The 56,068-nt window shown below is 65.1% G+C and carries 56 protein-coding genes (2 of these 56 only partly in view); 29 read left to right on the top strand and 27 right to left on the bottom strand.

Annotated elements, in window-relative coordinates:
- The 4 genes from ACP99_RS13515 to ACP99_RS13500 all read right to left on the bottom strand — a co-directional run.
- Positions 1-396: the 5' portion of a VOC family protein gene (locus ACP99_RS13515; RefSeq protein WP_049987107.1), read on the bottom strand. Its footprint begins 102 nt before the window's first position; 396 of the gene's 498 nt are visible here — the first part of the coding sequence; its start codon is at positions 394-396; its stop codon lies beyond the left edge, outside the window.
- A gap of 51 nt (positions 397-447) precedes the next feature.
- Positions 448-1,800 carry a glycosyltransferase family 87 protein gene (locus tag ACP99_RS13510; RefSeq protein WP_049987106.1) on the bottom strand — a complete coding sequence of 451 codons (1,353 nt, stop codon included), beginning with the start codon at positions 1,798-1,800 and terminating at the stop codon, positions 448-450.
- A 46-nt stretch (positions 1,801-1,846) separates the two neighbouring features.
- Complete coding sequence (locus ACP99_RS13505) at positions 1,847-2,980, bottom strand: cobalamin-independent methionine synthase II family protein (RefSeq protein ID WP_049987105.1); 1,134 nt, start codon at positions 2,978-2,980, stop codon at positions 1,847-1,849.
- A 72-nt stretch (positions 2,981-3,052) separates the two neighbouring features.
- Complete coding sequence (locus ACP99_RS13500; RefSeq protein WP_049987104.1) at positions 3,053-3,235, bottom strand: hypothetical protein; 183 nt, start codon at positions 3,233-3,235, stop codon at positions 3,053-3,055.
- A 137-nt stretch (positions 3,236-3,372) separates the two neighbouring features.
- Between ACP99_RS13500 and trpB the strand changes: the two genes are divergently transcribed.
- From trpB to ACP99_RS19350, 3 genes are all read left to right on the top strand, one after another.
- Positions 3,373-4,521: a tryptophan synthase subunit beta gene (gene trpB / locus ACP99_RS13495; RefSeq protein WP_049987103.1), complete on the top strand. Its 1,149-nt coding sequence runs from the start codon at positions 3,373-3,375 to the stop codon at positions 4,519-4,521.
- Positions 4,522-4,633: 112 nt separating this feature from the next.
- Positions 4,634-4,921 (top strand): hypothetical protein, encoded by a 288-nt coding sequence (locus ACP99_RS13490; RefSeq protein WP_049987102.1) that lies wholly within the window; start codon positions 4,634-4,636, stop codon positions 4,919-4,921.
- Positions 4,922-4,991: 70 nt separating this feature from the next.
- Positions 4,992-5,147, top strand: a complete 156-nt coding sequence (locus tag ACP99_RS19350) for an AbrB/MazE/SpoVT family DNA-binding domain-containing protein (RefSeq protein ID WP_081927469.1) — start codon at positions 4,992-4,994, stop codon at positions 5,145-5,147.
- A 33-nt stretch (positions 5,148-5,180) separates the two neighbouring features.
- On the opposite strand, the gene ACP99_RS13485 is transcribed toward ACP99_RS19350, so the two are convergent.
- Positions 5,181-5,846, bottom strand: coding sequence for a nucleotidyltransferase family protein (locus tag ACP99_RS13485; protein ID WP_049987101.1), 666 nt, complete (start codon positions 5,844-5,846; stop codon positions 5,181-5,183).
- Positions 5,846-7,147, bottom strand: a complete 1,302-nt coding sequence (locus tag ACP99_RS13480) for a molybdopterin molybdotransferase MoeA (protein WP_231554299.1) — start codon at positions 7,145-7,147, stop codon at positions 5,846-5,848. The genes ACP99_RS13485 and ACP99_RS13480 overlap by 1 nt, the downstream gene beginning before the upstream one ends.
- 157 nt (positions 7,148-7,304) lie before the next feature.
- Here ACP99_RS13480 and ACP99_RS13475 point away from each other — a divergent pair, with 157 nt between their 5' ends.
- The 9 genes from ACP99_RS13475 to ACP99_RS13435 all read left to right on the top strand — a co-directional run bounded on the left by ACP99_RS13475 (position 7,305) and on the right by ACP99_RS13435 (position 17,762).
- Positions 7,305-7,901, top strand: coding sequence for a CoxG family protein (locus ACP99_RS13475; RefSeq protein WP_049987099.1), 597 nt, complete (start codon positions 7,305-7,307; stop codon positions 7,899-7,901).
- Positions 7,898-8,785 (top strand): FAD binding domain-containing protein, encoded by an 888-nt coding sequence (locus ACP99_RS13470; protein ID WP_049987098.1) that lies wholly within the window; start codon positions 7,898-7,900, stop codon positions 8,783-8,785. The genes ACP99_RS13475 and ACP99_RS13470 overlap by 4 nt, the downstream gene beginning before the upstream one ends.
- Entirely contained in the window at positions 8,782-9,456 is a 675-nt protein-coding gene (locus ACP99_RS13465; RefSeq protein WP_049987097.1) for a (2Fe-2S)-binding protein, read from the top strand. Before ACP99_RS13470 ends, ACP99_RS13465 begins: the two co-directional genes overlap by 4 nt.
- Positions 9,453-11,843: an aerobic carbon-monoxide dehydrogenase large subunit gene (locus tag ACP99_RS13460; RefSeq protein WP_197052458.1), complete on the top strand. Its 2,391-nt coding sequence runs from the start codon at positions 9,453-9,455 to the stop codon at positions 11,841-11,843. The genes ACP99_RS13465 and ACP99_RS13460 overlap by 4 nt, the downstream gene beginning before the upstream one ends.
- 305 nt (positions 11,844-12,148) lie before the next feature.
- On the top strand, positions 12,149-13,249 hold the full coding sequence (locus tag ACP99_RS13455) for an XdhC family protein (RefSeq protein WP_049987096.1): 1,101 nt from the start codon (positions 12,149-12,151) through the stop codon (positions 13,247-13,249).
- Entirely contained in the window at positions 13,246-14,238 is a 993-nt protein-coding gene (locus tag ACP99_RS13450; RefSeq protein ID WP_049987095.1) for an AAA family ATPase, read from the top strand. Before ACP99_RS13455 ends, ACP99_RS13450 begins: the two co-directional genes overlap by 4 nt.
- 5 nt (positions 14,239-14,243) lie before the next feature.
- Complete coding sequence (locus ACP99_RS13445; RefSeq protein ID WP_197052457.1) at positions 14,244-15,737, top strand: VWA domain-containing protein; 1,494 nt, start codon at positions 14,244-14,246, stop codon at positions 15,735-15,737.
- The gene (locus tag ACP99_RS13440) at positions 15,730-16,602 is read left to right on the top strand and encodes a Rossmann-like domain-containing protein (RefSeq protein WP_049987115.1); all 873 of its coding nucleotides are present in this window, start codon (positions 15,730-15,732) and stop codon (positions 16,600-16,602) included. The genes ACP99_RS13445 and ACP99_RS13440 overlap by 8 nt, the downstream gene beginning before the upstream one ends.
- Positions 16,599-17,762, top strand: coding sequence for an XdhC family protein (locus ACP99_RS13435; RefSeq protein ID WP_049987094.1), 1,164 nt, complete (start codon positions 16,599-16,601; stop codon positions 17,760-17,762). The genes ACP99_RS13440 and ACP99_RS13435 overlap by 4 nt, the downstream gene beginning before the upstream one ends.
- Before the next feature lie 77 nt (positions 17,763-17,839).
- Here the strand turns inward: ACP99_RS13435 and ACP99_RS13430 are convergent, their stop codons facing one another.
- A complete protein-coding gene (locus ACP99_RS13430; protein WP_049987093.1) occupies positions 17,840-18,811 on the bottom strand; it encodes a phosphoadenosine phosphosulfate reductase family protein in 972 nt (323 codons plus the stop codon).
- A gap of 742 nt (positions 18,812-19,553) precedes the next feature.
- Between ACP99_RS13430 and ACP99_RS13425 the strand changes: the two genes are divergently transcribed.
- Positions 19,554-20,345, top strand: coding sequence for an IclR family transcriptional regulator (locus ACP99_RS13425; RefSeq protein ID WP_049987092.1), 792 nt, complete (start codon positions 19,554-19,556; stop codon positions 20,343-20,345).
- Between the two features lie 398 nt (positions 20,346-20,743).
- Here the strand turns inward: ACP99_RS13425 and ACP99_RS13420 are convergent, their stop codons facing one another.
- Positions 20,744-21,535, bottom strand: a complete 792-nt coding sequence (locus ACP99_RS13420; protein WP_049987091.1) for an SDR family NAD(P)-dependent oxidoreductase — start codon at positions 21,533-21,535, stop codon at positions 20,744-20,746.
- Between the two features lie 62 nt (positions 21,536-21,597).
- Positions 21,598-22,551: a C-terminal binding protein gene (locus tag ACP99_RS13415; RefSeq protein WP_049987090.1), complete on the bottom strand. Its 954-nt coding sequence runs from the start codon at positions 22,549-22,551 to the stop codon at positions 21,598-21,600.
- A gap of 163 nt (positions 22,552-22,714) precedes the next feature.
- Between ACP99_RS13415 and ACP99_RS13410 the strand changes: the two genes are divergently transcribed.
- Genes ACP99_RS13410 through ACP99_RS13400 form a run of 3 tightly spaced genes read left to right on the top strand, consistent with a single transcriptional unit; the run spans position 22,715 to position 25,769 of the window.
- A complete protein-coding gene (locus ACP99_RS13410; protein WP_156105717.1) occupies positions 22,715-23,941 on the top strand; it encodes a sugar ABC transporter substrate-binding protein in 1,227 nt (408 codons plus the stop codon).
- Between the two features lie 41 nt (positions 23,942-23,982).
- On the top strand, positions 23,983-24,987 hold the full coding sequence (locus ACP99_RS13405) for an ABC transporter permease (RefSeq protein ID WP_049987088.1): 1,005 nt from the start codon (positions 23,983-23,985) through the stop codon (positions 24,985-24,987).
- Entirely contained in the window at positions 24,984-25,769 is a 786-nt protein-coding gene (locus tag ACP99_RS13400; protein ID WP_049987087.1) for an ATP-binding cassette domain-containing protein, read from the top strand. Before ACP99_RS13405 ends, ACP99_RS13400 begins: the two co-directional genes overlap by 4 nt.
- Positions 25,770-25,802: 33 nt before the next feature.
- Here the strand turns inward: ACP99_RS13400 and ACP99_RS13395 are convergent, their stop codons facing one another.
- A complete protein-coding gene (locus tag ACP99_RS13395; RefSeq protein WP_049987086.1) occupies positions 25,803-26,888 on the bottom strand; it encodes an iron-containing alcohol dehydrogenase in 1,086 nt (361 codons plus the stop codon).
- A gap of 48 nt (positions 26,889-26,936) precedes the next feature.
- Complete coding sequence (locus ACP99_RS13390; protein ID WP_049987114.1) at positions 26,937-27,719, bottom strand: aldo/keto reductase; 783 nt, start codon at positions 27,717-27,719, stop codon at positions 26,937-26,939.
- Between the two features lie 713 nt (positions 27,720-28,432).
- On the opposite strand from ACP99_RS13390, the gene ACP99_RS13385 reads away from it, so the two are divergent.
- Positions 28,433-29,329, top strand: coding sequence for an NAD-dependent epimerase/dehydratase family protein (locus ACP99_RS13385; protein ID WP_049987085.1), 897 nt, complete (start codon positions 28,433-28,435; stop codon positions 29,327-29,329).
- Positions 29,330-29,395: 66 nt separating this feature from the next.
- On the opposite strand, the gene ACP99_RS13380 is transcribed toward ACP99_RS13385, so the two are convergent.
- The gene (locus ACP99_RS13380) at positions 29,396-30,172 is read right to left on the bottom strand and encodes an IclR family transcriptional regulator (protein ID WP_049987084.1); all 777 of its coding nucleotides are present in this window, start codon (positions 30,170-30,172) and stop codon (positions 29,396-29,398) included.
- 149 nt (positions 30,173-30,321) lie between these two features.
- The gene (locus tag ACP99_RS13375) at positions 30,322-31,011 is read right to left on the bottom strand and encodes a 4-carboxy-4-hydroxy-2-oxoadipate aldolase/oxaloacetate decarboxylase (RefSeq protein WP_049987083.1); all 690 of its coding nucleotides are present in this window, start codon (positions 31,009-31,011) and stop codon (positions 30,322-30,324) included.
- Positions 31,012-31,098: 87 nt separating this feature from the next.
- Here ACP99_RS13375 and ACP99_RS13370 point away from each other — a divergent pair, with 87 nt between their 5' ends.
- Complete coding sequence (locus ACP99_RS13370; RefSeq protein WP_049987082.1) at positions 31,099-32,109, top strand: 2-hydroxyacid dehydrogenase; 1,011 nt, start codon at positions 31,099-31,101, stop codon at positions 32,107-32,109.
- 35 nt (positions 32,110-32,144) lie between these two features.
- On the opposite strand, the gene ACP99_RS13365 is transcribed toward ACP99_RS13370, so the two are convergent.
- Positions 32,145-33,467, bottom strand: a complete 1,323-nt coding sequence (locus tag ACP99_RS13365; RefSeq protein WP_049987081.1) for a glycerate kinase type-2 family protein — start codon at positions 33,465-33,467, stop codon at positions 32,145-32,147.
- A 61-nt stretch (positions 33,468-33,528) separates the two neighbouring features.
- Positions 33,529-34,290, bottom strand: a complete 762-nt coding sequence (locus tag ACP99_RS13360; RefSeq protein WP_049987080.1) for a glucose 1-dehydrogenase — start codon at positions 34,288-34,290, stop codon at positions 33,529-33,531.
- Positions 34,291-34,492: 202 nt separating this feature from the next.
- Between ACP99_RS13360 and ACP99_RS13355 the strand changes: the two genes are divergently transcribed.
- Entirely contained in the window at positions 34,493-35,521 is a 1,029-nt protein-coding gene (locus tag ACP99_RS13355) for a TRAP transporter substrate-binding protein (protein ID WP_197052454.1), read from the top strand.
- A gap of 147 nt (positions 35,522-35,668) precedes the next feature.
- Here the strand turns inward: ACP99_RS13355 and ACP99_RS13350 are convergent, their stop codons facing one another.
- Positions 35,669-36,112 carry a universal stress protein gene (locus tag ACP99_RS13350; protein ID WP_049987078.1) on the bottom strand — a complete coding sequence of 148 codons (444 nt, stop codon included), beginning with the start codon at positions 36,110-36,112 and terminating at the stop codon, positions 35,669-35,671.
- Between the two features lie 152 nt (positions 36,113-36,264).
- Between ACP99_RS13350 and ACP99_RS13345 the strand changes: the two genes are divergently transcribed.
- Positions 36,265-37,224, top strand: coding sequence for an AEC family transporter (locus tag ACP99_RS13345; RefSeq protein WP_049987077.1), 960 nt, complete (start codon positions 36,265-36,267; stop codon positions 37,222-37,224).
- Positions 37,225-37,252: 28 nt separating this feature from the next.
- Here the strand turns inward: ACP99_RS13345 and ACP99_RS13340 are convergent, their stop codons facing one another.
- The gene (locus ACP99_RS13340; RefSeq protein WP_049987076.1) at positions 37,253-38,551 is read right to left on the bottom strand and encodes a TRAP transporter large permease; all 1,299 of its coding nucleotides are present in this window, start codon (positions 38,549-38,551) and stop codon (positions 37,253-37,255) included.
- Positions 38,551-39,024, bottom strand: coding sequence for a TRAP transporter small permease (locus tag ACP99_RS13335; RefSeq protein ID WP_049987075.1), 474 nt, complete (start codon positions 39,022-39,024; stop codon positions 38,551-38,553). Before ACP99_RS13335 ends, ACP99_RS13340 begins: the two co-directional genes overlap by 1 nt.
- Positions 39,025-39,178: 154 nt before the next feature.
- On the opposite strand from ACP99_RS13335, the gene ACP99_RS13330 reads away from it, so the two are divergent.
- On the top strand, positions 39,179-40,222 hold the full coding sequence (locus ACP99_RS13330; RefSeq protein WP_049987074.1) for a zinc-dependent alcohol dehydrogenase: 1,044 nt from the start codon (positions 39,179-39,181) through the stop codon (positions 40,220-40,222).
- Between the two features lie 98 nt (positions 40,223-40,320).
- On the opposite strand, the gene ACP99_RS13325 is transcribed toward ACP99_RS13330, so the two are convergent.
- A complete protein-coding gene (locus tag ACP99_RS13325; RefSeq protein ID WP_049987073.1) occupies positions 40,321-40,995 on the bottom strand; it encodes an MBL fold metallo-hydrolase in 675 nt (224 codons plus the stop codon).
- 597 nt (positions 40,996-41,592) lie between these two features.
- Here ACP99_RS13325 and ACP99_RS13320 point away from each other — a divergent pair.
- The 4 genes from ACP99_RS13320 (at position 41,593) to ACP99_RS13305 (ending at position 45,420) form a co-directional block, all read left to right on the top strand.
- Positions 41,593-42,363, top strand: a complete 771-nt coding sequence (locus ACP99_RS13320; RefSeq protein ID WP_049987072.1) for an IclR family transcriptional regulator — start codon at positions 41,593-41,595, stop codon at positions 42,361-42,363.
- A gap of 318 nt (positions 42,364-42,681) precedes the next feature.
- On the top strand, positions 42,682-43,821 hold the full coding sequence (locus ACP99_RS13315; protein ID WP_049987071.1) for an amidohydrolase family protein: 1,140 nt from the start codon (positions 42,682-42,684) through the stop codon (positions 43,819-43,821).
- Positions 43,822-43,823: 2 nt separating this feature from the next.
- The gene (locus tag ACP99_RS13310) at positions 43,824-44,204 is read left to right on the top strand and encodes a Rieske (2Fe-2S) protein (protein ID WP_049987070.1); all 381 of its coding nucleotides are present in this window, start codon (positions 43,824-43,826) and stop codon (positions 44,202-44,204) included.
- 472 nt (positions 44,205-44,676) lie between these two features.
- The gene (locus ACP99_RS13305; RefSeq protein ID WP_049987069.1) at positions 44,677-45,420 is read left to right on the top strand and encodes a type I 3-dehydroquinate dehydratase; all 744 of its coding nucleotides are present in this window, start codon (positions 44,677-44,679) and stop codon (positions 45,418-45,420) included.
- Between the two features lie 34 nt (positions 45,421-45,454).
- Here ACP99_RS13305 and ACP99_RS13300 read toward each other — a convergent pair whose 3' ends face one another.
- Positions 45,455-45,976: an amino acid-binding protein gene (locus tag ACP99_RS13300; protein ID WP_049987068.1), complete on the bottom strand. Its 522-nt coding sequence runs from the start codon at positions 45,974-45,976 to the stop codon at positions 45,455-45,457.
- 196 nt (positions 45,977-46,172) lie between these two features.
- Here ACP99_RS13300 and ACP99_RS13295 point away from each other — a divergent pair, with 196 nt between their 5' ends.
- Positions 46,173-47,510: an aminomethyltransferase family protein gene (locus ACP99_RS13295; RefSeq protein WP_049987067.1), complete on the top strand. Its 1,338-nt coding sequence runs from the start codon at positions 46,173-46,175 to the stop codon at positions 47,508-47,510.
- Positions 47,511-47,597: 87 nt separating this feature from the next.
- On the opposite strand, the gene ACP99_RS13290 is transcribed toward ACP99_RS13295, so the two are convergent.
- The 5 genes from ACP99_RS13290 to purB all read right to left on the bottom strand — a co-directional run bounded on the left by ACP99_RS13290 (position 47,598) and on the right by purB (position 51,954).
- Positions 47,598-48,164 carry a DUF7110 family protein gene (locus ACP99_RS13290; RefSeq protein ID WP_049987066.1) on the bottom strand — a complete coding sequence of 189 codons (567 nt, stop codon included), beginning with the start codon at positions 48,162-48,164 and terminating at the stop codon, positions 47,598-47,600.
- A 176-nt stretch (positions 48,165-48,340) separates the two neighbouring features.
- The gene (locus ACP99_RS13285; protein WP_049987065.1) at positions 48,341-48,682 is read right to left on the bottom strand and encodes a glutaredoxin family protein; all 342 of its coding nucleotides are present in this window, start codon (positions 48,680-48,682) and stop codon (positions 48,341-48,343) included.
- Positions 48,683-48,782: 100 nt separating this feature from the next.
- The gene (gene gfcR / locus ACP99_RS13280) at positions 48,783-49,436 is read right to left on the bottom strand and encodes a transcriptional regulator GfcR (protein WP_049987064.1); all 654 of its coding nucleotides are present in this window, start codon (positions 49,434-49,436) and stop codon (positions 48,783-48,785) included.
- Positions 49,420-50,499 carry a glucose 1-dehydrogenase gene (locus tag ACP99_RS13275; protein WP_049987063.1) on the bottom strand — a complete coding sequence of 360 codons (1,080 nt, stop codon included), beginning with the start codon at positions 50,497-50,499 and terminating at the stop codon, positions 49,420-49,422. Before ACP99_RS13275 ends, gfcR begins: the two co-directional genes overlap by 17 nt.
- 63 nt (positions 50,500-50,562) lie before the next feature.
- The gene (gene purB / locus ACP99_RS13270; RefSeq protein ID WP_049987062.1) at positions 50,563-51,954 is read right to left on the bottom strand and encodes an adenylosuccinate lyase; all 1,392 of its coding nucleotides are present in this window, start codon (positions 51,952-51,954) and stop codon (positions 50,563-50,565) included.
- A 168-nt stretch (positions 51,955-52,122) separates the two neighbouring features.
- Here purB and purH point away from each other — a divergent pair, with 168 nt between their 5' ends.
- Positions 52,123-53,724, top strand: a complete 1,602-nt coding sequence (gene purH / locus ACP99_RS13265) for a bifunctional phosphoribosylaminoimidazolecarboxamide formyltransferase/IMP cyclohydrolase (protein WP_049987061.1) — start codon at positions 52,123-52,125, stop codon at positions 53,722-53,724.
- A 245-nt stretch (positions 53,725-53,969) separates the two neighbouring features.
- Here the strand turns inward: purH and ACP99_RS13260 are convergent, their stop codons facing one another.
- Positions 53,970-54,407, bottom strand: a complete 438-nt coding sequence (locus ACP99_RS13260) for a universal stress protein (protein ID WP_049987060.1) — start codon at positions 54,405-54,407, stop codon at positions 53,970-53,972.
- A 113-nt stretch (positions 54,408-54,520) separates the two neighbouring features.
- Between ACP99_RS13260 and ACP99_RS13255 the strand changes: the two genes are divergently transcribed.
- Both ACP99_RS13255 and ACP99_RS13250 read left to right on the top strand, forming a co-directional pair.
- Positions 54,521-55,318: an NRDE family protein gene (locus tag ACP99_RS13255; RefSeq protein ID WP_049987059.1), complete on the top strand. Its 798-nt coding sequence runs from the start codon at positions 54,521-54,523 to the stop codon at positions 55,316-55,318.
- Positions 55,319-55,343: 25 nt separating this feature from the next.
- Positions 55,344-55,697, top strand: coding sequence for a helix-turn-helix transcriptional regulator (locus tag ACP99_RS13250; protein ID WP_049987058.1), 354 nt, complete (start codon positions 55,344-55,346; stop codon positions 55,695-55,697).
- A gap of 211 nt (positions 55,698-55,908) precedes the next feature.
- Here the strand turns inward: ACP99_RS13250 and psmA are convergent, their stop codons facing one another.
- A protein-coding gene (gene psmA, locus ACP99_RS13245) for an archaeal proteasome endopeptidase complex subunit alpha (protein ID WP_049987057.1) crosses the window boundary here: on the bottom strand, positions 55,909-56,068 show its 3' portion. It continues 608 nt past the right edge of the window; the window shows 160 of its 768 coding nt (coding positions 609-768); its start codon lies beyond the right edge, outside the window — the gene reads right to left on this strand; it ends in the stop codon at positions 55,909-55,911.

The following is a 56,068-nucleotide window of genomic DNA, read 5'->3' as shown; positions in this document are numbered from 1 at the left end:
GGCGTCGGGCGCGTTGACTTCGACTAGGTTCCCGGCGGGGTCGCGAACGTAGAACTGAACGGCGCCGGAGGGGAGCACGTAGACCGGCGGTTCGCCGTCGACGTACCCGGTCTCGATCTGCGGCAGGAGTTCGACCTCGGCGGCCTCGTGGGACGTGATCGACTCGTAGACGGCCTCGAAGTCGTCGACGTGGAGCGCGTGGTGGTTGAACCCGGGCGGGTCGTCCTCGCGCTCGACGAGGTGCAGTTGGAGCCCGCCGCAGTCGAGCCACTGCGCCGGCTCCTCGAACGCCGGCGTCGGGATCCGTTCCATCCCGAACACCGACTCGTAGAAGGTCGCAGACTCTTCGAGATCCGCCGCGACGATGCTGACGTGCGTGTAGCGGGGCTGAACCACGGTAGCGAGACCCACGACTGGACCGAATAAAACTGTTGGCCTCAGCCGCAGTCAGCGCCGAAGCGCCCCAGTAACCCCGCTCACGGCCCGTGCGGGGTGCCAGCCGAACGTCCACGCCGCGCACGCTAGCAGCATAATCGCGATCCCGTACAGTTGGACCGTCGCGAACGTGAAGACTGCGGTGGCGACGACCTCCACGAGGTTCGGCACGCCGAGTGCGACCACCTCGTCGATGATCGCCCCCGGCGGGCTGTTGGCGAACATCACCGCGCCGCCCGCGAGAAAGAGGAGTCGGCCGGGGCCGTCCCAGACGTACCACAGCGGGATCATCGGGAAGAAGAGGAAGACGAGGTACCACTGCAGCGCCGGGAAGACCGTGATCGTCACCACGAGCGTCGCGAAGATGGCGATCAGCCGCGCCTGCAACGTCTCGACGCGGCGATAGAAGACGGCGAGAACGCCCGCGCACACCAGGAGCGTCAGCGGCAGCAACGCCTCCGCGGGAGCGTTCGGGAAGATCCCCCAGAGCACGTGCGACAGCGGGCGCTGGACCGTCACGTAGTAGGTGCTGTCGATCGGGTAGCCGCCGACGAAGTCCGCCGTCTCCGAGCGGTTCGGGACGACCTCTGTGAAGAACGTGACAGTCGGTCCCCAGCCGTACGCGACGATCCCGGCGGCGATCCCGCCGACGCCCACGGCGGTCGCGCTCGCGACCGACCGCCACGAGCGGGTCCGGAGCAGCCACGCGCCCACGACCGCCGGGAAGAGTTTGAAGAGGGCCGCGAGCCCGAACGCCGCGCCGGCCCGGACGGGTCGGTCACGGTCGAGGGCGAGAAAGCCCGCGACGAAGGCCAGCGCCACGACGAGGTTGATGTTCCCGTAGTACATCGTCCCGAACGTGAACGGCGAGAGTAGCACGACGCCGGCGATCAGTCCCACATCGAGCCACGGGAGGCGGTGGCTGACCCGGTCGACGAAAGCCACGATGGCGCCGGCGACGACGACACCGGCGAGCGCGTTCAGCGCGACGATGGCCCAGTAGCCGGCCATCCACTCGAGGAGCGTGAACGGGTAGTAGGCACTGACCGTGATGGGCGGGTACAGATACACCGCCCAGCCGCCCAACTCCGGCGGGGCGACGCCGTAGAACGACTGGCCCTCGCGCGCCAGTTCGGCCGCGTACCGGTACGTCCGGATGTTCGCGCCGAGGTTGCCGCCGGGGTTCCACGCGACCGGGAGGATCTCGGGATTGAAGTTGCGCTCGTAGGAGGCGGCACCCCAGAGGATCGCGAACAGCAGCACCGCCCGGATCGACCGGGCGGATCGACCGATTCTCGGCCGACCGAAAAAGTCGGAGACGGGGCCGAGGACGGAGTCCGAGAGGGAGTCGAGACGGGGGACCATCAGTCGGGTTGTCGACAGGTGGGGAGGAAGGTGTTTCGCTCGGCGGTCAGAACAGCCGTTCGGCCGCCAAGTCGGCCCCCTCGCGCAGCGCCTCCAACTTCTTCCACGCAATGCTCGGATGGACCGCGTTCGCGCCCTCGACGACCGTCTCGAAGCCGCAGTCCGCGCCGGCGACGATCCGCTCGGGGTCGCCCACCGCGTTCGCGAACCGCTCGATGCGGTCGGCGACGACCTCGGGGTGTTCGACGACGTTCGTCTTCACGTCGACGACGCCCGGTATCAGCCGCCAGCCGTCGGGCAGCGGGTGCTCCTCGAACGTCCGGTACTCGTGTTGGTGTCGCGGGTTCGCGCCCTCGACGACCAGCCCGCCGACGTCGGCCTCGTAGAACGCGTCGATCACGGCGTCGAGCGCGACGTCGTGGTGGTGCGGCCCCTCGTAGTTCCCCCAGCAGCCGTGCAGGCGGATCTGCTCGGACGGGACCGCCGAGACGGCCTCGTTCAGCGCTTCGACGTGCGTGCGCACTCGCTCGCGGAAGTCGTCGACCGAGTCGTCCTTGTACGTGAGCGTGAAGCCCGCGAGCAGGTCGGGCGCGTCGATCTGGAGGACCGCGCCCGTCTCGGCGATCAGTTCGTACTCGGTCGCGAGCGCGTCTGCGAGGTCGAAGAGGTACGCCTCGTCGGAGTCGTGGTACTCGGTCTCGGTAAAGCGGAGGACCGCCCCGGGCGAGGGCGCGGTGTGGAACCGAGCGGGGAACTCGACGCCCTCTGCCGCGACGGCCTCGTCGAACCGGGCGAGGTCGCGTTCGAGGGCCTCCTCGCCGACGTACTCGATCGGTCCCCGGGCGACCGGGCCGCCGATGTTCTCGCTCGCGCCGAGCAGTTCCTCGCCGTACTCGGGGAAGTCGTCGAGGTCAGCGGGCCACTCGCGTTCGACGGTCCCCTCGCCGAAGCCCGAGAGGCGGTTCGTCACGTCGACCGAGTAGGCGATGCGGCTCTGCTCGCCGTCGTTGGCGACGTCGATGCCGGCCGCGGACTGCCGGCGGACGACCTCGCGGATCGACTCGTCGACGGCGCTGTCGAACTCCTCGTCGTCGACCTCGTCGGCCGTCAACAGCGAACGCAGTCGGTCAGAGCGGGGCAGGCTCCCGACGTGGGTGGTCCGGATCGCGGGCGATGACATACGTCGTTCCTGACGTGGCGGCCACAAAGAGATGTCGGGGTGCCGGGAGTTCAGGGAGCGCCCGGGACGGTTTCACCACCGGAACAACACGAGCAGCGCGAACCCGACCGCGAGTGCCACGGGAAGGGCCAGTCCGAGGAGCGCAACGGGGCCGAAGCCGCCGTACGTGACGCGCCCCGCGAGAAGAGCGAGGGCGGCGAGACCGACGAGAATGGCTGCTCCGCCGACGACCGCGGCGATCTCGCGACTGTTCATTCGGATGCGGCCCTCTCACAATCAGATCCGCCGCTGTCGCCGTAAAGTTACCGTCGGCCGCAACACGGAGCGCCCGGGCCGTCGCGCTGTCGAGGCACAGTATCGTTTATCATTGGGAAGCGAATTGTGCGAACCGTATGTCAGACGGAGATTTCGAGGGGTACGGCGGACGGCACGTCCCCGAACCGCTCGCGGAACCGCTCGAACAGTTGGCGACCGCCTACGACGACATCAAGGAAACAGAAGGGTTCCAGCGGGAACTCGACGCACTCCTAGAAGATTACGCCGGCCGCCCCACGTCCCTGTACCACGCCGAGGGCCTGAGCGAGCGCTACGGCGCGGACGTCTACCTCAAGCGCGAGGACCTGCTGCACGGCGGGGCGCACAAGATCAACAACGCGCTCGGGCAGGCGCTGCTCGCGAAGAAGGCCGGGAAGTCACGACTCATCGCCGAGACCGGCGCGGGCCAGCACGGCACGGCGACCGCGATGGTCGGTGCGCTGCTCGATCTCGACACGGAGATCTACATGGGCGAGAAGGACGTCGAGCGCCAGAAGATGAACGTCTTCCGGATGCGACTGATGGGCGCGGAGGTCAACGAGGTGACCCGGGGCGGCGCGGGCCTCTCGGACGCCGTCGACGCCGCGCTCGAAGACTTCGCGGCGAACATCGACGACACCCACTACCTCGTCGGGTCGGTCGTCGGTCCCGACCCGTTCCCGCGGATGGTCAGAGACTTCCAGGCCGTCATCGGCGAGGAGGCGCGCGAGCAGTTCAGAGAACGCACCGGCGGCCTCCCCGACGCGGCCGTCGCCTGCGTCGGCGGCGGCAGCAACGCGATGGGGCTGTTCCACGCCTTCCGCGACGACGACGTCGCGTTCTACGGCGCGGAGGGCGGCGGCGAGGGCGCGGGATCGAAGCGCCACGCCGCCCCGCTGGCCGACGGCGCGGACGGGACGATCCACGGGATGAAGACGCGCGTCATCGGCGACGACGTCGAGGTGCACTCCGTCTCCGCGGGGCTGGACTACCCCGGGGTCGGCCCCGAGCACGCGATGTTCCGCGCGGTCGGTCGCTGCGACTACCGCGCCGTCGACGACGAGGCAGCGAAGGCCGCGTTCCGGGAACTCTCCGAGGAGGAAGGCATCATCCCCGCGCTCGAATCGAGCCACGCGATCGCGCTCGCGAAGGAGCTCGCCGACGAACACGACACGATCCTCGTGAACCTCAGCGGCCGCGGCGACAAGGATATGGAGCAGGCCGCGGAGCTGTTCGATCTGAACTGAGGCGGTCGAAGCCACGCCTCGACGTCCAGGATTCGTCAGACGGTCGGCTTGCGATCGGCTTCTCACTCCGCAAACGCTAATTCGGTCGCCGGAGAAGCGGGTCCCGAAGAGTATGTGTCGGGAGTTGAAGCGGGAGCCGGCGTGGGTCGCGGCGATTCGACTGGCGCTCCTCGAAGGGGAAGTCACGACCGAGGCGGTGATCGAGGAGGCGAACCTCATTCCGGGCCGCGAACGGACGGTTCGGGCGATCCTCGCGAAGATGGACGACCGCGACGTGTTGAACGCCGTCGACGAGGACCGATACCTCCCGGGGGAGGTGCTCTTGAACTCCGATCGGTTCGACCTCGATTTCACGAAGGCCTCCGACGGCGGCGCACACCGCTGGAAGTCGTCGGTCTGAACCCCGGATCGTGCGCGCGGAAGACGGCACATAGCGTAAGCTATGTAAACACCACGAGAAGACGTAGCCTATGGGCACGCTGACGAACACGAAGATCTCCGAGAAGAACCTGACGACGGTCCCCAAGCCCGTTCGCAACTTCCTCGACGTCGGCGCCGGCGACCGCGTCGAGTGGCACGTCGAAGACGGGAAGATCATCGTCGAGAAGTTCGAGTCCGACGAGTGAGCCGACGGCGCGGCTGACGCGCCGAACCGACCGTTATCCGAGGTCTGCCGGCTCGTCGACGTCGCGGCGGACGCCGGGATCGGGAACCGCGACGCAGGCGCTCGCGTCACCCTCCAAGAGTATCTCCCGGCCGCCGACGTCGCCGTCGACGTCGCAGAGCGCCGCGAAGTGCCGGCGATCGAACAGCACCGGGTTCCCGCGCTCGCCCTCGTAGGCGGCGGCGAGGGCGTCTCCGACTCCCGCCTCGTAGGCGGACACGAGCGTCTCCACCGTCTCGGGAGACACGAAGGGCATATCGCCGAGAGCGATCACCGTAGCGTCGACGCGCTGCTCCGTCTCGCGCAGCGCCTCGATCCCCGCTCTGACGGACGACGCCTGCCCGGTCTCGTACGCGTCGTTGGCGGCGAACCGGACGTCGAGACCGTCGAGGGCGTCGGCGACGCGCTCGGCCTCGTGACCGACCACGACGACGACCGGATCGAGCCCGGCGTCGAGGAGCGCCCGCGCCGCGCGCCGGACGATCGGCTCGCCCCCGTGCGTCGCCAATAGCTTGTTGCGATCGCCGAAGCGACTGCTCGTCCCCGCCGCGAGGAGGACGCCCGCGACGCGCGGGCGCTTCCGACGCGCCCGAGAACCCTCGGACGTCCGCTCGTCGAAGGGCGGTGAGACGGTCGGTAATCCCCCCGAATCGTCCGGCATCACTCGACGGCCGAGTAGGGGACGACGTCGACCGCCTGCCCGCGCTCGACGCCCTCGCCCGTGAGGACGAACCCGTCCGCGCGGGTCGCCCGAGTGCTCGACGAGAGGACGCTCGGGTCGAACGCCGACTCGTAGACCGCGAGGTCGGAGTCGACGTGCCCGAGCGGCATCGCCGTCGGAGAGCCGTCCCCGTCGGTGGCGTCGGCGGAATCGGTGTCGCCAGCGCCGTCGCCCTCGAACGTCACCGGGATGGCGTAGGCGAAGCCGGGCGTGGCGATGTCGACGTGGCGGGCCATCCGCGCGGGCACCGTCGGCAGCGACGCGTCGCCGGTGAAGAACGGCCGCGCGACGAGCGTCGTGACGGCGTGCGCGCCGACGGGCTTGCCGGGGATCGCGATGGCGACCGCGTCGTGATCGGGCAGTTCCGCGACCGCGATCGGTTTGCCGGGGCGGAGCCGAACCCGGTGGAAGAGCACGTCGCCGAGCGAGTGGAGCGCCCGCACCACGTAGTCCTTCTTCCCGACGCTGGTCCCGCCGGTCGTCACGACGACGTCGTGCTCCCGCGCCAACTCGGCGATCTCGGATTCGACGCGCTCGTACGTGTCGGGGACGCTCCCCTCGTAGGTCGCGTCGTGGCCCCACGAGCGGATCAGCCCCGCGAGCATCGGCGAATCGAGATCGCGGTGGCGGCCCTCGTGGATCTCCGTCCCGGTCGCGAGGAGGCCGACCGACAGCGGCGTCCGGACCTCGACGGCGTCGATCCCGAGGTCGCCGAGCAAGATCGCGTCCTTCGGGCTCAGGCGCTCGCCCGCCTCGAACAGCCGCTCGCCCGCGGCGACGTTGCTGCCGCGCTCGTAGACGTACGTGCCCGGATCGAGGACCGTCCCGGTGAGCTGTCCGTCCTCGACGGTCGCCTCCTCGCGTTTGAGCACCGCGTTCGCGCCCGCCGGAACGGGCGCACCGGTGGCGATTCGGATCGCCTCGCCCGCCGCCAACGACGGGGGTTCGTCCTCCGGGTACACGTCGGCGTCGACGACCGTCAGGGGGTACTCGTCGGTGGCGTCGAACGCGTAGCCGTCCATCGTCGCGTGACTCTGTGCCGGGACATCCACCGGTGAATCGATCGGTTCCGCGAGCGTCCGCCCGGTGAGGCGGTCGATCTCGACGCGTTCGGTTCCGAGGTGCGGGAGCCACCGCTCTCGGAGTCGCAGGACGCGCGCCGCGCCGTCGTCCCACGCGATGAGGTCGTCGTGATCGTGCTCCGCTGCCTCCATATCGGTGTGTTCTGCGTCACCCGTCATAAATTACTGCTCGGGAACTGTCGCCGACCAACACAAACTTTTATTGGGTACCTGTCTGATATCATAGACCGTGATAATAGTGTGCACATAGTAGAGGTACTTAAAAGATGGCGACGGGCGACGACCGAGACAACGGAGCGACGGAGAGCGGAGACACATGGAATTTGAAGGAGAGTTCGAGTTAGACGGCGTACCGCCCGAGAAAGCGTGGATCGTGCTGTCGGACCCGATGGCGGTCCGGGACGCGCTGAAGGGGTGTCGGTACATCACCCCGATGGACGACGACTTCAGTTTCGACGACTACGAGGCCGAAGAGGACGTCGAGATGCTGCCGGAGGCGGACGCGGACGTCGTCGCCGACCGCGCGTTCGTCGAGGGGCAGACGTACGCGGCGCTGATGCAGGTCGGCGTCGGGAGCGTCAAACCCCGGTTCGAGACGACGGTGACCATCGACGAGCGCGACAGCGAGAACTTCCGGATGGTCGCCTCCGGCGGCGGCGACGCCTCCGGATCCAGTTTCAGTATGGAGTCGGGGATGCAGATCCACCCGACGGAGGACGGGGAGAGCTCGCAGATCGAGTGGTGGACCGAGGCCGACATCTCGGGACGGATCGCCCAGCTCGGCTCGCGGGTGATCAAGCCCGTCGCCAACAAGATCGTGAACAACTTCTTCGGAAACATCGAGCAGCAGATGAGCGACGTCGACGAGGAGGCCAGCGGCGGCGTCACAGACAGATTACGGAAGATGTTATGAAAGCAGCAAACTTCGAACACCACGAACCGACCTCCGTCAGCAAGGCGGTGAGTCTGCTCGAGAGTCTCGACGAGCCGACGATCCTCTCGGGAGGGCAGAGCCTGGTGCCGATGCTCCGGTTCCGACTCGCCCGTCCGGACACGGTCGTCGACATCAACGGCATCGACGAACTCGACTACCTCCACGAGGAGGACGGCTACCTCAGGATCGGCGCGCTCGCGCGACACGCCGACGTGGCGGACTCGGAGGTCATCGAAGCGCGGTACGGGAGCTTCGCCGACACCGCGCCCCTCGTCGCGGACCCCCAGATCCGCAACCGCGGAACGATCGTCGGCTCGATCGCGCAGGCGGATCCGAAGGGCGACTGGGGCTCGGTGCTGATCGCGCACGACGGCGAGGTCGTCGCGAGGGGTCCCGACGGGGAGCGAACCGTCCCCGTCGACGAGCTGTTTTTGCTCCCCTACGACACCTCGCTCGACGAGGACGAGCTGATCACCGAGGCGCGCGTCCCCGTCCCGGTCGAACGGGAGGGCAGCGCCTACCACAAGCTGAAGCGCAAGACCGGCGACTACGCGATGGCCGGCGTCGCCGCGCGGCTGATTTTCGACGACGACGGCCGGATCGAGGACGCGGGGATCGGAATGACCGCCGTCGACATCACCAACGCCCGCGCGAGCGACGCCGAGGAACGGCTCGAAGGCGAGCGACCGGACCCCGAGCTGTTCGCGGAGGCGGGCGAACTCGCCGCCGAGCAGTCGAACCCCGAGTCCGACGAGCACGGCGACGCGTCCTACAAGGAACGAATGGTCGAGGTACTGGCCCAGCGGGCGCTCGGCGACGCCGCCGAGCGCGCTGGCGTCATCGAACGGAGGGCAGCACCGTGACAGACACACGCGAAATCGAACTGACGGTCAACGGCACCGAGCGATCCATCGAGGTCGAACCGCGACGACTGCTCGTCCACGCGATCCGCGAGGATCTGGACCTGACGGGCACGCACATCGGCTGCGACACCGGCAACTGCGGGGCCTGTACGGTCCTCCTCGACGGGGAGCCGATCAAGTCCTGCCTGCTGTTCGCCGCGCAGGCGGACGGCAGCGAGGTGATGACCGTCGAGGCGATGGAAGACCTCCCCGAGTCCGACGGACTCCACCCGCTCCAGGAGGGGTTCCACGAGGAGCACGGCCTGCAGTGCGGCTACTGCACGCCCGGGATGATCATGTCGGGGAAGGCGCTCCTCGACGAGAATCCCGACCCGAGCGAGGAGGAGATCCGCGAGGCGATCAGCGGCAACCTCTGTCGGTGCACCGGCTATCAGAACATCGTGAAGTCGATCGAGTACGCCGCCGAGGAACTCGCCGCCCAGCCCGCCGCGGACGGCGGCACCGTCGCCGTCGATGGGAACGACAGTACCCCACCGACGGAGGCCGACACCGACGCCCCCGACCCCTTCGAGGGCTACGAGGTCGCAGACGACGGCGAGTTCACCTGCGGCGCGGAAAACTGCTGCGGCGGTCCCTCGACGGACGCCGAGCACAGAGGTGACAACGTATGAGCAGCGAAACGGACGACGTTCCGGTCGCGGACACGGAGTATCAACACGACGAGGACGGCGGTCCCGACCCCGAGAAACACCACGGCCACGGCCGCGGCGGGATGGGCGAGGAGGTCAAGCGCAAGGAGGACAAGCGCTTCATCACCGGCCGCGGTAACTACGTCGACGACATCAAGAAGCCGGGGATGCTCCACTGCGAGATCGTCAGGAGCCCCCACGCGCACGCTCGGATCGAGAACATCGACACGTCGCGCGCGATGGACGTCGACGGCGTCGTCGCCGTGTTGACCGCAGAGGATCTGGCGGCGCACGAACTGGCGACGATGCCGACGCTGATGGACGACACCCAAGACGTCCTCGTCAACGACAAGGTCAAGTTCCAGTCCCAAGAGGTCGCCGCGGTGATCGCGACGGACCGCTACATCGCCAAGGACGGAGCGGAGAAGGTCGACGTCGACTACGAGGTGCTCGACCCGGTCGTCACCGCCGAGGAGGCGTTGGAAGCCGACGCGCCGCTCATCAGAGACGAACTCGAAGACCAGGAGGACAACCACATCTTCGACTGGGACGTCGGCGACAAGGAGGCCACCGACAGGGTGTTCGAGGAGGCCGACGTGACGGTCGAAGAGCAGATGGAGTACCAGCGGCTCCACCCCGCGCCGATCGAGACGTGCGGGTGCGTCGCCGACTGGGACCCCGGCAAGGATAAGATCACCGTCCACCTCACCTCGCAGGCCCCGCACGCGCACCGCACGCTGTTCTCGCAGGTGTCGGGCATCCCCGAGCACAAGGTTCGGATCGTCAGCCCCGACATCGGCGGCGGCTTCGGGAACAAGGTGCCGATCTACCCCGGCTACGTCGTCGCGGCCGCGGCCTCGGTCGTGCTCGAACAGCCCGTCAAGTGGATGGAGGAGCGCTCCGAGAACATCCAGACCACCGGGTTCGCCCGCGACTACGATATGACGGGCGAGCTCGCGGCCACCGAGGACGGGATCATCAAGGGCGTCCGGACGGACGTGCTGGCGAACCACGGCGCGTACAACGCCGTCGCCCAGCCCTCGAAGTTCCCGGCCGGCTTCTTCAACATCTTCACCGGCTCCTACGACATCGAGGCGGCGTACGGGTCGCTGACGGCGGCGTTCACCAACACCGCCCCCGGCGGCGTCGCCTACCGGTGCTCGTTCCGGGTGACCGAGGCGGTCTACCTCATCGAGCGGATGGTGAAGGTGCTCGCTCAGGAACTCGATATGGACCCCGCCGAGATCCGTCGGCGGAACTTCATCCAGCCCGAGCAGTTCCCCTACGAGAGCCCGACCGGCTGGAACTACGACTCCGGCGACTACGAGAAGGCGCTGGATCTGGCCCTCGACATGGCCGACTACGACCACTACCGCGAGGAGCAACAGCGCCGGATCGAGGAGGACGCCGACAAGCTCATCGGCATCGGCATCTCCTCGTTCACGGAAGTCGTCGGCGCGGGCCCGGGCAAGTCCTGCGACATCGCGGGCATCGAGATGTTCGACTCGGCGGACATCCGCGTGAACCCGACCGGAAACGCCGTCCTCCGGGTCGGCGTCCAGACGCAGGGACAGGGTCACGAGACGACGTTCGCCCAGATCGTCGCCGAGGAGTTGGGGATGGACGTCGAGAACATCTCCGTCGAGCACGGCGACACCGACACCGACCCGTACGGGCTCGGCACCTACGGCTCGCGCTCGACGCCCGTCGCCGGCGCGGCGACGGCAGTCGCCGCACGGAAGGTGCGTGACAAGGCCAAGACCATCGCGGCCAACGAACTCGAGGCCGCCGAGGAGGACATCGAGTGGGACCGCGAGTCCGGCCACTTCCACGTTGCCGGCGCGCCCGACCGCTCGATCACGATCACCGAGATCGCCGCCAGCGCGTACATGCACCACCCCAGTTCCGAGGAGCCCGGTTTGGAGGCCGTCAACTACTACGACCCGCCGGAGATGACGTACCCGTTCGGCTCCTACATCGTCGTCGTCGAGATCGACCGCGAGACCGGCGAGGTCGACTTCGAGAAGTTCGTCGCCGTCGACGACTGCGGCAACCGCATCAACCCGATGGTCATCGAGGGGCAGATCCACGGCGGACTGGCTCAGGGCATCGGCACGGCGATGATGGAACACGTCACCTACGACGAGAACGGCAACTGCACGGGCGGGGACTTCATGAACTACCTGCTGCCGACGGCCAACGAGATTCCCAACTTCGAGACGGGCTACACGGTCACGCCGTCGCCGCACCACCCGATCGGTGCGAAGGGCGTCGGCGAGTCGCCCACCGTGGGATCCCCGCCGGCCATCGTCAACGCGGTCGTCGACGCGATGGCCCACGCGGGCACCACGCACGTCGAGATGCGATGACGCCCGACCGCGTCTGGGAGGCCCTCGACGAGGCGGGGCTGGCGCTCGATCCGAACCAGAACGTCAGCTTCGATTTCACCGGCGACGCGAGCGAGGAACCGGCAGACGACTGAGCGGGCGAGACCGACCGGCCGCCGCACCATCGGCGACCGAGCGCAGTGGTCGTCGTCGCGGTCGCCACCACGGCGACCTCCGATGCTCGATCCGCGGAACGGCCGGACGGGAACAAGGCGTGCGATTCCGCAGCGTTTGCGAGTCAGCGGCGGGCGACAACCCCATTGGCGCTGGCGACGTGAATACACCAAATGACAGGGAACGACACACACACGAGACGCGACGACCCCCCTCGGGCGGCGGTCAGCGACGGCGACGTCGCCGCGCTGGAGGCGGAACTGACCGACGCGGGCGAGGCGTACGCCCGCGTGACGATCGTCCGCCGCGAGCCACCGGTTTCCGCGAACGTCGGCGACCGCGCGGTCGTGACCGCCGACGGCGAACTCCACGGGTGGATCGGGGGCGCGGCGTGTGCCCAGACGACCGCGACGAGCGAGGCGCTGGCCGCGCTGGACGACGGCGACCCCCGGCTGGTCGGCATCGCGCCCGATCCCGACGAGATCGACCGTCCCGGGCTCTCGGCCTTCCCGATGCACTGCCACAGCGAGGGCGTCCTCGAACTGTTCATCGAACCGGTGGACCCGCGTCCCGAACTGGTGATCGTCGGCGATTCGCCCGTCGCGGAGTCGCTCTCGCGACTCGCGGGCGAACTGGCCGTCGACGTCGTCCGCGTCGATCCGGAGGGCGGCGACGAAGGGGACGGCGGTGCCGACCGCGTAGTCGAGTCGACCGATCCGGACGCCATCGTCGAGGCGATCGGCCCCGCCCCGCTCGTCGTCGTCGCCTCGATGGGCAAGTACGACGCCCGCGGCGTCGCCGCGGGGATCGAGGCCGGCGCGCCGTACGTCGGCCTCGTCGCCAGCGACACGCGGAGCGAGGAGGTCTACGAGCGGGCGGCGACGCTGCTCGACGCCGACCCCGGGGACGTCGCGGCCGCCGTCACGAATCCCGCGGGCGTCGACATCGCGGCGTACACGCCGGCCGAGATCGCCGTGAGTCTCCTCGCGGAGGTCGTCGACGCGCGGTCTCGAACGGGCGCTCGTGCGGTCGAGCGCGCTGACACCGGCGTCGATGCGGAGGACGAAACCGCCGCCGAAGACGACGCTGGTGTAACCGACGACGAAGCCACCGAACTCGCGACAGATCCGGTCTGCGGGATGACCGCCGACCCCGAGACGGCACCGTCGGTCGAACACGACGGGGAGACGTACTACTTCTGCTGTGAGGGGTGTGCGGAGTCGTTCAGCGCGGATCCGGAGTCGTACCTCGACGCCCCCGCGGAGTCAGTATGACGGCGGACGCGTTCTCCTCGCTGTCGCCGGCCGACCTCGAAGACCGCTTCGAGTCGGAATCGTACGTCGCCGACGACCGTACGGTCACGACGGTCCACCTCGCGCTCACGCTCGGCCGGCCGCTGCTCGTGGAGGGGCCGCCCGGGAGCGGGAAGACCGAACTCGGGAAGGTGCTGGCGAGCGGGTTCGACACCGAACTCATCCGGTTGCAGTGTTACGAGGGGCTCACCGCCGAGAACGCGCTCTACGAGTGGAACTACACGAAGCAACTGCTGGCAGTCCAGGCCGACGAGGGGACGGTGGCGGGCGGGAATCGCGGCGGGGACGCGGCGGCCGACGCGCACGAGACCGCCTCAGGCGACCGGCACGGCGGACGCGAGCGGTCGGTCTTCGACGAGGAGTACCTCCTCGAGCGGCCGCTGCTCCGCGCGCTCAGAGCCGACGGCGACGTCCCGCCGGTGCTGCTGGTCGACGAGATCGACCGCGCAGACGAGGAGTTCGAGGCGTTCCTCTTGGAACTGCTGTCTGACTTTCAGGTGTCGATCCCGGAGTACGGGACCGTGAAGGCCGACCAGCCCCCGATCGTGATCCTGACGTCGAACCGGACGCGAGGGCTGTCGGACGCGCTGAAGCGGCGGTGTCTGTACCTGCACGTCGAACCGCCGTCCTTCGAGGACGAGTACGAGATCGTCCGCCGGAAGGTTCCGGAACTGGACGCCGCCGTCGCCGCGGAGGTGTGCGCCATCGCCGCCCGCCTCCGCGAGGAGGCGTTCCTCAAGCAACCGGGGGTCGCCGAGACGCTCGATTGGGCGCGAGCGGTGGCGCAACTGCGGCACGACGACGGCGAGGAGTCGCTCTCGACGACGGAGATCGAGCGGACGCTCGGCTGCCTGCTGAAGGAGGCCGAGGACTTCGCGCGCGTCGACACCGAACTGCTCGAAGCGCTACGAGAGGCCGCCGCCGCGGCCGGCGAGCGCATCGAAGCCTGAGGACGATGAGTTTCGAGAACGGCGATCCGGCGGCGAACGGGACCGACGAGGAGTCGTCGATGGCGGACACTGTCGAGGTCACGGACGGGACCGAGCGCACAGAGGAGATCGATCTCTCGACCGATACCGACGCCGACAACGGCGGGTTCGACCGCTTTTCGACGCGTGACGGCGTCCCAGACTTCCGCGGGGCACGGAGACACGCGCTGATCGAGTTGATCCGACTCGCGACGAAGCTCAGGTCCGACGGCGTCACCGTTCCACCGAGCGATACGCTCGCGGCCGCCCGGGCGCTCTCCGTGATCGGCCTCGACGACCGGGGGAGTGCCGAGGACGCGCTGCGAGCGACGCTGCTCTCGGAACCGGCCGACGCCGACGCGTTCGAGTCGGCGTTCCCGACGTTCTGGCACCGGCTCCGGTCCGGCCTGAGCGCGATCGCGACGGAGCACGACACGCCGATGGACGACAGTGACAGCGGCAGAGAGGCCGACGAGTCGTCTGCAGTAACCGACGACGCCGACCCTCCGGACGTGTTGGCCGACGCCGAGGCACCGGCGTTCGACGGCTCAGAGTCGAACGAGGCTCCCGCCGAGGTCCGGATCCCGACGGACAGACAGCACGCGACGGGCGACAGGCCGGAAGCGACCGGCGAGCGCGACGCGCGCCGCTACAGTGCCGTCGGGGGGAGCGGGCGCGTCGACGTCGACGCGGCGCAGTTGTCGCGGGCGGAGACCGCCGCAATCGACCGGTTCGTCGACGCGCTCTCGACGATCCCGGGTCGCCGACGCCGCCACGCCTCGACCGGGGAGCACGTGGAAGCCAGACGGGCGCTTCGCGCGAGCCTCGCGACCGGCGGCGCACCGATCGAACTGCCGTCCTCGAAGCCGGTTCCGAGCGAGCTCCGGTGCTGCCTGCTGATCGACGTCAGCGGCTCTGTGCTCGACACCTGCGACAGAAGCGTTCTGCTGGCGTTCGCCGAGCGGCTCCACGCGAGCGCCCGCGACGCCGGCGTGTTCCTGTTCGACACCGACCTCGTCGACGTCACGCCGCAGTTCGAGCGCGGCGACGGCGACCCAGCGGGCGCGCTGCGCGAGGCGGCGATCGAGTGGGGCGGCGGGACGAAGATCGGCGAGGCGTTCGCGACGCTCCGGCGGCGGCACCCCTACGCAGTCGACCGACGCACGGTCGTCGTCGTCGTCAGCGACGGTCTCGACGTCGGCGATCCAGACGAACTGGCGGCCGGCGTCACGTGGCTCGCCGACCGGGCGAGCGCGGTCGTCTGGCTCAACCCGCTGGCGGTCTCGGCCTCGTTCGAACCGACCTCCCGCGGGATGGCGACCGCGCTGCCCTATCTCGACGCGCTGTTCGGGTTCGCGGAGCCCGCGGATCTCGACGAGGCGGCCCGCCAGATCGAACAGCGCGGCCTGGGCGGCGTCGTCGGCTACGAGCACGACGCGCGGCGGTTCGAGGCCACGGCCGGCGGTGATCGCGATGAGTGAACTGCTGAAAACGGTCCGAGGGCGACTCCGACCCGACGCGGCCGACGCGAGTGTCGAGGAGATCTCCGTCGGCGAGCGCGCGGTGCTCGTCGAGTTGCGCGTCGGTGGGCAGGAGACCGCGGGGCTCGCTCACCTGCCGCCGGGTCCCCCGCCGGAACCGGCGGATCGGAGCGTCGAATCGCTGCTGTCGGGAGTGACAGCCGAGGTGGACGGCGAAGCCGCCCCTGTCACGCGTACGACCGCTCGGGCCGACCGCGCGCTCGGGATCGCGGCGCTGAACGCGCTCTCGGCACCGCACATCGAGTGGCGTCGGGGGGACCCGATGGCGTTGCTCGACGACGGCGTCGAGCGGATCACCACGGTCGGCCTGTTCACGCCCGCCTTTCGGAAGTTCGAGGACGTCGCGGTCCGCGTGATCGAGCGCGAGCGGATCGACGAGGCACCCGATCCGGCGGGCGTTCGCGTGCGCACGTTCACACCCGGCGAGACTGCGGAGGCGATGACGGACGCGGAGGTCGTCTTCGTGACCGGATCGGCGTTCGTCTACGGCGGCGTCGAGACGTACCTGGAGGCGGCACCGGCCTCGGCGACGGTCGTCGTGATCGGCGCGACGGCGTCGTTCCTCCCCAATCCGCTGTTCGCGGCGGGCGTCGACGTCGTCGCCGGCGCGGCAGTGACCGACGCGGCGGGCGTTCGGGCGGCGCTCGGCGCGGGCGCGTGCGGGACCGACCTCCACGACGCGGGCCTACAGAAGGTGTACGTCGCTCGCGAGACCACGTCCGGACTGCAACTCGGCGAGTGCTCGCCCGACAGTCGCCACGATTCCAGCGGTGGAGCCGACACTTCTACAGCAAATCACCTATGACACAGCAACACTGGAGCGTTCCCGAAACGGAGATCGTACAGCAGATCCGCGACCGACTCGACGGAGAGAGCACCGACGTCCTCGCGACGATCGTCGACGTCGAGGGGAACGCCTACCGCCGACCGGGGGCGAAGATGCTCCTCGAGGCGGGCGGCACGGGCGTCGGCAGCATCACCGCGGGCTGTCTCGAGGACGAACTCCTCCGCGTCGGAGACGAGGTCCGTGAGGGAGGCCGACCGAAGCGGATCACCTACGACCTGATGGAGGACGACGACGAGGACGTCTGGGGCCTCGGCGTCGGCTGCAACGGTATCATCGAGGTTCTCGTCGAACCCCTGACCGAGACGTACCGGCCGGCGGTCGAGGCGTTCTTTTCGGGCCGCGACGTCGCGGTCGTCACCGTTCTCGGCGACGAGAGAGAGCGCTTCGAGCAGGGCGACCGAGCGTACTTCTACCCCGATACGGGCTCGTTACAACTGCCCGACGGATCGGAGGCGACCGACTGGCCCGCCGACGAACTGGCCGGACCGGCGACCGAACTCGCCACGCGCGGCAACGCGAGCACGGTCCGGATCGAGCGCGACGGCGGCGAGATCGAACTCTTCGTCGACGGGCTCGACGCCCCGCCTGAGCTGATCGTCTTCGGAACCGGTCACGACGTCCGGCCCGTCACGACGTTCGCGGCGAAGAACGACTTCCGCGTGACCGTCGTCGGGTTCCGCGGGGCCGTCGAGTTGGACGAGAAGTTCCCGGACGCCGACCGGACGGTGACGACGTCGCCGGCGAGCGTCGGCGACGACCTCGATCTCGGCGAGCGGACCCACGCGGTCGTGATGACGCACAACTTCATCGACGACCAGTTGACCGTCGAGGCGTGTCTGGACGCCGGCGTCCCGTACGTCGGGATCATGGGACCGCGAGAGCGCTTCGACCGGATGCTCGACGCCTTCGACGACGACGGCAGAGAGTGGAGCGACGACGCGCTCGCGTCGGTGTACACCCCGATCGGGCTGGATCTCGGCGGCGGGTCGCCGTTCCAGATCGCCCACAGCATCGTCGCGGAGGTGCTCGCGGTCTCGAACGGGCGGACCCCGCGGCATCTGAAGGACCGGGCGGGGCCGATCCACGAGCGCGTCGAGGTCGGGGCGGAGACTGAGTAGCGATCGGCGAATCTGCCACGTCGAAAAGAGGTATGGGCCCGTCGGCGACGGGCGGTCTGGGGCGTTCGTGACCGAGGTTACATGTAGCCGAGGTCGCGGAGGCGCTCCATCAGGTCCTCTTTGTCCTGGGCGCGCCCCGCGCGCTCGGTCGTGTTCTCCATGTCCTGCAGCCACGCCGGCTCTTCGGTCGTCTTGTCCGTGGAGACCTCACTGCCCAGCGAGCGGAAGCCGGCGAAGTACTTCGGCGACACCGGGATGTCCGCCATCGTCAGGCCGTTCGGGAGGTCCTCGGCGCTCTGCGGCACGTAGCCGTCCTCGGGGTAGCCCTCGACGGTGTCGGGGACGACGAAGTTCCAGAAGGCCTCCCAGACGGCGGCCTCCTCGAACTGGAGGATTGGTTGGATGCGGTCGTGCGGCGGGTAGATGTCGGGGTCGTGCCGCGGCGAGAAGAACGTCTCGTCGGCGCGGGCCTCCTGCTCGTCCCAGCGGACGCCGGAGATGACGCCGTCGACGTCGTAGGTTTCGAGGGCGTCGTTGAGCGCGACCGTCTTCAGCAGGTGGTTGCCGACGTAGGTGTCGAGCAGGAACGGGAAGGTGTCCTCCTCGTATTCGAGCAGGTCCCGAACGTGGTGTCGGTTGTGCTCCGAGAGCTCGGCGATCTCGACGTCGTCGCCGGGTTCGAGGTCGTGCTCCTCGACGTACGCGCCGACGTCCTCGTTGCGCGCGTAGATGACTTCGAGGTCCCACTTTTCCGCCCAGTGGTCGACGAAGTCGTGGATCTCGTCGAAGTGCTGGAAGTGATCGATGAAGACCGCCGGCGGCGTCTCCAGATCGTACTTCTCGGCGACTTCCTTGATGAAGTACAGCGTGAGCGTCGAGTCCTTGCCGCCGGTCCACATCACGGCTGGGTTCTCGTACTGTTCGAGGCCGCGTTTCGTGACCTCGATGGCCTTCTCGATCTTGTCTTGGATCGTCGGGTAGTCGGCGGGCGTCTCGCCTTCGCCGTCCGTGTAGTCGACGTCGAGGTAGTCTGGGAACTCGGCTGGCATCGTGTAATTACATATAATTACCAGCCGATAAATGCCTTGTGACATCTGCCGAGGCGATCACTCCGTCTAACAATCTAAGAGCCATCGGCGTTTGCTCATCCAACCGTGTCGATCTATATACTTGAGATCACATCTCTTATCTCAGCTTTGTGTTTGAATTCAGATATTGAAAGAATTTGAGGAGAAATTACAGTTCGGGTAGAAGAAAAGCAGGTATCCTCAAAAGCTGTGACGAGAAGAATATATCTATATTCAGAAAAATGATAAATACAGTGTAATGTATTTTTAGTCCTAAATTGGTTTAGTTGCCTCTACATTCTGTTTATCGACCAAAGAGTAGAGTATTACCATAAAATACAGCATAACATTTAAAATACATAATAGTCGACCGAGAGTACTACTTTATTGTTGATAGATGGCCAATGGTGATGCACAACGAGAATTCAAAACGACTAAAAAGACATAATTCTAGTGATGTTTTCTCGTTATTGTTCTCCCACTGTCTCGCCTAGATAGTATCTGATACAAATAATCGAATCCTCGAAGTTGGATCGCACTTTCTGTTGTATAACAAGGGTACTACTGTTATGCCTATCGCAGGACCACGTAGTGAGATACGCCAGTCGCTATCACTCCGTGTAACGGTGATGCGGATCGGGACTACTGACCCGCGCGATTCAAGAGAGTTAAATTTTGTACGGTTCCGAAAGTGGCTTGGTCTTTGTTTACTATAACCGCACATATGGATGAACGCGGACAAACTGAAAACACGCTAGCGGGCGTCGAAAAGACGTTCGACGTGATCGCTGCGGTTCAAGAACTAGGCCGCGTCCGGGTGACGGAACTTGCGGACCACCTCGACATTCCCCCGAGCACTGCGCAAGTCCACCTGAACACCCTGCGCAAGTGCGGGTATGTAATCAAAGACGACGGAAAGTACAAGATCGGGCTGAGATTCCTCGAACACGGTGGGTACGCGCGCCGCCAGCTCGACCTGTATCGAGCTGCCAAGACGCATATCAACGATCTCGCCGAACAGACCGGTGAGGCAGCGAATCTCGGCGTCGAAGAGAACGGCGAGCGGGTACTCATATACAAGTCCGAATCACCCAACGACGCGATTTACGACAACGCTCCAACTGGCGAACGGACGCACCTTCACTGGACTGCACTCGGCAAGGCACTGCTCGCAGAACTTCCGGACACCCGTATCGAAACGATCGTCGAGTCCCACGGTTTGCCGGCCAAGACGCCGCACACGATCACCGACCGAGAGGCGCTCTTTGAGGAGATAGAGGCGATTCGCAAACGCGGATACTCCATAGAGGATCAGGACCGACGGAAGGGCATTCTCGCCATCGGCGTCCCGATCATCGAAGAGCAAACTGACAGTGTCGCCGGCGCCATTTGTGTTTCCGGCCCACGGAGTCGCTTCTGGGACGACGGCATCGACAAGAGCTTGCTTGACGCCGTCAAGAACACGGCGAACATCGTCGAACTCCAGTACAATCACTACGTCGGAGACGGGTCCTGAAATTGTGGGAGTTTACTCATCTTGAATAAATCCCACACGAATAAATAAAATATATAATTATTATTCACTATATTTCTAAAGAAGTACATAAACTTGGCTCCTGAACTCCACCGAGTCGAACTAGCGGGTACACGTTCGCGAGTTCTCATTCAATTTGAATAATTGTATGTCGCGGCAGCACTCGACGGTCGATCGACCGCCGTACGCATAGATCGAGGTCCAGTATCCCGCCGAAATGGGACCGTCCGAGTGCAGGACCAGTGCTCTAGGTACGAGAGGCCGCGATTAGTACGACAAAAGGTCACTGAATGCGAGAGGGAAGTACGTATCAAAAAGTCCGTGCCACTATCGTCCGCATCTATGATGATTGAATTCCAGAATCTGAGTCACCGAACCGCTCAGAACTTGTCCGTCATATCACTCTCGAACTTATAGTTGTCAATGGTCTGTTGCCCACCGTCGACGCGCAGTTCGTGCCCGTTGATGTAATCAGCCGCCGGCGATACGAGAAAGCCGACGGCATGTGCGATTTCTTCCGGTTCAGCGAACCGTTCGAGCGGGTTCAGATCGATGATCTGCTCGCGGGTTCGCTCGTCGAAAGTCTCGGTCATCCGCGTCTCCACCCAACCCGGTGCAACCGCGTTGACGCGGATGCCCTCACGGCCGAGTTCGAGTGCCAGTGTCTTCGTCAGACCGAGGAGACTGAACTTTCCGATATCGTACTGTGGTGACATCCCGATGCCGTTCTTCGTGTGGATCGATGTGATGTTGACGACGTTGCCGTATCCCTGTTCCATCATCCCGTCGAGTGCGGCACGCGTACAGTGGTACGCGCCCTTCAGATGGGTGTCGAGATTGAGATCCAGCAGGGTATCGTCGGGCTGTTCGGTGAACTTCTCGACCTTTCCGACGCCAGCGTTGTTCACCAGCGTATCGACGGCCCCGAGTCGATCCTTCGCCGTCTCGAACATCGCGTCCACCTCTTCGGTCTGGCTGACGTCCGCGGCGATCGCTATCGCCTCGCCGCCATCGGATTCGATCTCCTCGACCGTCTCCTCAGCCGGTTCGCTGTCGAGATCGTTCACGACTACACTGGCCCCGTTGGCCGCGAGCAACTTTGCGATCTCCTTGCCGTTGCCACGACCGGCACCCGTGACCAACGCGGTTCGGTCCGTCAAATCATATTCCATACAGTCAGAACCTTTTCACTCTCTGTAATAACTGTTGTGGCGCTTGTCTCGGCTCTAGCAGACTATTTCACGACACGGTTTTTCGGCGGTGTCCCATCCAGCACTCGCGCGATATCGCGGGCAACGCTCCGACGGAGTTCCTCCATCGATGCTTCGGAGTACCAAGCAGTGTGTGGAGTGAGGATGGCCTCCTGTAGGTCGAACAGCGGCGAGTCCGACGGCGGTTCCGTCGGGAGAACATCGAGTCCAGCGCCCGCGATCTCTCCGTCTCGAAGCGCGTTTGCGAGCGCCTGCGTGTCGACGATGCTCCCGCGTGCGACGTTGATCAGAATCGCTCTCTCGTCCATTCGGTCAAAGACGTCCTCGTCAAAGAGGTTCCGCGTCTCGTCCGTCAACGGTGCGTGGACCGTCACGATATCGGACCGGTCGATCAACTCCTCGAAGGAGACCGGTTCGACGTCGTAGTTCTCGAACGCGGACGCAGACTGGTACGGATCGTAGGCGAGAAGTTCCTGGTCGAATCCCGCCAGAAGGTCGGCGAACCGCTGTGCGATATTCCCGAACGCGACGAATCCGACGGTTTTCCCGCTGAGTCTGCCGATGGGACGGCCGTCTTTCCAGTCCCATTCGCCGTTCTTGACGTGCGTATTGTACGTGGGAATCCGGCGAAGGCAGGATAGCAATAGGGCGAGGGCGTGAGTCGCGACCTCCTCCTCACAGTACGATGGGACGTTAACCACCTCGACGTCATACTCTGACGCCGCGTCGAAATCGATGTTATCGACGCCGACGCCATATCTCCCGATAGCGGTCAACCCATCTAACGACTCGAATACCGATGCCGTCAACTCCGTTTCTTGGTTCAATAATGCGTCGGCGTCCCCAGCTCGTTCAATGACCTTCTCTGGGGTGTCCGCGTCGATCGTTTCGACTGTCGCGTTGACGGCGGCGAGTTCCTCGCGTTCGTACGTCGCGTCCGGATAGGACGAATCGGTAATGACGACTCTGGGACCCATAATAGAACCGCCCTGCTCAAAGGTTAAAAAAACCAGCCCTGAATTCGGGACCGTTCCCGTGATTTCGCCACCGCAACACAGACGTTGAGTACCGAAATAGCAGTTGAAGCGGTGAAATAGGCACAAAATATAAATACCTAGCGTAAATTGGCGTTGAATGGACATGAAAGATTCTAACCGACCGCTCGTTAGCAGGCGTCGCGTCCTAGAATTGACCGGTGCAACCGGTGTCGCCGGACTCGCTGGCTGTAGCGGTTCCGGCGGTGGCGACGGCGGTGACGGTGGCGACGGGGGCGGCAGCGATGACGAAAGCGGTGACGGAGGCGGCGACCAAACGTCCACCGATTCCTCCGACACGGCCTCGCCGATCGAGATGGGGTTCTCGACGTACTTCCGCGGGGGAGCCTGGATTACGGCCTTCCTCGAAGCGACGGAGTTCTACGCCGAGGACCAGAACTTCGACTACAACGAGTTCGGAAACCAAGAGAGCGCCGAGCAGCAGGTCAGCGACATCAGACAGATGGCGAACCAGGGCTACGACGGGATCCTGATCAACACCTGGAACTCGGAGGCGGTGAACCCGGCCATCGAGGACGCCGTCGATCAAGGAGTGCCGGTCTTTACGGCGAACGTGGACGCGACGACCGACGCCGTGACGATGTTCGTCGCGTTCAGCAACGAGGCGGCCGGCGCCGACGCGGCCGACCAGATGATGACCGAACTCGAAGAGGAAAAGCCCGACCAGGACTCCTATGAGATCCTCGAGGTGTTCGGCGCGCCGGCACAGCAGATAGCTCAGCAACGGTCCAAAGGTTTCGTCGATACGATCGAGTCGACGGACAACGCCGAAATCGTCGACACCGTCGAGGGTGAGTTCACCCGGGACGCCGCTCAGACGGCCGTCTCCGAGTGGGTCAACGCGAACGGGGCACCAGATGCCATTTACTCGTCGAACCTCTCGATGGGACTCGGTGTCGTGACGGCGCTGGATAATCAGGGCGAACTCGCCCAGCGTGGTGAGGACGGGCACGTCGTCCTCGTCCAACTCGACGCCGGACCGGAGGTCATCACGAACATCGACGACGGCTACGTCGACGCGGCCATCGACCAGCCCAACTACTTCTACGGTCCGATCGCCTTAGAGTATATGCGCCGCTACGTGGAGGGCGACGGCGAGGACGAGATCCCCGAGGTCGGAACGACCGTCACTGAAGACGATCTGACCATCGAACAGGCACAGCACAAGGACGTCGAGCTCTGGTCGGAGCCGGTCTGGGCACCCGCGGAGATCGTCGAGAAAGACGGCCACGTTCAGTTCCAGACGAGTTCGGTCATCGTCACGGAAGAGAACGCGAACGAGCCCTATCTTTGGGGCAACATCTGGGGCTGAACAACCTCACTATTTATAGTCCTATATTATAACTCTGTATTATGAGCGTGATAGACTCTTTCCGTGCGGATCGCGGGGGCGACGACATCGTTCTCGCGTTGCTCGACAATATGATCTGGCCGATCCTGGCCATCACCATCATCGGAACGCTGGTGCTGGTTCCACAGACGTTCAACAACGTGCGATCGGTCGAGTTGCTCCTGCACTCGTCAGTGGGCCTCGGGTTTCTGGTGTTGGCCGAGTCGGTCTGTCTGATCTCCGGACACTTCGACCTGTCTATCGGTTCGATCGCCGGCTTCTCGGCGATGTTCACGGCACTCGCGCTGTCTCCGAGCAACTGGGCACTCTTCTCTAGTCCGGCGCTCGGCGTACTCACCATCCTCGCCGTGGCAATGCTCATCGGCGCGGCCAACGGCATCATGATCAGCAAACTCGGCATCAACCCGTTCCTGCAGACGCTGGCCTTCCTCATCATCTTCGAGGGAGCCAAGATCGCACTGTCCAGCCTTCCGGTGTCGGACCTCCCCGAAGGGTACACGACGATCGGCTCGACGCCGGAAATCGCCGTCGGTGCGCTGCTGGCGACGTTCCTGATCGTCGCCTTCGTGATGAAGAATACGCCGTTCGGCCAAGCGATATACGCGCTCGGCTCCGAAGAGGAGTCAGCCCGAGCCGTGGGTATCAACACGGACCGTATGATAATCGCCGTCTACTGCCTGAGCGGTCTGTTCTCCGGGGCTGCCGGCTTGATGCTCACCGGGTACACCACGACAGTCTCCCCCGAGACGGCGAGTGGGATGGTGTTCCCAGCGTTCGCCGCGTCCGTGATCGGCGGCATCAGCCTCTTCGGGGGCCGCGGTAAGGTCTCGGGGGCCCTCGGCGGCGTCCTGTTGTTGGGCCTCGTCCAGAGTGCGCTCAACCTCAGTGGGATCGGCGTCGCGCAGATCCAGGCGGTCAACGGGATCATCCTGCTGATCGCGATCGTCCTGTACAACACGCGTTCGAACATCCGCAGTCGGATCCTCACCGCGGAGGCGTCACAATGAGCACGACCGACTCCACCTCGACGGCAGCTCCTGAAGCGTCGACAGAGACGCTCGTCCACTTCGAGAACATCAAAAAGCAGTTCGGGCGGCTCGTCGCGCTGCAGGACATCGAACTGTCGATCAAAGAGGGAGAAATTCTGGCGCTCGTCGGCGACAACGGAGCCGGCAAGAGCACGCTGATGAACGTCCTGTGTGGCGTCCACCAGCCGACGACCGGGACGCTCCACTACGAGGGTGAGCCGGTTTCGTTCTCGAACCCGAGCGACGCCCGCGAGCGCGGCATCGAAACCGTCTATCAGGACCTCGCGCTGATGAACGACCTCGACATCGCGAGCAACATATTCATCGATCAGTTCCCCACGCGCTTCGATGCCGGGCCGCTCCGGCTCATCGACTGGAACGAGACCTACGCCGAAGCGGAGGAGATCCTAGACTACCTGAACCTCGATCTGGATCCCCACTCGGAGGTCTCGTTTCTCTCGGGCGGTGAGCGGCAGCTCGTCGCCGTCGCGCGAGCACTCTCGTTCGATCCCCAACTGCTCATCCTCGACGAACCGACCAGCGCGCTGTCGGTCGCGGGGACCGAACTCGTCCAGGACACGATGCGTCAGCTCCGCGAGGAGGGGCACACGCAGGTGGTAGTCAGCCACAACTTCGAGGAAGTGCTCGATCTCGCGGATCGCATCGCTGTGCTCTACCAGGGCGAGATCGCTGACGTCGTCTCGCCCGAGGCGGTTGACAAGCGGACGCTTACGAACCTCATCACCACCGGCCACCGGTAACTACCGGTCGCGTGGGGCCGCCTTCGGCGATCGCTACCGACGCTCTTCGATACGCTCGTCCGCGACCAGCAATGCGTCCCGAGCCCGCTCGTCCGTCACGGTGACTGGCTCGTTTGCCATTGGTGTGTCCGAGTCGCACGCGTGGGCGGCGATGTCGTCGGCGCGGTCCTCGTCGACGTCGACCTCGGCCAGCGTCGTGTCGATACCGAGGTCGAAATACAGCGACAGCACCTCGTCGAACTCTTCGTCCCGTCCCTCGAGGACGAGCTGTGCGAGCAGGCCGATACCGACGGCGATGCCGTGTGGTGCGTCGACCCCAGCTCGCGTGAACCCCTCTTGGTACGCGTGGGCCGCGGCGAGACCGCCACACTCGAACCCGATCCCCGAGAGAAGCGTGTTCGTCTCGACGATGGTCTCGAGCGCCGGCGTCACCGCGTCGCGCTCGGCGGCCGCGAGAGCCGCCGTGCCGTCGGCCCGGACGTTGTCGTAACACCGGGCAGCCAGCGCAAGTGCGGTGTCGGAGGGACGGCCGCCGGCGACGGTCTCGGCGGACGGGTTGCGGGCGACGGCTTGCGCCTCGAAGTGCGTGGCGAGCGCGTCGGCCATCCCGTACCGGAGGAACCGAGGCGGTGCCGCGGCCATCAGCCCGGTGTCGACGACGACCAGTTCCGGGTTCCGATCGCGGTGGACGACTCCTTCGTAGGCTCCTGTCTCGTCGTCGTAGAGGGCCGCGATGGCGCTGCAGGGCGCGTCGGTGCTCGCGACCGTCGGGACGGTGACCAGCGGTGCCCCGAGTTCGATCGCCGTGACGGTCGCGGCGTCGAGCGCGTGCCCGCCACCGACGCCGACGACCACGGTCTCACCGTCCGGTGCCCCGCGGTCGATACACGCCGACACCGTCTCGCGGCTGCAGCGGACGACTCCTTGAACGGTATCGCGGTGTGCCAGTCCGGCCCGCTCTATGGCGTCGACGAGGGGAGCTTGCGCGACCGAGAGCGCGGTCTCTCCACCGATGAGTAACGCGTCAACGGCATCGAAGTCGGCGAACTCGGTGTCGGCCGTCGCAAGCGCCTCTTCACCCTGTCTGTACGCACCGGGTCCCCGGTATCGCTGGAACATGTGTTGGTACTAGACCAACCATCTAATAACAGTTGTGTCAGGTCGTGCTCACCACGGGGCGTAGGCGGGATCGATCGTCCGCCGCTCCTCGTCGAGCGCGTCGATAGTGGCCAGCGTCTCCTCGCTCAGCGTGAGGTTCAGCGAGGCGTAATTCTCTTTGATGTACTGTTCGGTGCGGGCCATCGGAACCGGCGTGACGTCCCGCTGTCTGGCCCAGGCGAGACTTACCTGTGCCGCCGTGGCGTCGTACTCCGCCGCGATGTCCCGCAGCTCCGAGACATCGACGACACGCCCGCGAGCCAGCGGCGAGTAGCCGACGACCTCGATGTCGGCCTCGGCGCAGTACTCGCGCAGATCCGGTTGCTGGCACAGCGGGTGGACCTCGATCTGATTGGCGAAGATGGGGGCATCGAGGACCGCTCTGGCCCGCTCGAGTTCTTCGACGGTGAAGTTGCTGACGCCCACGTGACGGATGTCGCCGGCCTCGTACAGTTCGTCAAAGGCCGCGAGCGTCTCCTCGGGGTCGTAGGCCCCTGCGGGCCAGTGGATGTACAAGAGGTCTATCGTGTCGAGACCGAGCCGGTTTCGGCTCTCCTCGACGGTCTGCATCACGTCGTCGTACGCGAGGTTGTCGTTCCAGACCTTCGTCGCCACGAAGACCTCCTCGCGGTCGACGTCAGACTCGGCGAGTGCCTCGCCGACGAAGGCCTCAGTCCCATAATCCTGTGCCGTGTCAACGTGACGATACCCCACGTCGAGTGCCGTCGTGACGCTCTCGATACATTCGTCCCCGTACGTATTCTGGAACGTACCCAGACCTATGGGTGGCAGCATTGGCATCCATCAACAGAATCTCAGTCTATCCTAATAAGTCATACCCATTTTGGAAAATCGACAGTATTCTGCCGGCGACAGTACGTGCAGGACAAACTCTTCGCGCCAGACGCACCAATTGGTAGCAATACCGAGAAAGGCGATGTTGGCGGCGTGGGGTGTGACTGAATGCCACACAACAGTTAGTTCGATATACTTCTAAATGATAAAATTAGTATAATAAAATAAATATATATTATAAATACTTAGGCAGTAGTAATTCGGATAGGTATTGGAATACAAAAATGTATGGTCTAAAATTTAGAATAGTATAAAATTATAGCCAGTAAAGTAGCATAATCTCAATATTAGATCCCTCGACTGAATATACTCTAAATATCATATATTTAATTATCTAGTCGTATTATACTTAGATTGATATAACTGATCAGCTTTACATTGATAACATCGATTGGGGTCGATGGATCATCTGGGCCCTGAGGCTGGTCGGCGTTTTTATCATATTGGATCCGGGGCTGAACCCCGTTCAATAACGCTGTGAGGCCAGAGGCACTAAGGAATAACATATGTACGGATGTGAGGCCCATTGGTAGAGTTGTTACACACTTTCCAACGATACTGAAAATTCGGGTTCGTCTCGACTCGTGTAGCCTACAGAAGGTAGGCCATCCAAAAATATAAATAATAGTATTGGCGATTGCAACGCATAGATGGCAGCTCAAAACGTCCTCGTGACGGGTCCGTTCGGCGAGGCGGGCGAGGCGATCCTGAACCACCTCGCGGACGACGACCGATACGAGTTCACGTACCTGAACCGGAGCGATCACCCAGACTACGAGACGTTCGTCGCCGACGTCGCCGACTACGAAGCGATTCGTCCGGCGTTCGACGGCCAGGACGCCGTGATCCACCTCGCGGCGCAGTCGGACGCGGGCGCGGACTTCACGGACATCATCGAACCCAACATAGTCGGCACGTACAACGTCCTCAAAGCGATGGAGGACGCCGGCGTCGAGAAGCTGATCTACGCCTCCTCTCAGCGCGTGATGGGCCTCTACGAGGAGGATCACGCGCCCGATCTGTACGAGGAGGACTACCCCAGCGAGTACGACCCGCTCCGGCTCACTCACGAGACACTCCCCAAGCCCGACGGCTACTACGGTGCGTCGAAGATGTTCGGCGAACACATCTGCCGAACCCACGCGCGTCGAGACGGGGCACCGAGCCAAGTGTATTCACTTCGCATTTCGAGCGTTCGAACCGCGGAGTACGACCACCCGTACGGCGACGCCGAGCGCGGCGTCGACCGCGGCGACGAACACAGAGTCGACGAAGACGAGGTGTGGGACCAATCGCAGACCGGTTCCTGGGAGCGCGGCAGCGAGGAGTACGAGGAGATGGTCAAGCGCCTGAAGGCCTCTTGGACCTCCCAGCGCGACTTCGCGCACCTGTTGGAGTGCTGTCTCGAAGACGAGGACGTCACCTACGACGCGTTCTACGCGGTCAGCGGCAACGACGCGCGATGGTTCGACATCGAACACGCCCAGGCGGTGCTCGGGTACGACCCGCAGGACAACGGCTCCGAGTGGGACAGCCCGCCGGAATGAACGCCGGGAGCAGCCGAACGAGATCGGTTCACGACCGAAGAACGCCGTGACGGAGTAGTGCGCCGATCAGCCGTGCTGGCGGATCTTCAGTTCGATGATGTTCTTCTTGTTCAGAAGCGCCGGGGCGAGTTCCTCTTCGATCCGCTCGGGCGTGATTCGGCTCCGAGGGCCGCTGATGCTGATCGCCCCGAGCGCGTCGTCGGGTTCGGACGCGATGGCGGTGCCGATGGCGCAGACGCCGGGGAAGTGCTCGCCGCGGTTGATCGAGTAGCCGCGTTCCCGAATCGTGGCTAACTCCTCGTAGAGGACGTCCTCGTCGGTGATCGTGTCGTCCGTCAACGCGGGCATCCCGTGCTCGTCGAGGATCTCGGCGACCCGGTCGTCGGCGCACTCCGCGAGCATCGCCTTGCCCGTCGCCGTGAGGTGGAGGTAGAAGTGATCGCCGAGCGAGGCGTCGTCGTCGATCGATTCGGGGCTCTCGGATTTGTACAGCTGCACGGCGTATCCCCGCTCCATCATCGTCACGTTGGTGTGCTCGCCGGTCTCCGCCTGTAGTTCGTCGAGCTCCGGCTTCGCGGCCTGATACAGCGCCATCTCGTCGCGCCGTCGTCCGCCCGTCTGGAGGAACTCGAAACTGCAGCGGTACACGTCGTCGTCTTTGACCACGTAGCCGGTCTCGACGAGGGTACTGAGATGGATGTGGGCGGTGCTCACCGCCAGCCCGAGGTCGTCTGCGGCCTCCGAGAGCGTCGCACCGCCGGTCTCGCGGAGGTGTTCGACGATCCGAAAGGACCGCTCGACGCTCTTCAGCGCTCGCGCGTTCGATTCGTTCGGGTCGGTCATACGCGTCAGTCAGCGCGCGGCGTCTTAAGCCCTGCGAGTGATTTCAACAATGTTGGACACGGTGATCGGTCGAGGGGCATCCGCACTCGCACGTCGTCGACGCTCCCAAAGCGTGCCGCGTCGACGCCGGATCCTCGAAGGCGCAGCCGTTACTGGATCGAGTCCTCGGGACCGACCACTTCGAGCTCCTCGAACAGCTCGTCGTAGCCGTTGCGCTCGAAGAGGTACGTCCCGTTCCGTATCTCCTCGCGGGTCGCGTCCTCGGAATCGAGCTTCTCGCGTGCGCGTTCCAGCACCCGCGCTGCACCCTCGCCGGGGATCACCGCGATCCCGTCGTCGTCGCCGACGACGATGTCGCCGGGATCGACGCTCACGCCGCCACAGGAGACCGTCACGTTCACCGAACCCGGATCCTGTTTGAGCGGCCCCTGCGGGTTCACGCCGCGACCGTAGACGGGAAAGTCCATCTCGGCGATCTCGCGGCTGTCGCGGTAGCCTCCGTCGATGACCAGCCCCGCGAGCCCGTTGGCCCTGCACGACTCGCACATCAGCTCACCGACGTGCCCGGTGTCGGTGTACCCGTCGCAGTCGATGACGAGGACGTCTCCGGGTTCGGCCATCGTGATCGCCTTGTGGATGATGAGGTTGTCGCCGGGCGCGGCCTTGACAGTGATCGCCGTCCCGGCCATATCGACGCCGTCGGCGGCGGGTTTGATCCCGGCATCCATCGTGAGTCCGACGTTGCCGGTGACGTCGGAGACGATCGTGCTCGGGATCTCCTCGAACGCCTCGACGGTTTCGCGGTCCGGTCGCTCCACGTCGTGCTCGATTGCGTGCATACGCCCGAGGATGCCGATCGGCTACATTAAGCTACTGATCGACGCGGGAGACCAAACGATATGTCGCCGCGACGCCCATCGGGAGTAATGACCGACAATCCGACTGTCTACGTGACCCGGACCATCCCCGAGGTCGGCCTCGACCGACTCCGCGAGCGGTTCGAGGTCGTCGTCCGAGACGAGAAACTGCCGCCGACGAAGGACCACGTCGTCTCCCGGCTCGCGGAACTCGACGCCGAGGGGCTCGTCTGTCTGCTCTCCGACGAGATCGACGCGGCGGTCCTCGACGCCTCCCCGGACCTCTCGGTGGTCAGTACCTTCTCCGTCGGGTGCGACCACGTCGATCTCGCTGCCGCCAGCGCCCGCGGGATCGCCGTCGGCCACACGCCCGGCGTGCTCACCGAGACGACGGCCGACCTCGCGTGGGCGCTGTTGATGACGTGTGCGCGCCGAACCGTCGAGGGACACGCCTACGTCGCCGACGACGAGTGGGAGACTTGGGGGCCGACGCTCCTCACCGGTCCGGACGTCCACGACGCGACGCTCGGGATAATCGGGCTCGGAAACATCGGAACGGCGACGGCGAGGCGGGCCGCCGGGTTCGATATGGACGTGCGCTACAGCGGCCGCTCGCGGAAGCCGGAGCGGGAGGACGAACTCGCCGAGTTCGGGATAGACGCGACCTACGTCGACCGCGACGAACTGCTCGCCGAGAGCGACTTCGTCTCGCTGCACGTGCCGCTGACCGAGGCGACCGCCGGCCTCGTCGACGAGGCGGCGCTTCGTCGGATGTCCGAGGACGCGATCCTCGTCAACACGAGTCGCGGCGAGGTCGTCGACACCGACGCGCTCGATGCGGCGCTGGCGACGGGAGAGATCGCCCGCGCCGGGCTTGACGTCACGGATCCCGAGCCCCTTCCGGCGGATCACCCGCTCTTGCGGCACGCCCCCGAACGACTCGTGGTCACGCCGCACATCGGGAGCGCGAGCACCGAAACGCGAAACGAGATGGCCGAGATGGTGGCGGCCTGCACCGAAGCGGGGATCGACGGCGAACCGCTCCCGCACTCCGCGCTCCGGGATGCGGGGATGGAGTGAGAGAGTGCGGCGATCGAAATCCATCGCCGACGTATTCACTCGATGACGAGCAGGACACGCAGGTCGTTGACGTTGGTGCCGGTCTGCCCGGTGAACACGAGCGCGTCGCGCTCGTCGAGGTAGTCGTAGACGTCGTTCTCGTTCAGTCTCGCGCGCGCCTCTCGGCGGTCCTCGACGGTCTCGTGATCGACGATCGCGCCGGCGGCGTCGGTCGGGCCGTCGATCCCGTCAGTGTCGACGGCGCAGAGGGTGGCCTCCTCGGGGAGCTCGATGGCCGCGCCGAGAGCGAACTCCTGGTTCGGGCCCCCGACGCCGTCGCCGCGGATCGTGACCGTCGTCTCGCCCCCGGAGAGGACCGCGGCGGGCGGCGAGACGGGATTGCCCGTCTTCCGGATCTCCTCGGCGATCGCGACGTGGGTCAGGGCGGCCTCGCGGGCCTCACCGCGCACCGACGAAGAGAGGACGAGCGGGTCGAACCCGGCGTCCGCACAGACCTCCCGGGCCGCCTCGAGGGCCGTGAAGTTGTCGGCGACGACGTGGGTGGTGACGGTCTCGAAAGAACGGTCGTCGGGCCCGGGCGTGTCGTCCAACTCGCCCGCCGCACCGCGTTCGAGGCGTGTGCGCACCGACTCGGGGGCGTCTACGTCGTACTCCGAAAGCACGTCCAGCGCGTCCGCGTACGTCGTCGAGTCCGGCGAGAGCGGCCCGCTCGCGACGACCGAGACGTCGCCCCCGCTGACGTCGCTGAAGACGAGGCCGACGGTCGTAGCCGGCGCGAGCGCACGGGCGAGTCGGCCGCCCTTTATCTCCGAGACGTGCTTCCGAACGGCGTTGATCCGATCGATGGGCGCGCCCGAGCGGAGCAGGCCGTCTGTGAGCGACTGCAGATCGTCCAGCGGGACTCCCTCGACGGGAGCGGCCAAGAGTGCGCTTCCGCCGCCGGTCACCGCGACCAGCGCGAGCGTGTTCTCGTCGCTCGCGCGCGCCCGGTCGAGAACGCGTCGCGCGCCGTCGACGTTCGCCTCGCTCGGAACCGGGTGCGTCCCGACGACTGTCTCGATCGGTCCGGCCGGTTCGGGGTCGTCGGTGACGACGACGCCGCCGTCGAGGCGGTCGCCGAGCAGTTCCGAGAGGAACGCCGCGACCTGCCCGGCGGCGTTGCCGCCCCCGAGGACGACGACCTCGTCGTAGGCGGACAGCTCGTACTCGTCACCGCCGACGCGCAGCGTCTCGCCCTCGAGGTCGATCGCGCGCGAAAGCACTGCTCGCGGCTGTGCGGCTTCGATGCCGGCCTCGACGGCGTCGAGGGCGACCCCGTGAGCCGGGCGTGCGTCCCGCGTGGCGTTCCGGTCGATCATATCGGGTACTCGCCCGGCGTGGTATAAACACTCACGAAGCGCGCGGACGGATCACCGCCGGTCACGGTTGCAGGAGGAAGCCCCCCTCGACCGGGAGCGCGACCCCGGTGATGCGCGAGGCGAGGTCCGAACCCAGGAACAACACCGCGTTGGCGAGCTCTCGGGGGTCGGCGCGGCCGGGCATCGCCTCGGCGATCTCGTAGCGATCGGTCGTGTCCGGTCGCTGGCGCGCCACGCGGTCCTGCATCGAGGTGGACACGATACCCGGGAGGATCGCGTTCACGCGGATCCCGTCCTCGGCGTACTCCATCGCGGCGGCTCGGGTCATCCCGTTGATCCCCGCCTTCGAGGCGCTGTACCCCGCGCGACCCATTATCCCGGTGGCGCTGGCGACCGAGGAGGTGCTGATGATCGAGCCGCCCCCGTCGGCCAGCATCGCCCGAATGCCGTACTTCATTCCGTAGAACGTCCCGCGGAGGTTGACGTCGACGACTCGGTCGAAGTCCGCAGACTCGTACTCAGCGAAGTCGGCGAGGGCTCCCTCCGTTCCGGCGTTGTTGAACAGGACGTCGAGCCCGCCGTACCCCTCGACTGCGGTCTCGATCATCCGCTCGACGTCGGCTTCCGACGACACGTCCGTCCGAACGTACGTCGCCTCGCCGCCGTCGTCGACGATGTCCTCGACGGTTCCCGCCGCGCCCGCTTCGTCGATGTCGGCGACGACGACGCTGGCCCCGTGCTCGGCGTACGTCTTGGCCGTCGCCTCGCCGATTCCCGAGGCGCCGCCGGTGACGACCGCTATCTTCCCTTCGACAAGCATCACGAGCGTCCCGACCTCGCTCGGGTATTTATATATTGTGATCCGTTCACGAAGGGTGCAGTGTGCCGTGACAGTGAATATACTGTCCCATACAACACAATCTTTATTACTAATTAACCAATTTCGTTGAGATATGGCTCGTAAGCACAAGCCAGCGTCACGTCGAAGTGTACTGAAACGCGGGGGTCTCGCGCTCGGAGTCGGTATGGGACTCGCCGGATGTATGGGCGGCAACGGCGACGGCAGCGGAGACGGCGGCGGAGACAGCGACGGCGACAGCGGCGGTGCGACGACCAGTAGCGGCGGTGGCGGGGAAGAACTCGACATCACGTTCGCGACGACGCAGCCGCCGGAGAACATCTCCGTGCAGACGGCACAAGAGCACTTCATCGACGTCATCGAGGAGGAGACGGACGGCCGGATCTCCGTGAACCTCGAGGCGGCGACGCTCGGTGGGACCGAGGACAACCTCGACGCCATCGAGGCGGGGACCGTCGACATCCTCCACGAGAGCCCGACGGCGCTCTCCCAGCGGTTCTCCTCGGAGTACTCCTTCGCGGGCGACCCGTTCGTCATCGAGGACATGGAACACTACCGAGCGGTGAACGAGGAGTTCCTGATGCCCGAAGACGGACTGAACGGTATCCTGATGGAGAACGGCATTCAGCTCGGTCCGGCCTTCTACGTCGGGAACCGCTGTTTCACCAGCAACAAGCCGGTCACTAGCCCCGAGGACGTGCAGGGGCTGAAGCTCCGTCTCCCGCAGTACGAGACGTGGACGGCAGTCTGGGACGAGATCGGCGCGGACGTCACGCCGGTGGCCTACGACGAACTGTACTCGGCGCTGCAGACGGGCGTCGTCGACGCCTCCGAGGGCCCGATCTCGCAGTTCCTCTCGGTGAGCCTCTACGAGGTGCAGTCGCACTTCAGCGTCACGAACCACCTGCTGGACACGAAGCACTTCCTCTACAACAGCGAGTTCTTCGACGGGCTGAGCGACGAGGACCGCGAGCTCATCACGTCGACGGCGAGCGACGCGGTCGAGGCGATGACCGAGGACATCAAAGCCGAGGAGGAGTCGCTGTACGAGCAGGCCCGCGAGGAGGATACGACCGTCGTCACGGCCGACGAAGTCGACCGCGACGCGTTCGTCGAGGCCGGACAGCCTGCCCTCGACGAACTGTCCGAGACCAACTGGGCCGTCGACATCGCAGACATCCAGGATCTCGCGTAATCGTCGTCGCGCCGACGACAACCGAGAACCGCCTTCGCCATTCTTTGCGCACTCGCTCGCAGGAGCGTCGACAGGTCGTACGCGATCGGCCCACACGCTACTGTCGTCTCCTTCGACTCCAGCAGTCCTCGAGCCGGGTGGGTTGGGCTACTCCTCGGAGGGCTGCACTCGCAGCGAGACCACCGGACAGTTCGCGTTCAACAGCACCGACTGGGCCACGCTCCCGAACAGCATCTTCCCGGTCTGGCTCCGCTGTCGGGGGCTGACGACGATGTACCGCGCGTCCGTCTCCTCGGCGTACGTGACGATCTCGCTCGCCGGGTCGCCGATGCGACCGACCGCCGTCACGGGGGCGTCGAACGCCTGTTCTTCGAGCAACTTCGACGCGAACGCTGCGGCCCGTTCGCGGAGATCCGAGACTGGGATCCCCTCGCCCTTCCCGACGCTGTCTTCTTCGGCGTGGATGGCCTCCGATCGCTTCATCACGTGCAGTGCGTGTACCTCGTCGTCGAACCGGTCGGCCAAGGTGTCGGCTTCCTCGAGTACGGCACTCGCCTGAGCGGATTCGTCGACTGCTGCCACAACAACCATACTGCTCCGTTGAGGCTCATCACTCATATAATTTTACTGGGAAACGAGCGATAGTGCGGTGCGCGGCAGGTCGCTCGCTCGCCGGAGTGGATTCGATCCGACGTGTCGCAGACGGTACCGTTTTTACCCCGCGCGAGCGACTGCCGACAACGATGGCCGCTACGTTGTCGATCATCACGTCGTCTATCCTCCCGATTTTCCTGATTCTCGGGGCCGGGTTTCTGTTGAACAGGGTGCAAGACGTCGACCCGGGGCCGCTCAACACCCTATCGCTGTTCGTGTTGACGCCCGCGCTCGTCGTCCACAGCATCACCCTCTCCGATCTCGGGGCGGACGCGCTGCTGAAGGTGACCGTGGGCGTGCTCGGGTTCGTCGCGGCGCTGCTCGTCGTAGCGCACCTCTACGCACGGATCAGTGGGAAGGGAGGGATGGCACAGAACGCCTTCGTCCTCGTCGCCGTCTTCGGCAACACCGGCGCGCTCGGCATCCCGCTCGCGGACTTCGCGTACGGCGACGTGGGCCGCCAGACGGCGGTGCTCTTCGCGGCGGTCCACGGAGCGCTCGTGTTCACCATCGGCCTCCTGATCGCGCTGCGGTCGGGCGAGCAGTCGGGGTACGGGGACCTCAAGCGCGTGTTCCAGTACCCCCTCGTGTACGCCGTCGGACTCGCCGTCCTCGTCCGCACGGCGGGGCTCGTTCCGGCGGCCGACTCCGCACTGATGGAGACGGTCGGCCTCGTCGGCGAGTCGTCGATCCCGGTGATGCTTCTCATCTTGGGGATCCAACTCTCTGAGACCGAATACGGGGGCGCGCTCTCGACGACGGTCACGCCGACGCTCTTTCGATTTCTGGTCTCCCCGCTCGTCGGCCTCGCGATCGCCGTCGCCCTCGGGTTTCAGAACAGCGCCGTCGCGGAGGTGTTCGTACTGCTGACCGCGATGCCGGTGGCGGTGGCTCCGATCATCTTCGTCGTCGAGTTCGCCGACGAGCGGACCGTCGCCGGCGTCACGCATCCGGAGTTCGTCTCCGCGAACGTATTCGTCACGACGCTCGTCTCCATCCCGGTGTTGACGGTGGTCGTCGCGCTGTTGAAAACGGGGCTCGTCGTCTGAGCGATCAAAAAAACCCCGACGTCGTCGCTCAGAGCAGGCCGAACGCTTCGGGGAGCGCGAGCGACAGCTCCGGCACGACGATGATCGCTAACAGCACGATCAAGAGCGGGAGGTAATACGGCAGCATCGACCGCATGACCTTGTCGAGGGACTCGTCGGTCACCCGTTCGAGCACGAACAGGATCAGCCCGAACGGCGGCGTGATCAGGCCGTACATCAGCGCGACGACCATCACGATCCCGAAGTGGACGGGGTCGATGCCCAACTCGGGGTACAGCGGGACCAGCATCGGGACCATGATCAGGAGCACCGCCATCCCCTCCATGAACGTCCCGAGGACCAACAGCACGAGCGCGAGAAGGAGCATCGTGACCACCGTGCTGGCACCGAGCCCCGTGATGATGTTGCCAATGAGGTCCGGGATGCCGGCGAGCGTCAGCCAGTAGGCGTAGAGGTTCGCGAACCCGAAGATGACGACGATGCTCGCGGTGTCCTCGAACGTGTCCTTGCTCACCTCGTAGAGGTCCGACAGCGTGATCGACCGGTAGTAGAAGAAGCCGAGGAAGATGGCGTAGACGACGGCGACGAGAGCGGCCTCGGTGGCGGTGAACACGCCCGCGAGGATGCCGCCGATGATGATGAGCGGGGCCATCAGCCCCGGGAGGGCCTTGACGAACGACTCGAACAGCCGCGAGAGGTCGTAGGAGCCCTCTTTCGGCCAACCGCCCTTGCGAGCGAGGTAATACACCGTTCCGGCCATCGCGAGCGCCATCAGCAGTCCGGGGACGATGCCGGCGATGAACAGCGTCCCGATCGACTCCTGTGCCAGCACCGCGTAGACGACGATGGGGATGCTCGGCGGGATGATGGGACCGATGATCGAGGACGCGCCGGTGATTCCCACGGCATCGTCGCCGTCGTACCCGTTGTTGGTCATCGCCTCGTACTCCACGCTCCCGATCCCTGCGGCGTCGGCGACCGCAGAGCCACTCATCCCCGAGAAGATCAGACTCACGACGACGTTCACCTGTGCGAGCCCGCCGCGGATCGGCCCGACGAGTTCCGTGGCGAAATTGAACATATCGTCCGTGATACCGGTGATGTTCATGATCCGACCGGCCATCAGGAAGAACGGTACGGCGAGGAGCACCCAGGAGTTCATCCCGGCCCAGAAGCGCTGGGTGATGACGATGAAGTTCAACTCGGGCCCGATCGGCAGCATCATGATCAACAGCACCGTGAGCCCCAGCGAGTACGCCGCGGGAACGCCGATTCCGTACAGTACCATCAGCAGCCCGATGAAGGCGACGAGGAGTACTTCCGACATTATGTCCCCCCGATGATGTCACCGACGCGCTGTTTCGTGTCGGTCAGGACCACCACGAACAGGGCTGCGGACGCCGCCCCGAAGAGGAGGTACCCCCAGCCGACCTTGAACCAACTGATCAGCGGGAGCCCGGTGTCGCCGGCCGTCTGCGCGGCGAGATAGGCGGACCAGACGAGAACGACCGAGAAGAACGCCATCAGGACGTTTCTGACGAGTAGCAGTTGATCGGTGCGCGAGGTGACCCGTCGGAGGACGGGCAGAAACGAGATGTCGGCGTCGTTCTTGAACAGATACGGAATCGCGATGATCGACAGCATCGCGAGGGTGGTTCTGGCCACCTCGTACGTCCACGGAAGCGACGCGGGCAGATCGATATACCGATTGAGTACTTGGAGGAGACCGACCACCAGCATCACGTTCAGCATAATGACGCCGACTACGACTGTGATTCTGTCGAACCAGTCCGATGCCATAGGCGGGTAAAAATCACCAACGATCATAAATCCTTTGCAAAGGTTATCAGCACCCGTTTCGCCCGGTAAACGGTGCGGTTTTGGTGTCGTTCCGTTCGGCGACTCGGACCCCGATTTCCGAAAGGTTATAATATAAGAGTTGTCACCACTCCGTATGCGCGGACTAGCTAAGACAAAACGCGAGTCCGGGAGTATGGAACTCGTCGACGTCGAACGGCCGGTGCCCGGACCGGAGGAGGCACTCGTCGAAGTGGACTACGCGGGCCTCTGCGGTAGCGACGCCGGGATCTACCAGTTCAAACCGGCGTTCGAGCGGATGACGCCGCCGACGATCATCGGTCACGAGTACACGGGCCGAGTGGTCGAAACGGGCGCGGCAGTCACCCGGTTTTCCCCGGGCGACCGCGTCGTCGAGCGGCCGATCAGAAGCTGTGGGGAGTGCTATCAGTGTCAGATCGGGATGGAGAACATCTGCGAGAACATCGAGCTGACGGGGATCGACCACGACGGAGCCTACGCCGGGTACATCGCCGCTCCCGCCGACTCGCTGCAGTCCGTCCCCGACGACGTCGACCCGCGGCACGCGGCGCTGGCGGAGCCGACTGCCGTCTGCACTCGCGCGGTGATCGAGAACTCGCGGGTCGGTGCCGGCGACACCGTCCTCGTCGCCGGTCCGGGCCCGATCGGACTGCTCACCGCACAGGTCGCCGACGCCCAGGGCGCGACGGTCACCGTCGCGGGCATCGGTCCGGACACCACCTACCGCCTGCCGCTCGCCGAAGAACTCGGCTTCGAGGCGGTAAACATCGAAGAGACGGATCTCGACGCGTACCGCCAGGAGGCCACCGACGGAATCGGCTACGACGTCGTCTTCGACACCACCGGCCACCCCTCCGGGCTCTCGACGGCCGCCGGGGCGGTCCGAAAGGGCGGCCAGATCGTCCTCGTCGGTCAGCCCGGCGAGGCGTCGCTGGACTACACCCCGATCGTCCGCGCCGAGGTCGACCTCCAGTGCTCCTACAGCGCCCTGTATCGGGATTTCCACGACGCGTTCCGCCTGATGTCGAGCGGCGATCTGGACCACGAGACGTTCCTCGACGATCGATTCAGCCTCCTCGATCCGGACGCGGCGTTCGAGGCGTTCCTCGCCGGCGAGACCTGCAAACCGGTCTTCGACGTCTCCGTTCTGCGCGAGTAAATTCGGCCGTTCGACGGTCTCCGGTTGTCGACAAAAGCGAGTGCCGTTCGGACGACGACTGTTCGGTGAGTCGACGCCTCTCGTTCAGAAGCCCGCAGTCAGTCGTTCCGCGGATCCCACTCGTTCCACTCGCGCTCGACGAGGTAGTCGTCGAGCTTTCCTTTCGGATCCTCGAAGACGTGCGACCCGTGGAAGACCAGAAGCGTATCGAAGTCGTGCCCGAGCAGGTTGTAGAGGTTCAGTTCCGCGTCCGCGTGGTTGTCGTTGAACAGCGCCGGCGGCGGGAGCAGGTAGCCCGCCGGCAGCCCGCCGCGGTCGGAGCCGTCGAGGACGTCTCCGGAGATGAGGATGCCGCGGTCCTCGAGGAGCAGCGCGGAGGTCGCCTCGGTGTGGCCCGGGACCTGAATGACGCGGATGTTGCCGTCGAGGACGTCGCCGTCTTCGTAGGCGACGTCGGGTTCGACGTCGAGACCGGCCTCCTCGAAGTGCTCGTAGAGCTTCGACTCGTCGGCCGGCATCGCGAGTTCGGGGTCGAACGCCTCGATCACGTGTGCGAGGCCGCCGTGGTGGCCGTGGTCTCCGTGCGTGAGGATGACCCGGTCGACGGTCCCGTACTCCTCGCGGAGCGTCTCGACGAGTTCCTCGCCGTTCTCGTCGAACGCGGTGTCGACGAGCGTGATCTGTCCTTCTTCCGGCATATCCTCCAACACGAACACGCGGACGTGCTCGAACTGTATCTGGTCGATTCCCTCGACGACGTTGCTGACGCTCATACGCGTTCGAAAGTCGGTTCGTTCGTCAATTAATTCTGTCGGTCACGACAGACATCGCGCTGACGAAGCGCCTGCTGAGGCGGCCTGTCGATTCCCGCGCTATCGTTCGACCAGACAGTCACAGGGTACCAACCGTCGGTGCGTTTCGACAACTTCGGAACGAACTCGCGACGCAACCCGCCGAATCAGGAGCGGATCGGCCTGCGGACGCGCACAGTCAGTAGAACCGTCACTGAAAGCCTCGTACTGACTGTTTGGGGCACCGGGAATCGAGAATTTCCACCGTCGGCCCGAACGTTGCCGGTGTCGGCCCGAACGGTATCGCTGTCGGAGACTGTTTCAATACTATTGGAGACAATACGGCGAAACCACGCCACTATGTTTCCTATAAAGCGTGTACTTTTGTTATACTGGTGCACATACTAGCTAATATCTTTCAACTACGTTGAAACCGCACTAGTCATACTTCCAAGGTTCGGAGTGACCGCGCCTCCATCGTGACTGTCGATCGGACTCGCTAGGGTCTGTACGTCCGCAGGTGAGAACCGGATGGTGTATAGCGAACGTTTATTACCGTCATAGCGAAATAGCGCGCTGATGGAGCAACCGAGTCCGCCGAAACGAACGATCAACGGTGCGATGCGAGCCTTCGACGTCGTCGCGACGGTGCGGGAACTCGATGGGGCGACGTTCACCGAGCTGACCGCCGAGGTCGACGTCTCCGAGAGCACGCTCTACGATTACCTGACGACGTTGACGTACCTCGGATATCTGTCGAAGGACGACGACGGCACGTATCGGCTCAGCCTCCAGTTCTTCGATCTCGGTGCCTCGGCGCGTGAGCGGTTTCCAGTCTACCAGCAATCCCGCGCGACGCTGTCGGAGACCGCCGCCGAGAGCGGGGCCGCCGTCTGGTTGATGGTCGAGGAAGCCGGGAGAGCGGTCTACCTAGCCCGCGAGTTGGGAGAGCGATCCGTCGAGACCCACGAGCGACTCGGGAAGCACGAGTATATGCACTGCTTGGCGTCGGGGAAGGCGATGCTGGCGTTCGCCCCGGAATCGCACGTCGACGAGGTCGTCGAACGCCACGGGCTCCCCGAGCGGACCCCCGAGTCCATCACGACGCGGGAGGAACTCGACGCCGAACTCGATCGCATCCGCTCGCAGGGATACGCGATGAACGAACACGAGACAGCGGAGGGGGTCTCCGCCGTCGCGGCACCGATAACAGCGAACGAGCGGGTGCACGGGGCCGTGGCCATCGCAGAACCCACCGCGAGAATGCAGAACGACGATCACCGCGAACGGATGATCGAACTGGTCACGACCGCCTCGAACGAGATCGAACTCAAACTGACGTACGAGTGAGTCCCTTGAGGTCGACCACTAACATAGGTACAGTTGTTATTTTCGGGACATCGTTCGATAGCAGCATTACTTCGATTATTCCAAATCACCAACAGTTATCGGTAGGCGACCACTATCTTCGAAAAATAACCGTTTGGCCTTGCGCTCTGTTTATGTACTCGCGTACATCTTAGATTTTCTGAGTTATTCGCGAGTCAAGTTTTCGTCGGGCGAATCGATCACTTTCGAACTATCGAAGTTGGATCATCCGCCGAGCCGGTTACGCAGCCGACTGGTAGCGGGGAAACCTTTACGGTCTTTGAATCCACGACTGGTAGTATGGAATCATCGATACGTCGATTAGACTCGAATGCCGAAGTCCCCGAGGAGGCGTACGACGTGGACGTCGTAGACATGGACTTCCACGTCAACCCGCTCGAAGAGGATCTCCGTCCGTACGTCGAGGACGAGCGCGCGCTCGACCGCCTCACGACCGAGTTCGGGATGTGGCCGATCCCGGACAAGTGGGACGCGGCGTACGCCATCTCGGAGGGGAACGAGGGGCTGTTCACTCAAGGACGGGCGGAAACCGCCGAAGACGTGGAGGAAGCCTGCGCGAAGTTCGCGATCGATACGCCGATCGTGAACTGCGCGCTGAACATGCTGCCGCAGCAGCACCACCCGGTCCTAAAGAACGCGGTGCTGGAGGCCGGAAACTCCTATATGCTCGATCACTTTGTCGACGAGGACGTCCCCACCGCGCTGTCGATCTCGAAGTGGGACGTCGACCACGCGCTCGACGAACTCGATCGCTGGGGCGACGAGGACGGGGTCGTGGCTGCCTACAGCTGGTTCGACCCGCGCGAGCCCTGGGGCGTCGAAGCGTTCGATCCGGTCTTCGAGAAGTTAGAGTCGCTCGGACTCCCGCTCTTGCTCCACGGCTCGCTCGCGTTCTGGCCGCAGCACTCCTACATCGGCGACGAGATGTTGACTTGGACCGAAGTGCTGGGGTTCGACTGGCCGATTCACGGGATGGTCAACGCGGTGAACATGATAATGCGAGGCGTGTTCGACCGCTACCCCGATCTCGACGTCGTCTTCCAGGAGGCCGGCCACTGGTGGATGCCGTTCGTGCGCTACCGGATGGACGAGTTCTACGAGATGCACCCCGAGGACGTCCAGATCACGCCGCGGAAGTTCGCGGACGGCGAGCACTACCTCGAACGACCCCCGAGTGAGTACCTCCGAGACAACGTGTACGTCTGCACCCAGCCGTTCGCGCTGCCGCGACGGGCGGGAGAGGCGCGGAGTATGCTGGATCTCAGTATGGCCGAAGACACCTTCCTCTACTCGTCGGATTGGCCCCACCAGACGCTCGACCCGCCGACGTGGTTCTTCACGAACCGGGCCTTCCGCGACGACGAGTCGCTTCGAGACGCCATCCTGCACGAGAACGCCGAGGAGATCCTCAGGTTCTGACGATGACAGAGCAGATCACCATCGACGGCGACGAGTACACCAAAGTCGCCGAGACCGACGACATCGAGACCAATCGCGGTATCGCCGTGGACGTAGACGGCATCGAGATCGCCGTGTTCAACGCGGAGGGCGAGTTCTACGCGATCAGCAACCGGTGTGCACACCAGAACGCGCCGATGTGCAAGGCGGGCGAGAAGAAGATCAACGCCGAGCACACGTGGACGGAGTCCCGAGGCGGGGTCAACGCCGAAGAGTGCACCGTCTCCTGTCCGTGGCACCTCTGGGAGTGGGACCTCCAGACGGGCGAGAACGAGGCGTCGGGACAGCGAATCGCGACGTTCGACGTGACCGTGAGAGACGGGGACGTCCTCGTCCGGATCTGACGGCGACGCTGTCGCGCTTTTCAGAGACGTTCGTTTGGTCGACAGCGGAGTCATATCACCCGTTCTAAATGCCGGTGCCGCTCGGATCGATAGCACGTCTGCTCGATTCTCGCAAGTATGACTGCATCTACGACCGTCGTTCGGTGGGGCAGTATGTCGCTAGCCAGCCCAAAGAAATATAAGAATGATAGAATGAATTTTTATTTTATGAAATTTTAATTTAGAAATATAATTAAATAGATATTCCAGAATAGTGGCTTATTTACTCTAAAGTGTTTAGAATTAGGCGAAAAATAACCGATATATGCTAGATCTCATACAATAGTATATTCGCTATTTATCTATATTCTATTACTTTTCTAGATAACAGACAGAATTTTTATCTTTTTGTCTTGGCACTTCAGTCGGTAGGAAGTCGAGGGGTTCGGCGGGATAACCAACTTTATATGCGCCTGAATGTTACTCCGTGACAATGAAGATCGACGACTTCGCTCTCGCGGCCACGACAAACGACCTAACACGAGAGCAAGACGCCCGGGAGGCGGCGGACATCGTCGAGTTTCGAATCGACAAGGCGGTGGACCCGATCGGACAGCTCGAATCGTACGACGGCGAACTCCCGATCATCGCGACGAATCGGAACCAGTGGTTCGGCGGAAAGGCGAAAGACAACGGGCGCCTGGATACCCTCTTTGCGGCGTCGCGCTTCGACAGCGTCGCGTACGTCGACATCGAGCTAGAGACCGCGCGAGCGAAGGAGTGGATCCTCGAGGAGTTCCGCGACAACGACGTCGGCCTCATCATCTCCCATCACGACTTCGACTCCACGCCCGAGAAAGAGATCCTGACGGCGATAATCGATCAGTGCGCACACTACGGGGACGTCGCGAAGGTCGCGACGTACCCGCAAGATCTCTCGGACACGCTCGTTCTCCTCTCGGCGCTGCACGAAGCGACGCAGTCGGGCATCGACGCTGCCGGAATCGCGATGGGCGAAACCGGGAGCCACACCCGCGTCGTCGGTCACATCTACGGCTCGAAACTCGGATACGCCCCGCTGTTGGACGACGACAGCGACTACGCACCCGGACAGATCTCGCTCGGCAAACTCCGCGCGCTCGTCGAGGCCACCCGGATCGACGGGACGAAGCTCGAACGGATCGAGGCGGTCGAAGACGACGTCTCCGTCCCCTCGGAACTGACTCTCCCGAACTAGTCCGTCCGCTGCGATCGTCGATCGATCGACGCAGTCAACTCGCGAGCGGTTCGATGAGCCGGAGCTCCTTCTCGTCGGCGACGGCGCGGAGCTTGTCGAGAACCGCTTCGCTCGCCCCCTTTTCGGCCGCGATCGAAATCCGCGCGCTCGAGACGTTCGCGGTTCCCTCGGGAGCCGCTAGCGAGAGGTCCGTCACGGAGGCGTTCGCCGACTCCTGGATCCGAGAGAGCGTATCGGAGAGGTCGGTGTCGATGACGTGCCCCGAGAGAATCACCGTGAGCCCCTCGCTGTACCGTTCGGTCCCCGCCTGGATGACGTTGATTCCGGCCTCGCGAAGCCCGTCGATGATGCGTTCGAATCGAGCCGGAGTGGCCTCGACGTCGACCTCGACGGGGATGTGCCCGCGCGGGGTGACGTTACCCCGCTCGTGAAAGATCGACAGGAGGTTGCCGCCGTTGTCCGCGATCGGGCGGAGCGATCGGAGGAGTTCGCCCGGCTCGTCGACTAACTCGAGGCGGAGCGTGTACGCACGGACGTCGGTCTCTACGTCACTCATCGGTCGATCGGCCCCCGGTCGACGCGTGCATATCGATACCAACCCGCGGAATCGAAATAAAAATACTGTCGACTCCCGCGACTGAGCGCTGATGATCGACGGTAGCCAGAACGGCAGCGACGAACAACCGGAAACCGAGTAAATCAATTTTTGTAAAGAATTATCTCCGTATGCACCCACTGGCGGACGTACACACATGTCAGGCACGACGCTACAGGACGCACTCGACGACGCCGACAGCCCGGTCGACCTGCTTCGCGACCTCGGACTCGCGCGGTTCACCGACCTGCCGGACGAGTTCACCCACTGGATCGAAGAGCAGCGCGCGTGGGCCGAGAGCGTCGCGTTCGCCGATCAGTCCTACCACATGACGGACCTGCGGATCGACGGAACCGACGCGATCGACCTCTACTCGAAGTACGCGGTCAACAACTTCCGGGAGTTCGACGTCGGGCAGGCGAAACAGCTCGTCGTCGCCAACCCCGACGGCTACCTCATCGGCGACGCGATCCTCTTTCGGGAGGCGGAGGACTCCTTCCTCAGCGTCGGCGCGGCGGCGGCGCACAACTGGCTGCTGTATCAGGCCGAAACCGGCGACTACGACGTCGAAACCGAGTACCAACCCCGACCGGTCGGGACCGGGAAGGACCCCAACAACTTCCGGTATCAGGTACAGGGCCCGGACGCGGTCGCGGTGATGGAGGAGGCCGTCGACGGCGAGATCCCCGACCTCGGCTTCTTCCGCTTCGAGGAGGTCACCGTCGACGGCAACGAGATGTTCCTGCTGCGTCACGGGATGGCCGGCGAGGCGGGCTTCGAGTTCTGGGGCGACTGGGACGACGCCGACGCCGTCCGCGAGGCGATCCTCGAGGCGGGCGAGGAGTACGGCATCCGCCGCCTCGGCTCGAAGAGCTACCAGAGCGCCAACACCGTCCTCGGGTGGCTCCCCCTACCGGTGCCGGCGATCTACACCGGCGAGGAGATGGAGGACTTCAGGGAATGGCTCTCGCTGCGCCGCGGGCTCATCTCGATCGGCGGCAGCTACGACTCCGACGACATCGAGGACTACTACGTCACGCCGATCGAGGTCGGGTACGACCACATCGTCGACTTCGAGCACGACTTCGTCGGCAAGGAGGCCTTAGAAGCCGAGATCGACGACCCCGACCGAAAGAAGGTCACGCTCGTCTGGGACGACGAGGACGTCGTCGACGTCTTCGCGTCGCTGTTCCGCGAGGGGGAGACGGCGAAGTTTATGAATATGCCCGCGCCGCGCTCGTCGGCATGCCACTACGACGAGGTGAAGAAAGACGGCGACGTCGTCGGCGTCTCGAAGTGGATGAGCTACATCTACAACCACCGAGAGATGCTCTCGTTGGCGCTCGTCGACACCGAGTACGCCGAACCCGGAACCGAGGTCACGCTCACGTGGGGCGAGGCCGACGGGAGCCGAAACGACAGCGTCGAGCGTCACGAGAAGACCGAAATCAGCGCGACCGTCGCGAACGCGCCGTACAAACAGGATCGGCGGTAAGCGAGAATCGGTCCGGCGGCGACTCCGCGCCGCCGACACGTCGCAGGAGGTCGTCGGGACCGCGCCGCGGCGGAGCCGTTAGCGGCCTCAATCGGAGATGAACTTGTTGTCCCGCCAGTTCACGCCGTTGGAGCCGTTCTCGTTCTTCGAGGGATTCTCGACGACCTCGATGCTCGCGGGGCGCTCTTCGCCCTCGACGATGCGGTGGGCGGTGAGTTCGCCGTCGAGCTCGGTGATCGCGGTGAGCGTGCCCTTCTCGGCGAGCAGCGCGATCTCCCGGAGGACGAGAAACATCGGGTACTGCAGCGCGGTGTTCTGCAACACCGTCTCGCGGTCGCCCTTGAAGCAGGCGAACTCGACGAGTTCGGAGGGAATCTCCTCTTCTTCTTCCTCCCAGCGCGGCGCTCCTGCCCGCGGCGGTTCCTCCTCGTAGACGCGATTCTCCGTGATGGACGCTTTCAACTGCGCCGTCGGGGTGTACTTGCTCAGGTTGTCCTCGGCCGCGACGGCCTTCAGAATGAGCGTGTTGTTCCGACGGGTCACCTCGACGTCCGTGACCTCGGGGGGCAGGTCCGGGTCACCGTTCAGGTACTCTTCGACCTCTTCGAGGGGCAGTTCCAGTGTCGAGTGAAGTCGGTATACGCGGCCTGACATAGTTGTTGTGGATGGTACCCGTACGAGCCGGACGCAACGGGACGCCGGTACCTGCGTTATGGTAGGCACCGGGGGCTTATAGGGTCTGCTCTTTGGCTCGTCTCGATAGCGGTCGATGGAGGCGGTCGCGTCGCTCTCGGCCGCCCCGGCGCGTGCGCCACAGCGGCTGGTCGCCGTCAGCCCTGCAGCGTCGCTTCCAACTCGCCGCGCTCGTCGAGTTCCGCGAGGATGTCGCTGCCGCCGACGAACTCGCCGTCGACGTACGTCTGCGGGATCGTCTCCCAGCCGCTGTGGGCTTCGAGCGCGCCGCGGAACTGATCGAGCGCGGGCAACACGTCGATCGTCTCGAACTCCTCGACGTACTGGGAGATGAGGTTCACCGCGCGCTGGGAGTAACCACACTGCGGCATCAGGCGGTTCCCCTTCATGAACAGGACGACGTCGTTCGACTCGATCGCGTCGTCGACTCGCTCCTGTACCTCGTCTTCGCTCAGATCCGCACCGGGCTGGAACGTCATACACCCTCGTACGCGACCGTCGGTGAAATGGATTGCGTCGGCGTGCGAGGCACCGGGAGTCGCCGCCGGGCCCCGACAGAAGCGCGAACGGGACTAGGATTCACTCGTTGCCGACGCGGACGACGTCGATGAGCGAGTACACCGGCACGCCCTCGATCTCGTCGACGCCCTGCTTGTCGACGATGACGACGCAGGCGACCGGGTCGCCGCCCTCCTCGCGGATCGACTCGACCGTCTCCCGCATCGTCGTGCCGGAGGTGATCGTGTCGTCGACGACGTAGCACTCCCTGTCGCGGATCTGCGCGAAGTTCCGCGAGAACGACCCGCCGAGCTCCTCGATGTCGCCCTCCTCCCACTGGTGCTTCGCCGGTGCGTACGACCCGAGGTCGGTGTCCAGTTCCGTCGAGACGACCGTCGCCAGCGGCGCGCCCGCCTTCTCGATGCCGATCGTCAGGTCGACCTCTTCGCCCTCCTTGACGAGGAGGTCCGCCATCGCCCGACCGACGTGCGACAGCTGTCGGGAGTCCCGGCCGATCGCGCTCCAGTCGACGTGGATGTCGTGCGGGCCGCTCCCGTCGTCGGTGTCGGCCGCGACCGGCTCGGGCGCGGGTTCGTGGTCCTCGGTGCCGCTCCGTTCGACGAGCCAGCTCGCCGTCTCCCGGGAGACGTTCAGCTCGTCGGCGATCTCGCCCTTCGAGAGACCCCGCTCGGCGAGTTCCGCCGCGCTCGAGATGAGGTCATCGACGTTCTTCATACGCGCTGAATTGGACGGCTGTTTTTATAGTCGTGTCGTCGTCGACGAACGCCGCCTCGAAGTCGTCGAGACCGTACACGCCGGAGACCATCGCGTCGGTGAACCACGCTGGGAGGCCGTCGAGAGCCGCGGCCGCGGCCTCGAAGTGCCGCACATTCGAGTTGACGCTGCCGACGAGCGCCTTGTTGTGGAGGACGAACTCCCTGTGCAGCGCGCCGCCGTCGATCTCGAACTCCCACTGGCCGGGGACGCCGAGCAGCGCGCCGACGCCGTTCGGCGCGAGCGCCTCGATCGTCTCGAAGGCGTGTCTGGCGTAGCCGGTCGCCTCGAAGATCAGGTCCATCGGTTCGTAGGCGTCGGCGACCTCCGAGAGCGGCGTCTTCCGGGAGTCGACGTACGTCGCGTCCAACCCCTCGATGACGTCGATCGTCGGATCGGGCCGGTCGCGGCGGCCCAGACAGTAGAGACGGTCGTAGTCGGCCCGTGCATCGAGCAGCGCGAGCGCGAGCAGCCCGAGGCTCCCGTTCCCGAGTACCAGCGCGGACTCCGGTTCCCACGTGAACGAGGACCGGGACGCGGCGGCGAGTTCGAGCGCCTTCTCGGCGATCGAGAGCGGTTCGACGAGAAAGCCGAGGTCGGCGACCGAACGGGGGACGGAGACGAGGGCGTCTCCGGGACTCGTGAAGTACTCGGCCATAAACCCGTGTGCCCCCTCGATGCCGCGTTCGTAGTACGCGCCTGAGGGGGCCATATCCTCCTCGCCGCGCTCGAAGTACGCGTTCGTCTCCCCGGGCGGGCGGCGGATGGTGGGAACGACGACGTCGCCCCGGTCGAACCGCGTGTCCCCGGGCTCTTCGACGACGCCGACAGCCTCGTGACCGAGAACGAGGAAGTCCTCGCCGTCCGGGAAGCTACCGTGGCCGCCCGCGATCACTTCGTGGTCGGTCCCGTCGATGCCGACCCGAAGCGTGCGGACCAGCGCCTCGCCGGGCGCGGGGTCCGGCCGCGGGATGTCGACGAGAGTCGGTCGTGTCGTCCCGCGCTCGACTGCGATGGCCTGCATACACGGAGGTATGCCCCCGACGATAAAAGATTTATTCTGTTTTGAGTTAATTATCTACCCGCGTCACGGATCGACCTCGTCGACGAGTTCGTCGCCGAGGCCGACGTACGTCGCCGGCGAGAGCGCGCGTAACTCGGCTTTCACCGCGTCGTCGACATCGAGGTCGGCGAAGAGGTCGCGGAAGTCTTCGAGCGTGACGTTCCGCCCCCGCGTGAGGTCCTTGACGCGCTCGTAGGCGTCGGTGTCGCCCTCTCGACGGAGAATCGTCTGGACGGCCTCGCCGATCAGTTCGGGGTGAGCGTCCAGTTCCTCGCGCATCACCTGCTCGTTCGGGACGACCTTTCCGAGCCCGGTCTCGGCCTTCCCGTAGCCGATCAGACAGTGGGCGAACGCCGCGCCGATGTTCCGCTTGACCGTCGAGTCCGAGAGGTCGCGCTGGAGGCGGGACGTCGTCACGTAGTCCGCGAGGAACGTCAGATCCGAGTTGGCCTTCGAGAGGTTGCCCTCGCTGTTCTCGAAGTCGATCGGGTTCACCTTGTGCGGCATCGTCGAGGAACCGGTCTCGCCGGCGTCGGCCTCCTGGCCGAGATAGCGGTTCGAGACGTAGAGCCAGACGTCGCGGTCGAGGTCGACCAGCACGTTGTTGACGCCGCGGAGCGCGTCGAACAGCGCTGCGAGGTCGTCGCAGGGGTTCACCTGCGTCGTGAGCGCGGTGTGTTCCAGCCCCAGATCCCCGACGAACGACCGGGAGAACGATCGCCAATCGACGTCCGGGTAGGCGGCGACGTGAGCCGCGTACGTGCCCGACGCGCCCGCGAGTTTCCCGGAGAGGTCGCTCGCGGCGCCGTCGACGCGTCCCATCGCGGTCCCGAGCCGAGCGGCGTAGACGGCCATCTCCTTGCCGAACGTCGTCGGCGTCGCGGGCTGACCGTGCGTCCGAGCCATCATCGGCGTGTCTCGGTACTCGTGGGCGAGGTCGACGAGTTCGTCACGGACGGACGCGAGCGCGGGCAGCAACACCGCTTCGACGGCGGGCTTGACGAGCAGTCGGTGCGCGAGGTTGTTCACGTCCTCGGAGGTCAGCCCGAAGTGGATCCACGGATGGACCCGCTCGTCCGTCTCCGTCCGCAGGAAGTACTCGACGGCCTTCACGTCGTGGTTGGTCGCGCTGTACCCCGCCGCTCCCTCGGTTTCGAGGCGCTTGATGAGCCGCGCGTCGTCGCCGTCGAAGTCGTCGACGACCGCGCGGAGGTCGCCGCGCTCGGTTTCGGAGAGCGACAGCGGCGTCGCGTCGAGGTCGTCCAACGCGAGCAGGTATTCGACCTCGACGCGCAGTCGCGCCCGCATCAGCCCCGCCTCGCTGGCGTAGGGGACGAGCGGTTCGGTTCGGCCCGCGTATCGCCCGTCGAGCGGGGATACGGCGGCGAGTGGGTCGGAGCGGGAGAGATCGTCCATACGCGGACACTCCCCGAGGCGCTAAAAAAGCGTGTCGATGGCGAGACTCACTTCCGTGCATAGAACACGACGGTTTCGTGCCGTTCGTCGAAGAATCTATCCGCGATTGTGTATATAAGGGTCGGAGAGACCGCAACTGACTTACTGTCTGCGCGAGGGATACCGCGTATGACCAAGATTGCCGGTCTGGCGAGCAATCGCGGACGGAATCTCCGACACATCGACGACAGCCGACCGGGCGGTGCCGAACTGGCGGTCGTGCTCTCGAACCACGAGGGCGCGCCGGTCCTCGACGCCGCCGCCGAGCGCGGGATCCCGACGGAGGTCGTCGAGCGCGGGGCTGACGAGTCCCGCGAGTCCCACGAGGAGCGGGTTCTCGACGCCCTGTCGAGTTACGACTTCGACCTCGTCTGTCTGGACGGGTACATGCGGATCCTCACGGAGACGTTTCTGGACGCGACGCCGACGACGCTGAACGTCCACCCGTCGCTGCTCCCCTCGTTTCCCGGCGACGACGCCCACGAGCAGGTGATCGAGGCGGGCGTCAGCGTCACCGGTTGCACCGTTCACGTCGTGACCGAGGAGGTCGACGCCGGACCTATCGTCACCCAGGAGTCGGTCCCGGTGTACGCAGACGACGACGTCGACTCGCTGAAGTCACGCGTCCTCCACGACGCGGAGTTCACCGCCTATCCCCGGGCAGTGAGGTGGTTCTCCGAGGACCGACTCACCGTCGAGGAGCGCGAGACCGACGACGGAACGGCGCTGACCGTCGAGGTCGACGGCGACGACGGGGGCGACTTCCCCGAGCGCCGCGTCGTCTCCGACGACCGCCGCGCGTCGCTCCGCTACGGGGAGAACCCCCACCAGCCGGCCGCGGTGTACGCCGACGCCGCGACCGACGAGGCGAGCGTCGTCGACGCGCCGCAGCTCAACGAGGGCGCGAAGGGGCTGTCGTACAACAACTACAACGACGCCGACGCCGCGCTGAATCTGATAAAGGAGTTCGACGACCCGGCCGCCGCGGTCATCAAGCACACGAACCCCGCCGGCTGCGCGACGGCCGACACGCTGGCGGACGCCTACGTCGACGCGCTCGCGACCGATCCGATGAGCGCCTTCGGTGGCATCGTCGCTCTCAACCGCGAGTGCGACGCCGCCACCGCCGAGGAGATCGTCGACTCGTTCAAGGAGGTCGTCGTCGCGCCGAGCTACACGGACGCGGCGCTCGACGTGCTCTGTTCGAAGGACGACCTGCGAGTCCTCGCGGTCGGCGAACTGGACGAACGGACGGACCGGTTGACGGAGAAGCCGCTGGTCGGCGGTCGACTCGTCCAAGAGCGCGACCGCTGGGCACCGACCCGGGAGGACGTCGAGGTCGCGACCGAGACCGAGCCGACCGAGGAACAGTTGGAGACGATGCTGTTCGCGTGGAAGGTGCTCAAGCACGTCAAGTCGAACGGCATCGTCTTCGCCGACGGCACCGAGACCGTCGGCGTCGGGATGGGGCAGGTCTCCCGCGTCGACGCCGTGAAGCTCGCGGCGATGAAGGCCGAATCCGACGCCGAGGGCAAGAGCGCCGAGGGGGCCGTGATGGCTTCGGACGCCTTCTTCCCGTTCCCAGACGGCGTCGAGGAGGCCGCAGACGCCGGTATCGAGGCCGTGATTCAGCCCGGCGGATCCGTCAACGACGAGGACGTGATCGCCGCCTGCGACGAGCGCGGGATACCGATGGTGTTCACCGGGCGGCGGTGCTTTAGACACGACTGAGCGAAGCGAAGAAGAGTCTAAAGCTTGCGGCGCCGCAAAGCGCTGCCGCAGCTATCGCTCGGAGGGAGGGGCGAACAGTCGGCACCCGCGTCGGCGACGCCGCCGTCTCAGCGTAGTCGCCGCTCCCCGCGCCGACGTGCCGAGCAACCGCAGACCGACGCGGGGCGTCGTTCAACGCACGCGGGGTGTGGCCCCGCCTTCGGATATAAACGCTCGCCGGCGCGTCGGCGACGTCGACGACGCCGTTACTCGTCTTGCATCCGAACGACCAGAATCGGCTTGTCGGTGTTCTCGACGACGCGTTCGGTGACGCTGCCGAGGTTCGCGAGCTTGTCCTTCCCGGATCGACCGTGCGTCCCCATCACGATCAGGTCGATCCCGTTGTCCTCGGCGTATTCGAGGATCTCGCGGTACGGGATCCCATCGCGAACGGTCGTCGTGAAGTCGACGCCCGCCTCGTCTGCGGCCTCGGCGACGCGCTCGACCGCCGACTGGGCGTCCGCCTCCATCGTCTCCTTCAGTTCCGCCTTCTGATCGTCGCCGGCGGCGAGGTAGAGCCGCCGGTCCATCACGGACAGCGCGTGGATCGTCGCGTCCCGCGTCGAGGCGATGTCGAGCGCGTGTTCGAGCGCCTGCATCGTGCCGTCGCTGCCGTCGGTGGGAACGAGTACGTCGTCGTACATCACAGAGCCACCTTCGTCCGGCACCCTCTTGAACGGTTTCCCGGTTCCCAGCGGACAGCGACGGCCCTGCCGCGGGCCGAGGGTATATTTCGCCGTCGCACCAAGGCTCGCTCGTGTGCACACTGACGCTAGCGTGGCGCGTCTTCGCCGACGCGCCGGTCGTCGTCGCCGCGAACCGCGACGAACTGCTGGATCGGGAGTCGGAGCCGCCGGCCGTCCGCGACGGCGACCCGGCGTTCGTCGCGCCGCGGGACGCCGAAGCGGGCGGGACGTGGATCGGCTACAACGAGGCCGGCGTGTTCTGCGGGATCACGAACCGCTGGGTCGACGTGCCCGACGGCGGCGAACGTTCTAGGGGGTTGCTCGTCCGCGACGTGCTCGAAACCGAGAGCGCCGACGAGGCCCGACGCGTCGTCGAGTCCGCGGTCGAGGCCGACACGTACGACGGATTCAACCTCGTCATCGCCGAGCGAGGGGCGGCGCAGGCGGAGACTGCTGGGGCCAGCGAGATCGATGCGACCCCCCGCGCCTTCCTCTTCGAGTGGGACGGCGAACTTCGGATCCGCGAACTGGACCCGGGCGTCCACGTCGTCGTCAACGTCGGCGTGGACGGGGAGAACTTCGGTCCCGAAGGGCACCCCGAACGCGGAGCCGAGCAGGCGAGAAACGCCGAGCGCGTTCGCGACGCGTTGGAACCGCGGGAGGGAGACGGACCCGCGGCGTGGCGCGACCGCGCCGCCGACGTCCTCGCGGATCACGACTACGGCGTCTGCGTACACGACCCCGAACGGCGCTTCGGGACGCGGTCGTCGTCGTTGGTGACGCTGTACGCCGACGGGACGGGAGACTTCGCGTTCGCCGACGGCCCGCCCTGTGAGACGCCGTTCCGACCGGTCGAAAGTCACATTTAAACGACTCGCGGGCGTCGAAGCGAATATGAGCGTAGCCGCCGCCGAAGCGGACCTCTCGGAAGACGAGCGCGAAGCGCTGGAACTCATCCGAGAGACCGGAGGGATCCACCAGAGCGACTTCTGGAAGGAACTCGACATCTCCTCGCGGAAGGGGAGTCGAATCGCCGAGAAACTGGCCGAACTCGGCCTCATCGAGCGCGAGGATACGGTGTACGACGGCCACAACACCTACCACCTCGAGCCCGCCGCGCGCGACCTCGACTTCTCGCTGCTGATGGCGGGCGACATGCTCTCGCCGTTCATCGGCGAGGAGGAGGTCAACCACAACAGCGACGCCTTCTCGCAGTGGCTGATGAACCTCGCCTACGAGGAGTACTGAACGCCGAGCGTCGGCGTCGACGCCGACCCGCGAACGCCGGATCTGGGACATTCTCGCGGCCGTTCAACGCTGAGACGCCGGTACAGCGTCGGATGCCCGATCCTCACGGTGAGAACGGGCGACTCGCTACGGGCGAAGACGGAGTGCTGAGAACGCGGGACGCCGTCGAGACAGCAACCGAGGCGGTGGCGGCGCGGTGCCGAGCGGCGGACTACTCCTCGTCGCCGTCCGCCTCGGCGTCCTCCTCGGACGGTTCGAGGTCGTTGTCGGCGATGTACGTCGCGATCTCGTCGTTCGTGAGTTCGACGAACGCCTCGCTCTCCGTGGAGATCGTGGCGACGTCGACGCCGTCGGCGGCGAGTTCGTCGTCG

The organism is Halobellus rufus, from assembly GCF_000739575.1.
GTDB classification, from domain to species: domain Archaea; phylum Halobacteriota; class Halobacteria; order Halobacteriales; family Haloferacaceae; genus Haloquadratum; species Haloquadratum rufum.
This window is presented reverse-complemented; position numbering and strand designations above follow the sequence as displayed.

Coding starts and splice junctions, on each gene's coding strand:
- ACP99_RS13510 (WP_049987106.1), bottom strand. CDS start 1,800: ATGGTCCCCCGTCTCGACTCCCTCTCGGACTCCGTCCTCGGCCCCGTC.
- ACP99_RS13505 (WP_049987105.1), bottom strand. CDS start 2,980: ATGTCATCGCCCGCGATCCGGACCACCCACGTCGGGAGCCTGCCCCGC.
- ACP99_RS13500 (WP_049987104.1), bottom strand. CDS start 3,235: ATGAACAGTCGCGAGATCGCCGCGGTCGTCGGCGGAGCAGCCATTCTC.
- trpB (WP_049987103.1), top strand. CDS start 3,373: ATGTCAGACGGAGATTTCGAGGGGTACGGCGGACGGCACGTCCCCGAA.
- ACP99_RS13490 (WP_049987102.1), top strand. CDS start 4,634: ATGTGTCGGGAGTTGAAGCGGGAGCCGGCGTGGGTCGCGGCGATTCGA.
- ACP99_RS19350 (WP_081927469.1), top strand. CDS start 4,992: ATGGGCACGCTGACGAACACGAAGATCTCCGAGAAGAACCTGACGACG.
- ACP99_RS13485 (WP_049987101.1), bottom strand. CDS start 5,846: ATGCCGGACGATTCGGGGGGATTACCGACCGTCTCACCGCCCTTCGAC.
- ACP99_RS13480 (WP_231554299.1), bottom strand. CDS start 7,147: ATGACGGGTGACGCAGAACACACCGATATGGAGGCAGCGGAGCACGAT.
- ACP99_RS13475 (WP_049987099.1), top strand. CDS start 7,305: ATGGAATTTGAAGGAGAGTTCGAGTTAGACGGCGTACCGCCCGAGAAA.
- ACP99_RS13470 (WP_049987098.1), top strand. CDS start 7,898: ATGAAAGCAGCAAACTTCGAACACCACGAACCGACCTCCGTCAGCAAG.
- ACP99_RS13460 (WP_197052458.1), top strand. CDS start 9,453: ATGAGCAGCGAAACGGACGACGTTCCGGTCGCGGACACGGAGTATCAA.
- ACP99_RS13455 (WP_049987096.1), top strand. CDS start 12,149: ATGACAGGGAACGACACACACACGAGACGCGACGACCCCCCTCGGGCG.
- ACP99_RS13450 (WP_049987095.1), top strand. CDS start 13,246: ATGACGGCGGACGCGTTCTCCTCGCTGTCGCCGGCCGACCTCGAAGAC.
- ACP99_RS13445 (WP_197052457.1), top strand. CDS start 14,244: ATGAGTTTCGAGAACGGCGATCCGGCGGCGAACGGGACCGACGAGGAG.
- ACP99_RS13440 (WP_049987115.1), top strand. CDS start 15,730: ATGAGTGAACTGCTGAAAACGGTCCGAGGGCGACTCCGACCCGACGCG.
- ACP99_RS13435 (WP_049987094.1), top strand. CDS start 16,599: ATGACACAGCAACACTGGAGCGTTCCCGAAACGGAGATCGTACAGCAG.
- ACP99_RS13430 (WP_049987093.1), bottom strand. CDS start 18,811: ATGCCAGCCGAGTTCCCAGACTACCTCGACGTCGACTACACGGACGGC.
- ACP99_RS13425 (WP_049987092.1), top strand. CDS start 19,554: ATGGATGAACGCGGACAAACTGAAAACACGCTAGCGGGCGTCGAAAAG.
- ACP99_RS13420 (WP_049987091.1), bottom strand. CDS start 21,535: ATGGAATATGATTTGACGGACCGAACCGCGTTGGTCACGGGTGCCGGT.
- ACP99_RS13415 (WP_049987090.1), bottom strand. CDS start 22,551: ATGGGTCCCAGAGTCGTCATTACCGATTCGTCCTATCCGGACGCGACG.
- ACP99_RS13410 (WP_156105717.1), top strand. CDS start 22,715: ATGAAAGATTCTAACCGACCGCTCGTTAGCAGGCGTCGCGTCCTAGAA.
- ACP99_RS13405 (WP_049987088.1), top strand. CDS start 23,983: ATGAGCGTGATAGACTCTTTCCGTGCGGATCGCGGGGGCGACGACATC.
- ACP99_RS13400 (WP_049987087.1), top strand. CDS start 24,984: ATGAGCACGACCGACTCCACCTCGACGGCAGCTCCTGAAGCGTCGACA.
- ACP99_RS13395 (WP_049987086.1), bottom strand. CDS start 26,888: ATGTTCCAGCGATACCGGGGACCCGGTGCGTACAGACAGGGTGAAGAG.
- ACP99_RS13385 (WP_049987085.1), top strand. CDS start 28,433: ATGGCAGCTCAAAACGTCCTCGTGACGGGTCCGTTCGGCGAGGCGGGC.
- ACP99_RS13380 (WP_049987084.1), bottom strand. CDS start 30,172: ATGACCGACCCGAACGAATCGAACGCGCGAGCGCTGAAGAGCGTCGAG.
- ACP99_RS13375 (WP_049987083.1), bottom strand. CDS start 31,011: ATGCACGCAATCGAGCACGACGTGGAGCGACCGGACCGCGAAACCGTC.
- ACP99_RS13370 (WP_049987082.1), top strand. CDS start 31,099: ATGACCGACAATCCGACTGTCTACGTGACCCGGACCATCCCCGAGGTC.
- ACP99_RS13365 (WP_049987081.1), bottom strand. CDS start 33,467: ATGATCGACCGGAACGCCACGCGGGACGCACGCCCGGCTCACGGGGTC.
- ACP99_RS13355 (WP_197052454.1), top strand. CDS start 34,493: ATGGGACTCGCCGGATGTATGGGCGGCAACGGCGACGGCAGCGGAGAC.
- ACP99_RS13350 (WP_049987078.1), bottom strand. CDS start 36,112: ATGGTTGTTGTGGCAGCAGTCGACGAATCCGCTCAGGCGAGTGCCGTA.
- ACP99_RS13345 (WP_049987077.1), top strand. CDS start 36,265: ATGGCCGCTACGTTGTCGATCATCACGTCGTCTATCCTCCCGATTTTC.
- ACP99_RS13340 (WP_049987076.1), bottom strand. CDS start 38,551: ATGTCGGAAGTACTCCTCGTCGCCTTCATCGGGCTGCTGATGGTACTG.
- ACP99_RS13335 (WP_049987075.1), bottom strand. CDS start 39,024: ATGGCATCGGACTGGTTCGACAGAATCACAGTCGTAGTCGGCGTCATT.
- ACP99_RS13330 (WP_049987074.1), top strand. CDS start 39,179: ATGCGCGGACTAGCTAAGACAAAACGCGAGTCCGGGAGTATGGAACTC.
- ACP99_RS13325 (WP_049987073.1), bottom strand. CDS start 40,995: ATGAGCGTCAGCAACGTCGTCGAGGGAATCGACCAGATACAGTTCGAG.
- ACP99_RS13320 (WP_049987072.1), top strand. CDS start 41,593: ATGGAGCAACCGAGTCCGCCGAAACGAACGATCAACGGTGCGATGCGA.
- ACP99_RS13315 (WP_049987071.1), top strand. CDS start 42,682: ATGGAATCATCGATACGTCGATTAGACTCGAATGCCGAAGTCCCCGAG.
- ACP99_RS13310 (WP_049987070.1), top strand. CDS start 43,824: ATGACAGAGCAGATCACCATCGACGGCGACGAGTACACCAAAGTCGCC.
- ACP99_RS13305 (WP_049987069.1), top strand. CDS start 44,677: ATGAAGATCGACGACTTCGCTCTCGCGGCCACGACAAACGACCTAACA.
- ACP99_RS13300 (WP_049987068.1), bottom strand. CDS start 45,976: ATGAGTGACGTAGAGACCGACGTCCGTGCGTACACGCTCCGCCTCGAG.
- ACP99_RS13295 (WP_049987067.1), top strand. CDS start 46,173: ATGTCAGGCACGACGCTACAGGACGCACTCGACGACGCCGACAGCCCG.
- ACP99_RS13290 (WP_049987066.1), bottom strand. CDS start 48,164: ATGTCAGGCCGCGTATACCGACTTCACTCGACACTGGAACTGCCCCTC.
- ACP99_RS13285 (WP_049987065.1), bottom strand. CDS start 48,682: ATGACGTTCCAGCCCGGTGCGGATCTGAGCGAAGACGAGGTACAGGAG.
- gfcR (WP_049987064.1), bottom strand. CDS start 49,436: ATGAAGAACGTCGATGACCTCATCTCGAGCGCGGCGGAACTCGCCGAG.
- ACP99_RS13275 (WP_049987063.1), bottom strand. CDS start 50,499: ATGCAGGCCATCGCAGTCGAGCGCGGGACGACACGACCGACTCTCGTC.
- purB (WP_049987062.1), bottom strand. CDS start 51,954: ATGGACGATCTCTCCCGCTCCGACCCACTCGCCGCCGTATCCCCGCTC.
- purH (WP_049987061.1), top strand. CDS start 52,123: ATGACCAAGATTGCCGGTCTGGCGAGCAATCGCGGACGGAATCTCCGA.
- ACP99_RS13260 (WP_049987060.1), bottom strand. CDS start 54,407: ATGTACGACGACGTACTCGTTCCCACCGACGGCAGCGACGGCACGATG.
- ACP99_RS13250 (WP_049987058.1), top strand. CDS start 55,344: ATGAGCGTAGCCGCCGCCGAAGCGGACCTCTCGGAAGACGAGCGCGAA.